Annotated in this window: 48 protein-coding genes and 3 pseudogenes (2 of these 51 cut by a window edge); 31 read left to right on the plus strand and 20 right to left on the minus strand. The window is 58.9% G+C overall.

The features are described from left to right. Positions 1 to 238, plus strand: partial view of an MBL fold metallo-hydrolase gene (locus tag ACNFH5_RS11580; protein ID WP_416746084.1) — the end only. It extends 815 nt beyond the left edge of the window; only the last 238 of its 1,053 coding nucleotides appear in the window; its start codon lies beyond the left edge, outside the window; the stop codon is at positions 236 to 238. Between the two features lie 149 nt (positions 239 to 387). On the opposite strand, the gene ACNFH5_RS11585 is transcribed toward ACNFH5_RS11580, so the two are convergent. The 5 genes from ACNFH5_RS11585 to ACNFH5_RS11605 form a co-directional block, all read right to left on the minus strand. Next, positions 388 to 951, minus strand: coding sequence for a hypothetical protein (locus ACNFH5_RS11585; RefSeq protein ID WP_416746086.1), 564 nt, complete (start codon positions 949 to 951; stop codon positions 388 to 390). Positions 952 to 1,067: 116 nt separating this feature from the next. Next, entirely contained in the window at positions 1,068 to 1,844 is a 777-nt protein-coding gene (gene deoC / locus ACNFH5_RS11590; RefSeq protein WP_416746088.1) for a deoxyribose-phosphate aldolase, read from the minus strand. A 176-nt stretch (positions 1,845 to 2,020) separates the two neighbouring features. Continuing rightward, on the minus strand, positions 2,021 to 3,496 hold the full coding sequence (gene amn / locus ACNFH5_RS11595; RefSeq protein WP_416746090.1) for an AMP nucleosidase: 1,476 nt from the start codon (positions 3,494 to 3,496) through the stop codon (positions 2,021 to 2,023). 132 nt (positions 3,497 to 3,628) lie between these two features. Further along, positions 3,629 to 5,278 (minus strand): acyl-CoA dehydrogenase family protein, encoded by a 1,650-nt coding sequence (locus ACNFH5_RS11600; protein WP_416746092.1) that lies wholly within the window; start codon positions 5,276 to 5,278, stop codon positions 3,629 to 3,631. Then, positions 5,275 to 5,958: a TetR/AcrR family transcriptional regulator gene (locus ACNFH5_RS11605; protein WP_416746094.1), complete on the minus strand. Its 684-nt coding sequence runs from the start codon at positions 5,956 to 5,958 to the stop codon at positions 5,275 to 5,277. The genes ACNFH5_RS11600 and ACNFH5_RS11605 overlap by 4 nt, the downstream gene beginning before the upstream one ends. Before the next feature lie 320 nt (positions 5,959 to 6,278). Here ACNFH5_RS11605 and ACNFH5_RS11610 point away from each other — a divergent pair, with 320 nt between their 5' ends. Both ACNFH5_RS11610 and ACNFH5_RS11615 read left to right on the plus strand, forming a co-directional pair. Further along, positions 6,279 to 7,403 (plus strand): hypothetical protein, encoded by a 1,125-nt coding sequence (locus ACNFH5_RS11610; RefSeq protein ID WP_416746096.1) that lies wholly within the window; start codon positions 6,279 to 6,281, stop codon positions 7,401 to 7,403. A gap of 134 nt (positions 7,404 to 7,537) precedes the next feature. Beyond that, positions 7,538 to 7,960: a hypothetical protein gene (locus ACNFH5_RS11615; RefSeq protein ID WP_416746098.1), complete on the plus strand. Its 423-nt coding sequence runs from the start codon at positions 7,538 to 7,540 to the stop codon at positions 7,958 to 7,960. A 77-nt stretch (positions 7,961 to 8,037) separates the two neighbouring features. Here the strand turns inward: ACNFH5_RS11615 and ACNFH5_RS11620 are convergent, their stop codons facing one another. Next, positions 8,038 to 9,024 (minus strand): IS5 family transposase, encoded by a 987-nt coding sequence (locus tag ACNFH5_RS11620; RefSeq protein ID WP_416746100.1) that lies wholly within the window; start codon positions 9,022 to 9,024, stop codon positions 8,038 to 8,040. 40 nt (positions 9,025 to 9,064) lie between these two features. Between ACNFH5_RS11620 and ACNFH5_RS11625 the strand changes: the two genes are divergently transcribed. Next, positions 9,065 to 9,967, plus strand: coding sequence for an abortive infection family protein (locus tag ACNFH5_RS11625; protein WP_416746453.1), 903 nt, complete (start codon positions 9,065 to 9,067; stop codon positions 9,965 to 9,967). Between the two features lie 176 nt (positions 9,968 to 10,143). Continuing rightward, on the plus strand, positions 10,144 to 10,512 hold the full coding sequence (locus ACNFH5_RS11630; RefSeq protein ID WP_416746102.1) for a histone-like nucleoid-structuring protein, MvaT/MvaU family: 369 nt from the start codon (positions 10,144 to 10,146) through the stop codon (positions 10,510 to 10,512). Between the two features lie 380 nt (positions 10,513 to 10,892). Here the strand turns inward: ACNFH5_RS11630 and ACNFH5_RS11635 are convergent. Then, positions 10,893 to 11,255 (minus strand): annotated as a pseudogene (locus tag ACNFH5_RS11635) (transposase); the annotation flags it as partial. A gap of 150 nt (positions 11,256 to 11,405) precedes the next feature. Between ACNFH5_RS11635 and ACNFH5_RS11640 the strand changes: the two are divergent. Next, positions 11,406 to 11,734 (plus strand): annotated as a pseudogene (locus ACNFH5_RS11640) (transposase); the annotation flags it as partial. On the opposite strand, the gene ACNFH5_RS11645 reads toward ACNFH5_RS11640, so the two are convergent. The 5 genes from ACNFH5_RS11645 to ACNFH5_RS11665 form a co-directional block, all read right to left on the minus strand. Then, positions 11,693 to 12,967 (minus strand): outer membrane protein transport protein, encoded by a 1,275-nt coding sequence (locus ACNFH5_RS11645; RefSeq protein WP_416746104.1) that lies wholly within the window; start codon positions 12,965 to 12,967, stop codon positions 11,693 to 11,695. The pseudogene ACNFH5_RS11640 and the gene ACNFH5_RS11645 sit on opposite strands and share 42 nt — an antisense overlap. A gap of 174 nt (positions 12,968 to 13,141) precedes the next feature. Beyond that, positions 13,142 to 13,402 carry a helix-turn-helix domain-containing protein gene (locus ACNFH5_RS11650; RefSeq protein ID WP_416746455.1) on the minus strand — a complete coding sequence of 87 codons (261 nt, stop codon included), beginning with the start codon at positions 13,400 to 13,402 and terminating at the stop codon, positions 13,142 to 13,144. Between the two features lie 84 nt (positions 13,403 to 13,486). Further along, positions 13,487 to 14,272 carry an SDR family NAD(P)-dependent oxidoreductase gene (locus ACNFH5_RS11655; protein WP_416746106.1) on the minus strand — a complete coding sequence of 262 codons (786 nt, stop codon included), beginning with the start codon at positions 14,270 to 14,272 and terminating at the stop codon, positions 13,487 to 13,489. Positions 14,273 to 14,302: 30 nt separating this feature from the next. After that, positions 14,303 to 15,829: an efflux transporter outer membrane subunit gene (locus tag ACNFH5_RS11660; RefSeq protein ID WP_416746108.1), complete on the minus strand. Its 1,527-nt coding sequence runs from the start codon at positions 15,827 to 15,829 to the stop codon at positions 14,303 to 14,305. A gap of 214 nt (positions 15,830 to 16,043) precedes the next feature. Further along, complete coding sequence (locus ACNFH5_RS11665) at positions 16,044 to 16,322, minus strand: hypothetical protein (protein WP_416746110.1); 279 nt, start codon at positions 16,320 to 16,322, stop codon at positions 16,044 to 16,046. Between the two features lie 38 nt (positions 16,323 to 16,360). Between ACNFH5_RS11665 and ACNFH5_RS11670 the strand changes: the two genes are divergently transcribed. The 5 genes from ACNFH5_RS11670 to ACNFH5_RS11690 all read left to right on the plus strand — a co-directional run bounded on the left by ACNFH5_RS11670 (position 16,361) and on the right by ACNFH5_RS11690 (position 22,549). Further along, positions 16,361 to 16,978 carry a TetR/AcrR family transcriptional regulator gene (locus ACNFH5_RS11670; RefSeq protein ID WP_416746112.1) on the plus strand — a complete coding sequence of 206 codons (618 nt, stop codon included), beginning with the start codon at positions 16,361 to 16,363 and terminating at the stop codon, positions 16,976 to 16,978. A 72-nt stretch (positions 16,979 to 17,050) separates the two neighbouring features. Next, positions 17,051 to 18,166: an efflux RND transporter periplasmic adaptor subunit gene (locus ACNFH5_RS11675; RefSeq protein ID WP_416746114.1), complete on the plus strand. Its 1,116-nt coding sequence runs from the start codon at positions 17,051 to 17,053 to the stop codon at positions 18,164 to 18,166. Further along, on the plus strand, positions 18,163 to 21,252 hold the full coding sequence (locus tag ACNFH5_RS11680; protein ID WP_416746116.1) for an efflux RND transporter permease subunit: 3,090 nt from the start codon (positions 18,163 to 18,165) through the stop codon (positions 21,250 to 21,252). The genes ACNFH5_RS11675 and ACNFH5_RS11680 overlap by 4 nt, the downstream gene beginning before the upstream one ends. Before the next feature lie 34 nt (positions 21,253 to 21,286). Further along, positions 21,287 to 22,093, plus strand: coding sequence for an oxidoreductase (locus ACNFH5_RS11685; protein WP_416746118.1), 807 nt, complete (start codon positions 21,287 to 21,289; stop codon positions 22,091 to 22,093). A gap of 279 nt (positions 22,094 to 22,372) precedes the next feature. Further along, complete coding sequence (locus tag ACNFH5_RS11690; protein ID WP_416746120.1) at positions 22,373 to 22,549, plus strand: hypothetical protein; 177 nt, start codon at positions 22,373 to 22,375, stop codon at positions 22,547 to 22,549. Between the two features lie 323 nt (positions 22,550 to 22,872). Here the strand turns inward: ACNFH5_RS11690 and ACNFH5_RS11695 are convergent, their stop codons facing one another. Both ACNFH5_RS11695 and ACNFH5_RS11700 read right to left on the minus strand, forming a co-directional pair. After that, positions 22,873 to 23,361, minus strand: coding sequence for an ester cyclase (locus ACNFH5_RS11695; RefSeq protein WP_416746122.1), 489 nt, complete (start codon positions 23,359 to 23,361; stop codon positions 22,873 to 22,875). Positions 23,362 to 23,507: 146 nt separating this feature from the next. Further along, a complete protein-coding gene (locus ACNFH5_RS11700) occupies positions 23,508 to 24,356 on the minus strand; it encodes an SDR family oxidoreductase (RefSeq protein WP_416746124.1) in 849 nt (282 codons plus the stop codon). A gap of 129 nt (positions 24,357 to 24,485) precedes the next feature. On the opposite strand from ACNFH5_RS11700, the gene ACNFH5_RS11705 reads away from it, so the two are divergent. Then, positions 24,486 to 24,836 (plus strand): winged helix-turn-helix transcriptional regulator, encoded by a 351-nt coding sequence (locus ACNFH5_RS11705; RefSeq protein ID WP_416746457.1) that lies wholly within the window; start codon positions 24,486 to 24,488, stop codon positions 24,834 to 24,836. A gap of 107 nt (positions 24,837 to 24,943) precedes the next feature. Here ACNFH5_RS11705 and ACNFH5_RS11710 read toward each other — a convergent pair whose 3' ends face one another. After that, positions 24,944 to 25,894 carry a LysR family transcriptional regulator gene (locus ACNFH5_RS11710; protein WP_416746459.1) on the minus strand — a complete coding sequence of 317 codons (951 nt, stop codon included), beginning with the start codon at positions 25,892 to 25,894 and terminating at the stop codon, positions 24,944 to 24,946. Between the two features lie 473 nt (positions 25,895 to 26,367). Between ACNFH5_RS11710 and ACNFH5_RS11715 the strand changes: the two genes are divergently transcribed. The 12 genes and pseudogenes from ACNFH5_RS11715 to ACNFH5_RS11770 all read left to right on the plus strand — a co-directional run bounded on the left by ACNFH5_RS11715 (position 26,368) and on the right by ACNFH5_RS11770 (position 39,681). Next, positions 26,368 to 26,691 carry a DUF485 domain-containing protein gene (locus ACNFH5_RS11715; protein ID WP_416746126.1) on the plus strand — a complete coding sequence of 108 codons (324 nt, stop codon included), beginning with the start codon at positions 26,368 to 26,370 and terminating at the stop codon, positions 26,689 to 26,691. Then, a complete protein-coding gene (locus ACNFH5_RS11720; RefSeq protein ID WP_416746128.1) occupies positions 26,688 to 28,337 on the plus strand; it encodes a cation acetate symporter in 1,650 nt (549 codons plus the stop codon). Before ACNFH5_RS11715 ends, ACNFH5_RS11720 begins: the two co-directional genes overlap by 4 nt. 130 nt (positions 28,338 to 28,467) lie before the next feature. Beyond that, complete coding sequence (locus ACNFH5_RS11725; RefSeq protein WP_416746130.1) at positions 28,468 to 29,727, plus strand: OprD family porin; 1,260 nt, start codon at positions 28,468 to 28,470, stop codon at positions 29,725 to 29,727. 250 nt (positions 29,728 to 29,977) lie between these two features. After that, complete coding sequence (locus ACNFH5_RS11730) at positions 29,978 to 31,681, plus strand: AMP-binding protein (protein ID WP_416746132.1); 1,704 nt, start codon at positions 29,978 to 29,980, stop codon at positions 31,679 to 31,681. 97 nt (positions 31,682 to 31,778) lie between these two features. Then, a complete protein-coding gene (locus ACNFH5_RS11735; protein ID WP_416746134.1) occupies positions 31,779 to 33,287 on the plus strand; it encodes a CoA-acylating methylmalonate-semialdehyde dehydrogenase in 1,509 nt (502 codons plus the stop codon). Between the two features lie 44 nt (positions 33,288 to 33,331). Beyond that, positions 33,332 to 34,105 carry an enoyl-CoA hydratase gene (locus tag ACNFH5_RS11740; RefSeq protein ID WP_416746135.1) on the plus strand — a complete coding sequence of 258 codons (774 nt, stop codon included), beginning with the start codon at positions 33,332 to 33,334 and terminating at the stop codon, positions 34,103 to 34,105. Between the two features lie 35 nt (positions 34,106 to 34,140). After that, complete coding sequence (mmsB, locus tag ACNFH5_RS11745; protein ID WP_416746137.1) at positions 34,141 to 35,037, plus strand: 3-hydroxyisobutyrate dehydrogenase; 897 nt, start codon at positions 34,141 to 34,143, stop codon at positions 35,035 to 35,037. Next, positions 35,034 to 36,122 (plus strand): enoyl-CoA hydratase/isomerase family protein, encoded by a 1,089-nt coding sequence (locus tag ACNFH5_RS11750; RefSeq protein WP_416746139.1) that lies wholly within the window; start codon positions 35,034 to 35,036, stop codon positions 36,120 to 36,122. The genes mmsB and ACNFH5_RS11750 overlap by 4 nt, the downstream gene beginning before the upstream one ends. A 23-nt stretch (positions 36,123 to 36,145) precedes the next feature. Then, a complete protein-coding gene (locus ACNFH5_RS11755; protein ID WP_416746141.1) occupies positions 36,146 to 37,297 on the plus strand; it encodes an acyl-CoA dehydrogenase family protein in 1,152 nt (383 codons plus the stop codon). Between the two features lie 157 nt (positions 37,298 to 37,454). After that, positions 37,455 to 38,135 (plus strand): annotated as a pseudogene (locus ACNFH5_RS11760) (cache domain-containing protein); the annotation flags it as partial. Between the two features lie 126 nt (positions 38,136 to 38,261). Next, entirely contained in the window at positions 38,262 to 38,996 is a 735-nt protein-coding gene (locus tag ACNFH5_RS11765) for a methyl-accepting chemotaxis protein (protein WP_416746461.1), read from the plus strand. A 52-nt stretch (positions 38,997 to 39,048) separates the two neighbouring features. Further along, positions 39,049 to 39,681: a TetR/AcrR family transcriptional regulator gene (locus tag ACNFH5_RS11770; RefSeq protein ID WP_416746143.1), complete on the plus strand. Its 633-nt coding sequence runs from the start codon at positions 39,049 to 39,051 to the stop codon at positions 39,679 to 39,681. A 394-nt stretch (positions 39,682 to 40,075) separates the two neighbouring features. Here ACNFH5_RS11770 and ACNFH5_RS11775 read toward each other — a convergent pair whose 3' ends face one another. From ACNFH5_RS11775 to ACNFH5_RS11785, 3 genes are read right to left on the minus strand one after another with little or no spacing between them, the layout of a single operon-like run. Further along, positions 40,076 to 41,449 (minus strand): LLM class flavin-dependent oxidoreductase, encoded by a 1,374-nt coding sequence (locus tag ACNFH5_RS11775; protein WP_416746145.1) that lies wholly within the window; start codon positions 41,447 to 41,449, stop codon positions 40,076 to 40,078. A 43-nt stretch (positions 41,450 to 41,492) separates the two neighbouring features. Next, the gene (locus ACNFH5_RS11780) at positions 41,493 to 42,332 is read right to left on the minus strand and encodes an amino acid ABC transporter permease (RefSeq protein WP_416746147.1); all 840 of its coding nucleotides are present in this window, start codon (positions 42,330 to 42,332) and stop codon (positions 41,493 to 41,495) included. Further along, positions 42,329 to 43,147 (minus strand): transporter substrate-binding domain-containing protein, encoded by an 819-nt coding sequence (locus ACNFH5_RS11785; RefSeq protein WP_416746149.1) that lies wholly within the window; start codon positions 43,145 to 43,147, stop codon positions 42,329 to 42,331. The genes ACNFH5_RS11780 and ACNFH5_RS11785 overlap by 4 nt, the downstream gene beginning before the upstream one ends. A gap of 544 nt (positions 43,148 to 43,691) precedes the next feature. Here ACNFH5_RS11785 and ACNFH5_RS11790 point away from each other — a divergent pair. The 4 genes from ACNFH5_RS11790 (at position 43,692) to ACNFH5_RS11805 (ending at position 46,354) form a co-directional block, all read left to right on the plus strand. Further along, the gene (locus ACNFH5_RS11790; RefSeq protein ID WP_416746150.1) at positions 43,692 to 44,816 is read left to right on the plus strand and encodes an alkene reductase; all 1,125 of its coding nucleotides are present in this window, start codon (positions 43,692 to 43,694) and stop codon (positions 44,814 to 44,816) included. Between the two features lie 112 nt (positions 44,817 to 44,928). Beyond that, positions 44,929 to 45,234 (plus strand): ArsR/SmtB family transcription factor, encoded by a 306-nt coding sequence (locus ACNFH5_RS11795; RefSeq protein WP_416746152.1) that lies wholly within the window; start codon positions 44,929 to 44,931, stop codon positions 45,232 to 45,234. 149 nt (positions 45,235 to 45,383) lie between these two features. Further along, the gene (locus ACNFH5_RS11800) at positions 45,384 to 45,887 is read left to right on the plus strand and encodes an antitoxin Xre/MbcA/ParS toxin-binding domain-containing protein (protein WP_416746153.1); all 504 of its coding nucleotides are present in this window, start codon (positions 45,384 to 45,386) and stop codon (positions 45,885 to 45,887) included. Beyond that, complete coding sequence (locus tag ACNFH5_RS11805) at positions 45,887 to 46,354, plus strand: RES family NAD+ phosphorylase (protein ID WP_416746155.1); 468 nt, start codon at positions 45,887 to 45,889, stop codon at positions 46,352 to 46,354. The genes ACNFH5_RS11800 and ACNFH5_RS11805 overlap by 1 nt, the downstream gene beginning before the upstream one ends. 929 nt (positions 46,355 to 47,283) lie before the next feature. Here the strand turns inward: ACNFH5_RS11805 and ACNFH5_RS11810 are convergent. After that, positions 47,284 to 48,906: a TnsD family Tn7-like transposition protein gene (locus ACNFH5_RS11810; RefSeq protein WP_416746157.1), complete on the minus strand. Its 1,623-nt coding sequence runs from the start codon at positions 48,904 to 48,906 to the stop codon at positions 47,284 to 47,286. Positions 48,907 to 49,588: 682 nt separating this feature from the next. Between ACNFH5_RS11810 and ACNFH5_RS11815 the strand changes: the two genes are divergently transcribed. From ACNFH5_RS11815 to ACNFH5_RS11825, 3 genes are read left to right on the plus strand one after another with little or no spacing between them, the layout of a single operon-like run. Further along, positions 49,589 to 50,551: a hypothetical protein gene (locus ACNFH5_RS11815; protein ID WP_416746159.1), complete on the plus strand. Its 963-nt coding sequence runs from the start codon at positions 49,589 to 49,591 to the stop codon at positions 50,549 to 50,551. Beyond that, complete coding sequence (locus ACNFH5_RS11820; protein ID WP_416746161.1) at positions 50,548 to 52,554, plus strand: transposase; 2,007 nt, start codon at positions 50,548 to 50,550, stop codon at positions 52,552 to 52,554. The genes ACNFH5_RS11815 and ACNFH5_RS11820 overlap by 4 nt, the downstream gene beginning before the upstream one ends. Beyond that, positions 52,551 to 53,900: an AAA family ATPase gene (locus ACNFH5_RS11825; protein ID WP_416746163.1), complete on the plus strand. Its 1,350-nt coding sequence runs from the start codon at positions 52,551 to 52,553 to the stop codon at positions 53,898 to 53,900. The genes ACNFH5_RS11820 and ACNFH5_RS11825 overlap by 4 nt, the downstream gene beginning before the upstream one ends. A 241-nt stretch (positions 53,901 to 54,141) precedes the next feature. Here ACNFH5_RS11825 and ACNFH5_RS11830 read toward each other — a convergent pair whose 3' ends face one another. Next, positions 54,142 to 56,798, minus strand: partial view of a UvrD-helicase domain-containing protein gene (locus tag ACNFH5_RS11830; RefSeq protein WP_416746164.1) — the 3' portion only. It continues 640 nt past the right edge of the window; 2,657 of the gene's 3,297 nt are visible here — the last part of the coding sequence; its start codon lies off the right edge, out of view; the stop codon is at positions 54,142 to 54,144.

The following is a 56,798-nucleotide window of genomic DNA, read 5'->3' on the forward strand; positions in this document are numbered from 1 at the left end:
CATGCGCCACCACCACATGAACCCGGACGACGCCGTGCAGGCGCACCAGCATCTCGATTCGCAGTGCAGCATGGCGATCCACTTCGGCACATTCCGCCTGAGCGACGAAGGGCAATTCACGCCGGTCAGCGACCTGGCGGCGGCGCTACAGCAACGTGGTGTGGCGGCGGAGCGTTTCCGCGCGCCGAAGCCGGGCGAACAATGGCTCGTCCCACCGATGCCGGACTCATCCCTGTAGGAGCGAGCTTGCTCGCGAACGTGCATTCCGGCGACTTGGATGCTGGGCGGTTCGCGAGCAAGCTCGCTCCTACAAAAAACGTCAGAACGGTAGAACTGTAGGGCGGATAACGCTGGTGCGTAATTCGCCCTACGAAAAATCCCCTTGGGTCAGTTCTCGCGCACGCGCTTGCTGCAGCAGTTGCGGTAACGCTTGCCGCTGCTGCACGGGCACGGCTTGTCGCCGCGGCCGCCCAGCTCCAGCCAGCTCTCCAGGCGCTGGCGCATAGATTCGCGGACTTCCCGGCGCTCGTCGTCCATCTGTGGTCTGCTCAGTTCGCGACTGAGCCAGAGGTAATCCTCCAGCAACTCGTCGCGCTCCAGCGCATGCAGCTGCTCGGCCAGCGGCACGCCTTCGTAGCGGCGCGACGGATCAGGCAGGAAAGCGATGGCTTCGCCGCCCGGCAGCACATTCCACAGGCGGCCCTGAACATCCCGCCAGCAAGCGCTGAAGCGGGCACGCAGGGCCAGACCCGGCCACTCCTCCAGGCACCAGCCATCCACTCGTTCACCACCCAGGCCTTCCACCGCCTTACCCACGGAAAACCAGGGCTCGCCGGCAATGCTGTCAGGCAACGGCAGCGGTGCGGCGACTTCGGGCGTACCGTTTTCCACCAGTCGGCGGGCGAAACGGCGCAGCGGGTTGGTGAGGTGCGAAGGGGCGCGGAACGGCATGGGATCACCAGCGAAAAAGGTCGGCGAAGTTCCGACCGGAGGGACGCGCCACGGTTCCCCGTGGCGCGGGAGGCGAGCATTCTAGGCCCGCCTCGGCCTGCGTCAACGCGGGCGGTTCAGTAGCTGCGCGTGGAGATGGGCTTGGCCTCGGTACCCAGCTCGCGCAGCAGCTCGTCGAGCAGCGACGAAGCCCCGAAACGCAGATGCTCCGGAGTGATCCAGCCGGCACCGAAACGCTCCTCCACCAGCGCACGATATTGCAGCGCATCGGTCAAGGTGTGCAGGCCACCGGAGACTTTAAGCCCCACCTTGCCGCCCGCCTCCTCGATGCATTCGAGCATCACCCGCACGGCTTCGGGCGTGGCATGCACAGTCGTCTTGCCGGTACTGGTCTTAAGAAAATCGGCACCGCCGGCGATGGCTTCGCGACAAGCCGTGCGGATCAGTTCCGCATCGTCCAGTTCGCCGGTTTCCAGGATCACCTTGAGCCGGTGGTAGGGCCCGCAGAGTGTCTTGCAGGTGCGGATCAGTTCCTCCGCTCCCGTAGCCTCGCCAGCCTTGAGCTTGCGCCAGGGGTAGACCAGATCGATCTCGTCGGCCCCCTCGGCGAGGGTCTTGCGCACCTCCTCCACCACGTCAGCCAGCGGCGCGTTGCCGGCGGGGAAGTTGCACACGCTGGCGACTCGGACGCCGCGTCCGCCCAGGGTATTGAGCGTGCGCCGGGCAACGTGCACCAGCTTCGGCCACACGCACACCGCGGCCACTTCGCCGTAGGGCGTCAGCGCGCGGCGGCAGAGGTCCACGGTGCTTTGCAGGTCATCGCCGGCATTCAGCGAAGTCAGGTCCAGCAGGGCGAGCGCGCGGCCCGCAGGGGTCTTGCGAGGATCGGTCATCGGCAACTCTCTCCATCGACACTCTTCAGCACCGTAGGGCGCATAACCTGGAACAGGTTATGCGCCGCAAACGCCACGGCGGATAACGCTGGCGCGTTATGCGCCCTACGCTGCCTCCTTGATTCAGTTGAGGCAACCACCTTCGCCCTGGCAGGCGCTTCGCGCCCTGTCGCAGATCAGCGGAACGGCGGCTCGTCGAAGCTGCGCAGCTTGCGCGAGTGCAGCGAGTTGAGCTGGGTGCGCAGCAGGTCGACGGCGGCGACACCGATGGACAGGTGCTGGCTCACCGCGCGCTGGTAGAACGCCGTGGCCGCGCCGGGCAGCTTGATCTCGCTGTGCAACGGCTTGTCAGAGACGCACAGCAGCGTGCCGTAGGGCACCCGCAGGCGATAACCCTGGGCGGCGATGGTGCCGCTTTCCATGTCCACCGCAATCGCTCGCGCGAGGTTGATCAGCGGGCGCTCCTGGGCCCAGTGCAGCTCCCAGTTGCGGTCGTCGTAGGTCAGTACGGTACCGGTGCGCAGGCGGCGCTTGAGCTGGTCGCCGCGCTCACCGGTCACCAGCGCCGCGGCTTCCTGCAGCGCCAGCTGCACTTCGGCCAGTGCCGGAATCGGGATGTGCGGCGGCAGCACGCGGTCGAGAATGCCGTCGCGGCGCATGTAGGCGTGGGCCAGCACGTAGTCGCCAATGGTCTGCGATTGGCGCAGGCCACCGCAGTGGCCAACCATCAGCCAGCAATGCGGGCGCAGCACGGCGAGGTGGTCGGTGATGTTCTTCGCGTTGGACGGGCCGACGCCGATGTTCACCAGCGTCACGCCGTCGCCGTCTTCGGCAATCAGGTGGTAGGCCGGCATCTGGAAGCGGTGCCACTCGACGCTGGCGACGATGGCATTGGCCTCGCCCTCGTCCGTGCCGCGCTCGATGATCACGTTGCCCGGCAGGACCATGCGCACGAAGCGCGGGTCGTCGCGCAGGCGCTCCAGGCCCAGGTGGATGAACTGGTCGACGTAGCGGTGGTAGTTGGTCAGCAGAATCCACGGCTGCACATGGCGCCAGTCGCTGCCGGTGTAGTGCACCATGCGGCGCAGGGAGAAATCGGTACGCGCGGCATCGAACAGCGCCAGCGGCATCGGGTCGGCGTTCTCCCATTCGTAGAGGCCATCCGCGACACCGTCAGATGTGGCCGACAGGTCGGTACTGGGAAACACCCGCGCCAGTTCGGCGGCCGTCACGCCCGACCCGCCCAGTTCGTCGCCACCTTCCACCACGTAAGGGTAAGGAATGTTCTGCTGACTGACGCCGACCTCCACCCGCACGGTGAAGTCTTCCATCAGCGGGCGCAGCTGCTCCAGCAGGTATTTGCGGAAGGCCTTGGGCTGGGTGATGGTCACCGCGTAGGTGCCCGGAACCTGAACCTTGGCGTAGGCACGGGTGGTCGAGGGCACTTCGCCCTGGCACAGATAGGTCACCCGCAGCAGCGGGTAGCGGAATTGTTCGCGCTGTTGCGCGTCGGGGACTTCGCGGTCCTTCAGGTACCGCTTGAGCGCCTGGTTCAGGGCGCCGGTGGCGCGCTCGTGGAGCACGGCCAGTTGATCGACGGCCTCTTCGGCAGTCTGCGCGACGAAGAACTCGTCGCCAGTCGTAAGACTCATGGTGGGCATCCTGTCTGAACGATCAGCTCCATCTTGCCTGCTTCTGTCGCGGAAGGGGATGACAGATTCAACACAGACGATCAGTGACAGGACCGGGCCAGCTGCCCATGGCGGGCAGCTGGCAAAGTTGCATTACGCCAGGTGCGGCGTCGAGCGCGCTACCAACGCTTCCACATCCACCCCGCGCGGCAGGGTGCCGTAGACACGGCCACCATCATCCAGGCGGCTGGCGATGAAGGCATCGGAGACCACGGAGTTGCCCGCCTCCAGCAGCAGCTTGGCCTGCAGGGCGACGGCGACGTTTTCGGTGAGCTGGCGGGCGCGGTACTGGATGTCCTGGGTATCGGCGAAGGATGCCTTGAGGTTGCCGATGAACGACGCCAGGCGTGCATCGCCGTGGCCGTCGCCCAGTTCGGCGAACAGTGCGTCAAGCACGCCGGGCTCCTTGGACAGGGCGCGCAGCACGTCCAGGCACTGCACGTTGCCCGAGCCTTCCCAGGTGGAGTTGACCGGCGCTTCGCGGTACAGGCGCGGGAGGATGGTGTCCTCGACATAACCGGCGCCGCCCAGGCATTCGGCGGCTTCGTTGATCATCGCTGGGGCGCGTTTGCAGATCCAGTATTTGCCCACGGCGGTGACCAGGCGGGCGAACTTGTCTTCCTGTTCGTCGTGCAGGTGGTCCAGGGCGCGACCCATGCGCATCGTCAGCGCCAGCGCGGCTTCGCTTTCCAGGGCGAGGTCGGCCAGCACGTTCTGCATCAGGGGTTGTTCGGCCAGCACGCGACCGCCGACCTGGCGGTAGGCGCAGTGATGCGCGGCCTGGGTCAGCGCCTGGCGCATCAGGGAGCTGGAGCCGATCATGCAGTCGAAGCGGGTCATGGCGACCATCTCGATGATGGTCGGCACGCCGCGGCCTTCCTCGCCGACCATCCAGGCCAGCGCGCCGCGGTACTCGACCTCGCTGGAGGCGTTGGACCAGTTACCCAGCTTGTTCTTCAGGCGCTGGATGTAGAACTCGTTACGGCTGCCGTCCGGGCGGTGGCGCGGCAGCAGGAAGCAGGTCAGGCCCTTGTCGGTATAGGCCAGGGTAAGGAAGGCATCGCACATCGGCGCCGAGCAGAACCACTTGTGGCCGACCAGCTCGTAGGCCTGGCCCGGACCGGGAATGCCCACCGGGTAGGCACGGGTGGTGTTGGCGCGCACGTCGGTGCCGCCCTGCTTCTCGGTCATGGCCATGCCGATGGTGGCGCCAGCCTTCTGCTCGATAGGCAGGTTGCGCGGGTCGTATTCGGTGGAGAGGATTTTCGGCAGCCACTTCTCGGCGATATCCGGCTGCAAGCGGATGGCCGGCACGCTGGCGAAGGTCATGGTCAACGGGCAGCCGGTGCCGGCTTCGGCCTGGCTGTGCAGGTAGCTGAGGCCCGCACGCGCGACCTGGGCGCCAACGCGCGGATCGGTCCAGGGCATGGAGGGAATGCCGGCCTCGATGGAGGCGCGCATCAGCTCGTGGTACGCCGGGTGGAATTCGATCAGGTCGACGCGGTGGCCGTAACGGTCATGGGACTTGAACACCGGCTTGTTCTCGTTGGCGAGGAAGCCCGCCGCCATCAGCGGCCCGCCAGCCAGCGCACCATAAGCATCGAGTTTCTGCTCGGCGAAGCCGCCGCCATAGCGGCGCACCCACTCCTGCAACGGCACGTCGATTCGATAAAGGTTGGCACCGTCCAGCGGCGGCACCTGGTTGGTCACTTCGTGGGTTTCGGCGTACTGGTGCAGGCTCATGGCTGGTCCTCCGTGGCGGTTGTGGGCGAGGCAGGCGTTGGCAGAACAGATGGGCGCGCACCGACGGCGCGCAGGCAGAAATTCACGAGGGCGTCACTGACGTCCTCCAGGGAAACACTGGATTGGCCGGCATCCCGTGCAGCTCGGGCCGGCGGCGAAAGCGGGCCGATCAATGCCTCGGCGATGGCGCCGACCAGGCAGGCAGCAGTCAGCTGCACCGGTTGCGGTTGGAACTCCCCGGCGGCGATGCCCTGCTCCAACAGGGTGACGAACAGGGCGGCGTAGGCTTCGCGGTAGATCAGGCGCTGCTCGTCCACTTCCGGGTCGACCGGCTCGGCGATCAGCGCAAAGGCCAGTCGGCGGCTGCCCCAGGCGCGGGCGGCGAACTGGTGCAGGCCACGGTCCAGGCGCTCGGACGCGCTGTCGGAAGTTTTCAGCAAGGCACCCAGCGTATCGACCTCTCGCTGGCTGGCACGGGCGAATACCTCGGCGGCCAGTTCACCCTTGCCGCTGAAATGTCGGTAGAGACTGCCGGTGGCAATGCCGGCGTCGTCCGCCAGGCTCTGCATGGTCAGGGCGGCAAACCCGCCATCAGCAACCCGCGCCAGCGCCAGCTTGAGGATGCGTTCGCGCAGCTCGCCATCCTTTTGCAGCCGCGCTGGGGAGTGTCGGTAGGCCATGATCTGAATCCGGATTCACTGCATGAAAATCAGTGAATCACGGTTCAGACTTTCGCTGAAAGGGACATTCCCGCCACGGGCAGGGTGGTTTCTGACAATAGATTTTGACAATCGATAAAAAATATTGACAAGAAACAATTAATTTAGACAAATGTAAGTCATTGATTTTTATGGACTTATGGTTTCAAACAATAAAAACTGTCGCTGAACAATAAAGACTGTCGCAGGGTGGAGCCAGCCTGGCTCCTGCCCTGCGACAAGCCTCAGCCTCCCTGCAGCCATCGTCGCTCAGTCCGACGATCCCCTCTCTGGGCAAGCCCATGCTATTGCGTATCCAGCGCGATGAGTCTCTGCGCTCATTTATTGCGCGAAACCTCTTTTTGAATTGGAATGGGCCCGAAGCAAGGGCTTTTGATCGCCTATTAAAATTTTCTATCCGCACTAACGAAGTGAGGGAAATTGCTGCTGCTATGGGGTGGCTAGGTTGTTTTGGGTTCAATCGTCTGCTACACAAACACACCGACTATCCGAGATATTCAATATTTAAAATTAAGCGAGACTTTTCGTATTCGCACTTTGAGTATCTCAGGGGCAACAAACAATTCGAATCGAATCGTGTTTCCGCAACTTTTTGCTCAGAATGTGTGAGGGATGACCTAGCTAGCCTCGGCTTTTCATATTGGCGGAGAGCTCCACGTTCAGATGTCAAGGTCTGTCCGAAGCATAATGTCCACCTGCAGAGCAAATGTCCGTTCTGTAACAAGCCGTTTTCCGATAAAGGCCATGGCTTGGACGTGATGTGGAGGGGATGTGCAGGTCGGCACTTGGGTGAGAGTCCTTCTATAGTAAATGAAGATTCTTTCGAGCTGAAAAAAGCTAAATTCATTTGGGATGCTTTTAGTTTAGACGTTGTTGTTTCTGTCGAGTCTGCCTTGTTGGCAATAAATGAGCGATTGCGGCTCTTTGGTGCGCAGGGCGGTCAAGAAGCTGGGGTGCTTGATGAATTAAGATGCAGAGTTAATCGTGAGCTTGAGGTGGCGACTAAATATGACGCTGACAACTGGTTCAGAGCCGGTGACGAGTTAAGAGTAATTTGGGAGTCCATGCTGTTGCTCTATGATGAGTTCGAACAGTTTCTGGCGGATGTGAAACTCCGCGAGGATGAGACTCGCCTTGCGTCTTCCCTTTGGTCCACTTATCGTGCTGGCCGTTACCCGACTGCTCAATATGTCGAAGAGGATTACGCTTATGGGGTCGGTCACTGGTTTTGCTCCAATCCATCACAGTTTTCACCGATGGAATACGCCGATGCCGGCCATTTTTGCCCGGTGTTGTACCCGTGTTGTAATTATTTCACTATCCCTCCGCCCCGCCTAAGGGCGCCTCCGAGGCATCCAAGGAAGATTGGCTGTGCACCACCAGGGGTCCCGGTGTATCCGATCTAAAGACGTCCGTGTGCCCTGATTTGGGCGCAGTTGGAGAATGATGAGGCAGCGTGGCAGTTTCGATGGTTGTTTGAATTCGGACACACCTCTGGCATAGGCTGAGACAGTCTCATTGCCATGGACAGGGGCGCGCAATGGAAAGCAACGATCAGTTGGAGCCGATCCTCGCGACGGTGCATAAGCTTCTGCACGCTGAAGGCGCCGATGACGCCGCGGCTATCGTCCGGGACTTTCCGGCTCAGGCCGAATTGACCGGTCATGATAATTGGAATGGCGGCACAGACATCTGGGAGATCCAGTTCAGTGTGCCAGCATCAGAGTTCGCCCGCTTTGGCGCAAGGCGCAATCAACTGGAAGAGCAGATCACTGCCAGGCTCAGGACGATCCTTGAACATGAAACCCAGGATTGGTACTCGGCCAGGCTTGTGCCTGCGAAGGAGTTCCGCGCAGATTGGCGATCGGACAAGGCAGGGCTCCCCAGGAGTGTGCGACAAAATATTCTGGATGGTCTCCGCCTAGGGAAACTCCGAACAAGTCATCCGCGGGCAGCCGATTGACGACCTAATCGCTTTTTGACCCGGTCTTCGGGGGCGAGTGTCACCCGAAACCAGGGTTTCGCCCTGGTTTTTGCGTTCTACAGGCGTACCTGTCCTGCATCAGCCAGCAAGTGCCGACGTGCCATCCAGAGGTTCGACAGGGCGAACAGCGTCACCAGTTGCGCGGTGTTCTTGGCCAGTCCCCGGAAGCGCACCTTCACGTAGCCGAACTGCCGCTTGATCACCCGGAACGGGTGCTCGACCTTGGCCCGTACCTGGGCCTTGGCCTTCTCGATCTTGCGCCTGGCCTGGTACAGGGTGCTGCGTTTGCTCAAGTGCTTGTAGGTGCTGCGCCGGGCCGCGATCTGCCAGATAACCGCACGCCCTTCATGCTCGGGACGCTTCTCCACCCCGGTGTAGCCCGCATCGGCACAGACCACATTTTCCTCGCCATGCAGGAGCTGGTCGACCTGGGTGACATCGGCCACGTTGGCCGCGGTCCCCACGACGCTGTGCACCAGGCCGGACTCGGCATCGGCACCGATGTGCGCCTTCATCCCAAAGAAGTACTGGTTACCTTTCTTGGTTTGGTGCATCTCAGGATCGCGTTTGCCTTCCTTGTTCTTGGTCGAGCTCGGCGCATGGATGATGGTGGCATCGACAATGGTGCCTTGGCGCAGCGACAACCCGCGCTCGCCCAGATGGCCATTGATCACGGCCAGGATGCCCGTCGCCAACCCGTGCTGCTCCAGCAGGTGTCGGAAGTTCATGATCGTCGTGTCTTCCGGGATGCTGCCTTGGGTCAGCGACAGCTTGGCGAACTGACGCAACGAGGTGATCTCGTACAGCGCTTCCTCCATCGCCGGATCGCTGAGGGCGAACCAATTTTGCAGCAAGTGGATGTGCAGCATGGTTTCCAGTGGATACGGCGGACGGCCATTGCCCGCCTTGGGGTAGAACGGCTCGATCAATTCCAGCAACCCTGCCCATGGCACCACCTGCTCCATCTCTGCCAGAAAACGCTCGCGCCGGGTTTGTTTGCGCTTGCCAGCGTACTCGGCATCAGAAAAGCTCATCTGGGTCATGCGGTTGGGCTCGGGGTCAGCGGAGGCATCATTTCAATAGATCGGCCGGGACTTTTCCGGAGTTTCCCTAGAGAATGCGAATTGGTATGGTCAGTTGGACGATCTGGAGTTTCTAGGTCGTCTGTACGATCTCCAAAAGCTCCCGTCGACCGATAGTCGCTATAAGGACGCGGCGGGTGATATCTACCAGCATCGCTTCAACAATGATGATTGGGCGAACGACTGGGTCTACAGCGATGGCCGCTTCCAACTCCTTGATGGCAACGCTGAAGTGTTCCTTCGCTTCCTGTGCGAGATCGTGCATCCGGTAGTCCGGCCTGTAAGGGATGAGGCGCTCAAATTGGTGCTCCACTTCAATCAACAGCTCCGATCGGCTGGTTGGGAGCTGTTCGAGGAAGAGCATATTGCCGGACGGCCCCGCTTTGCATTCCGACCAGTTCAAAGCAACTCAGCGCGGGCTGTCCTTCGAGCCAAAACCGTCGCAGATGCACTCAATGCCGGCTGGATGGCCAAGGAGATTGAGCGGTTGGAGAATGCTGTCGATCGCGATCCAGCGTTGGCCATCGGTACGGCCAAAGAGCTGGTTGAGACGTGCTGTAAGTCGATCCTGACGAAACGTGATATTCCGTTCACGAAGTCCGATGATCTGGGGGATCTCACCAAAAAGGTCGCCAAGGCGCTACAGCTTGTCCCGGAGGGAATCAGTGAGGCCGCGAAGGGGGCCGAGAACATCAAGATGATTCTTCGCAACCTGGCTCAGCTCACCAGCAATCTTGCGCAATTGCGCGGGCTGTACGGCACCGGGCATGGAAGAGATGGCCAACATCGAGGCTTGCAACCCAGGCATGCCCGGCTGGCGGTCGCATCGGCAGTGGCATTCATTGATTTCGTGTCCGAGACGTATCGCTACAGAGAGGGCCTGAAAGACGGTGATAAGTCCTGACGGCTATATCGTTGATAGATCCGCCTTGGTTTTTCTAATGATATTACCTAGCCTCTGCAGGCTCCTAATAACTGGAATCAGTACCCATTTGTCTGTGAGTCATGCTTTCGATTTAACTTCCAGCTCGTTTCTTATATTCTCGGTAGGCTAATAGTCCATAAAGAATGAGGAATATCATGTCTAAATTGTCTGAATTTCGTGCAGCGGAGAGAGCGCTCGCTGAGCAACTTGCTCATTTGGAGTCACTCAAAAATGACTCCGTTCTGAAGAAAGAGATCGAGTTTGAAGAGCGCCTCGCGGGACTGATGAAAGAGTATGGAAAGAGCCTCTCGGATGTCATCGCTATCCTAGACCCTAGTGCAGGCCTTCCCTCTCGCCGTGGTGCAAAGGGCGCCCCACAGGCTCGTCGTGCACGGACGGTCAAGGTCTACAAGAATCCCAATACCGGGGAAGTAGTAGAGACTAAAGGTGGCAACCATCGTGTGTTGAAAGCCTGGAAAGCCCAATACAGTAATGCAACCGTCGAGTCATGGCTCCAAGTCTGAGTAGGCACACCGTAGGAAGGCTGCGATGCGGCCTTTTCTGTTTTTGCGCGGAAGGTACGGTGAGGAAAAAATGGACGAATCGGCCAGAAATGAGAGTTTTCTTTTCGCAGTGAGGAGAATCTACAGTCAGGGCCAGGTTCTGAGGATTTCCTGACCGATCAGCGGGAAGAGCTCAGGCTGCTCAGGAATGTATCTTCACTGGGCTCGCATCAAGCCGCACCTTGTCTTACAGAGGTCGGTATGCCGCGCAAGCGCCGGAAAGACCTGCAGCAGGTGATCGCTGAATATGAGGCTGAAGCCAGGCGTTTGGCTGGCGATATGACCGAGAGCGAACGCCGGTTCCTATCCGTGGGGCTGGCTAAGGGTAAAGAGCTCGAGCCAATCGGTCGCTTGGCCTTGCAATTGTCACGGCGGAAATCAGCGATAGTTTTGAAGTCCGGCGCCAGCCGTCCAGTCAGCCACATCAGTTCAAGGTTGCGCTGGCATTCGCGCTCCAGGCGGCGGCTGGATTGGATGCGATTGAGGTAACCGTAGATGTAGATCTTCAGCATCGCGGCGGGTTGATAAGACGGTCGCCCGGTTACAGCCGGTGCCACTCCATCGAACTCCAAGGCCGCCAGGTCGAGTTCCTCGACGAAGGTTTCCACTACACGGATCGGATTGTCTTCGGCAACGAAGTCATCCAAGCATTCCGGCAGCAGGCTGACCTGTGTCCGGCTGGCTTCCTCGATGAATCGCTTCATACGCCGCCCCCGCTGACGATGCTCCAGCAACTCTAGGCGAGGACGACGTTTTCACACGGCCTGGACCCATTGCTGCCGATTGGATCTGTTGCCCGAAGGTGTCTACGGCACGAGGGCGATTCATTCTGATGAACGACTGCTCCTCGCTCATGCCCGAGCTGCCCGATACGCAGCAGTTGCATCACCAGCAGCTATCGCCGACTCAAAAGCTGGCGGCACGAGGCGGTACTGGATGCCATGAAGCAGCTGCTGGATCGCGAACTAGAGATGATGAGCGTGCGCCGCCAGACCCTGGAGCACCAGTTTGGCACGCTCAAATATTGCATGGGCGAGACGCACTTTCTGACCAAGGCGCTGCTCGAGTCAGCACGGAAATGAGCGTGCATGTGCTGGCCAGCAACCTCAAACGGTTGATGAGCATCTTGGGCGTCAGCAGACTAGAAACGGTAAGTCAGCTGTGCGGCCAGCCCGTGAGATGAATTGTCATATTTTGCGGTATAGGCAGGCTGCAGTCCTGAGTCGTTCTTTGCATTGACGCCAGCTGTATCCTCCCAAAGATAGGCGTAAGCCAAATCGATGGTCATGTCAGGATAAGGAGAATAGCCAGCCCCGAAGGTGACTGTCTGACGATTTCCGACAGGGATTCGCACGTTCCGATCCTCATTTCGAGTCGGAGACTGATCGTAGACGTATCCAGCACGCAGCACCCATTGCGGTGTTAGCGCATAAGAGGCACCAATTGCCGTAGCCCACGTGTCTCGGAAGTTTAGCTCCTCGCTGATTCTACCAAAGCCAAGTCGCTCGCCCAGGAGAGGTAACCCGCTGTTCTCACCGACAATTTCAGGGAGTCTGCTCCAGCGAGTCCATGTCGTACCCACATACCCTGTCCATTTGTCGTCAAAGTGATGCGTGAAAGAAGTATCTACCGACTCCGGCAGCGTTACGTCCATTTCCAGGTCATACTTTCCATTCAAGCCAAGTGCTGCTGGCGAGTCAGACACTTTAGTATGACCTTCAAGTTTGTAGTCGACTTTGGAGTGGTAAGTAACGCCCCATGTTGTTGCTTCTGTAATGTCAACCATGATGCCGAGATTGTACCCAACGGCTGTGTCATCTCCTTTCAGCGTGATCTTGGCCTCCTTACCACTATTTAGCGCGCCCGTCGCCAGCTGGCTTTCTAACTTTCCGCCTATGCGATTTATGGTTGGCCCTCCGCCAATTGAAACCTTATCGTTTATGCGATACGATATAGTCGGCTGAACTGTGAATACGGATACCTTGCTGTAAGACCCATGGTATCGCCCTTGGAAGTTGCTCTCGTAGTCATTTATAAGGCCAAACGGAACATAAACCCCGACACCGAAAGAAATGACTTCATTAATAGGAGTGGAGAAATATCCGAAGGGTACTCCGGTAACTGGAACAGAGTCACCTTTATTAGTTCCGCTGGCGCTGCTCTGAGCCGCGCTAATATCATCCTTTGCAAAAAGTACAGCCAGCCCTCCGCTAACTTCTGTACGTTTTAGCTTGCTTAGGCCTGCAGGGTTGCCAAAAATAGTACTGGAATCCAGAGCCGAAGAAGACCGTCCTGCGAAGGCCGTACCTGCGCCGCTTGCGCTCTGTTCATTCAGCGCGAAGCCGTTAGCCATGGTTTTTGTCGACACGACCAAGGCGCTTACCATAAACAGATGTCTAGCTTTGTGCTTGTACATTATTGCTCTCCGTGATTTTTCTACTCTTGTTTTTCTTTAAATTGCTCGACCGAAAGTTCCTGGAGTAGTTAATAGCTGGGCGCCAGGCAGTTACGCTCTGCTCTAAATATCCGAATAAAATACGGCTTGCGGTCATCGGTTGAACGTGCGTGGTGGATGCCTTAGTAACTGGTATCAGTAAAAGTAGATTGATGGATCTATAGTTTCGCTTAGGAGGACAGCCTCTATTCTTTTGAGGGCAGGGAGCAGGATGTATGCGATTCTCTCCGCCTTAGCGGTGGGTATCACGTCTCTTCCTGATCGATAGAAGAGAACGTCCTTAAAATGGACTCTCAATTTTGCAATTGATCCGCTAACCGCAGGCTGGCCAACTTTTAGAATCCTTGCTGCGCCGCTAAAGCTCCGCTCTTGGAAGACGGTCATAAAAACGAACATCAGATTGACGTCAAGCTTTGCGCTCCCCAAATGGATCGTTCCCAATGGCTTGCCCTCCAAGGTGTTTGGCTTTTGGAATCCGTGCTATAGATAGCGAGATGCTGGCTGATTGCAATAGATATACTTGGATAGACTGGTTCTTGTCTTTTCAAAAATCTCCCAGTGTTCGGCGCACTCGAGAAATGGGATGGTTACCGTCTCTCTTCTATCGAAGCCTTTTAAAGCCGAATCAACCACGTCATCAACCGTCATTACTATTTCTGGAGGGAAGTGATTGAGATCTTGTCCAGCTGTTTTCCAAAGTTCCGACTTTATTACGCCAGGAAGCACAGCTTGTGTGTATATCCCCATTTCAGAAAAGTGAGCTGACATGGCCTGACTCAGGTTTAGCACGAATGCTTTTGTGCCGCTGTAGATGCCGTCGTAAATTTCTGGAGCCAATGCCATGGCAGAGGAGACATTAATGATCGATCCTCCGCCTCTTACTGAAAATGCTTTTGCTGCTGCCGCAGCTAGACGGGCTACTGCACATACGTTTAAATTGATAATCTGACTAATCTCGAATGTTCCGTTTTGGAGAAGGCTTCCATTGAGGGACATTCCAGCACTATTAACAAGAACTGTAATATCACTCGCAGCCAAGCGAATCTCTACATGCAGAACATCCGTATCGTCAGTTAGGTCGGCTGGAAAGATACTGACACTTACTCCGGTCTCAGAGCGTAAGCGGTTCGCGAGAGCCTTTAGCCGCTTTTCGTTTCGAGCAACAAGAACCAGATCTAGTCCGCGTTTTGCAAGTCGATCCGCATAGGTGGCACCAATTCCACTCGAAGCCCCGGTTATTAATGCAGTTCCTTTATTGCCAGCCATGTTTTGCTCCAGAGTTCAGTATTGGCGCCTTCAAATAAGAGGTGCCATGGGTCGGGCTGAGTTGTCTGCTTGAGCAGACTGCGGCTTCTCAGTGTTGCCTTGTCCATTCGCGTCCGAAACATGATTGGATTGCCAGCCTCCACCCAGAGCCTTGAATGCCGCCACGGCCGCTCGGGCAGACTCAGTCTGTGCTTGAGCTCGATTGTCTCTGGCTGCCAATAGGCTTTGATCCGCGTTGAGCACTTCGATAAGGCTCACAACGCCGTTCTCATATGCGGAGAAAGTTGAGGCGCGTGCGTGCCCCAGCGATTGCTCGCCTTGCTCTAGCACCTTTGCTTGCTGCTCCCGCTTCACCAGTTCTGACAGAGCGTTCTCGACATCCTCAGTTGCCGCCAGGGCGGCCAATCGGTATGTAGCGAGTGCTTCTGCCTCTTGGCCTTTGGCTAAGGCGATCTGCGAATTGATCCGGCTGAAATCGAAAATTCTCCACCTAAGGCCAAACACCGCAGCAGCCTGGCTTGCATCATTGGAGAAGAGATGACCGCTTGAGACCGACGTGGCACTACCAAGCAGGCCGGTCAACGAAAATTTGGGGTAGTACTCTGCGATTGCTGACCCAATTCGTGCATTCGAAGCACTCAAGTGTCGTTCGGCGACAATCAGGTCCGGACGCCGGCGAAGAAGATCTTGCGGCGAACCCATGCCAGCAAACCCAGGAGCGAGTGGAATGTTACTTCTGCATTCCAGCTCTGCTCGGTGTGTTCCTGGAGGGGTCCCGAGAACTACGTCCAAAGCATTCATTGCGGCATCAAGGCTGGACTCGAGAACAGGGACTGTTGCCTCGACTTGAGCCAGTGCCCCCTCTGCTTGCTGCACTTCACGGTCGGCCGCCAAACCTACGCCATTGAGTTGCCTTACCTTAGAGACGAGGTCCCTTTGCGTTTGCACCTGCAGGTGTGCAATTTCGAGCCTGGTCTGTAGGCCGCGAATCACGATGTAGAGGTCGGCTGTTTGCGCTGAAACCGCGAGCCTTACCGCGATCTCTCCTGCCTCCGATGCCCGGTACTCGGCGAGAGCTGCTTCGCGGTCACGACGCAATCCACCGAACAGATCGACCTCCCAGCTGGCATTTAAGTTTGCTTCGTAGCTACTGCCATAACGGTTAAACCCTGGCGTTGAGCTCAGCACCTGTCCAAGCGGCGTCTCAATGGTCTGCCTAGCGCGCCCCGCCTGTCCGTCGATGTTGCCTGACGGGAGCAGTGCGGCATTTGCTGCGCCCAAGCCAGCTTGCGCTTGATCTACACGAGCTGCGGCCTGGGCGAGGCTCAAGTTCTGCCGAAGTGACTCTGAAACAAGTTTGGTCAGCTGAGTGTCACCAAAGCCCTCCCACCAAGCCTCTAGGTTGGAGGCTAATTTGGCGTCGCGCTGCTCGACCGCTTTCTGACCAATATATTGTTCAGGAAGGGCCGGAATTGGGCGGACGTAATCAGGCCCGACCGAGCACCCCAGAAGGGAACTGAATGTAGCGGCAGTGGCGAAAAGATGCTTGGGCAGCATTGGGTCTCCGAAAGCAAGCCTACGACAACCAGTGACCAATGTATCATTTGGTCACTGGTTGTCCAGAGTCTTCTTAACTGAGGCGGAGGTCAGGGCGACACGACGAAGCCAAAATGCCTCAGCGCAAATTTTGCGCTTGCTGGAAATCATCACCGGGACAAGCCTCAAGATCTTCTTGACGATCGAAAGCTGCTCGAAATCGCTGCGTCAACTGCTACTGAGCTCTGGCAGGCTGCGACACGCCATGGGGGGCAAATACGCCTGCTAGCCAGGTAATGAAACTGGCATTGGGGCGAGCCTGCCGCTGGTCTTCCGCGATCGGGCCCAGGAAGGGCTCCAGCATGAAGAGCCCGGGGCAGGCATAAGCTAAGCCGCCCGCCCTGCCTGCCAGAACGCTGGTGCTGATCAGTGTCAGATGGCCGCGTTTGAAGCTTGGTTTTTTAACCTGGTCAGGTGACGTTCCAGGATTGTGACCACAATACAATTCGGTCACTTATTGTCCATCACTCGACCGCTCTGTAGGCTATACCCATGAACAAAACTCCTTCTCCGAAAGTTACAGCTCGTGGCCCGGTGGACCACGAAGTGCGTGATCAGATCGTGATCGCGGCCACCGACCACTTCAGCCGCTATGGTTACGAAAAGACCACCGTCTCCGATCTGGGCAAAGCCATCGGCTTTTCCAAGGCCTATATCTACAAGTTCTTCGTATCCAAGCAGGCTATAGGCGAGGCGATCTGCGCCAATTGCCTGTGTCAGATCGAAGCCGAGGTCAGAGCTGCCGTTTCTGAGGCCGAACGCCCGCCGGAAAAACTGCGACGCATGTTCAAGGCGCTGGTTGAGTCGAGCCTGCGCCTGTTCTTTCAGGACCGTAAGCTCTACGAAATTGCAGCTTCGGCAGCGACCGAGCGCTGGGAGGCGGCGCGCGCCTACGAGGGGCGCATCTATGAACTGATCCAAGATATTCTCCTGCAGGGCCGACAGAATGGGGACTTCGAGCGCAAGACTCCCCTCGATGAGGCCGCGATGGCGATCCACCTGGTCATGCGTCCCTACCTCAACCCACTGCTCCTGCAGCACTGTCTCGATCATACCGACGAGGCTCCAACCCTGCTGTCCAGCTTGATACTGCGCAGTATGTCGCCATGACTCCGTGACTATTGACTAAATTGGTCACCAGAATCAAAGTGAGGTTTCCTATTACTTCGAGATGGGTTCCTCATGCCTCGGCGCACCCTCCTTCTGTCCACCCTTATCGGCGTGATGCCGTTTGCGCTGGTCGCCTGCGGCGACCAAGCGCAATCCGATCCACGTACTGACGCGCCCCTGGTGCGTGCTGTGGCCATTCAGGGCGCGCCGGTTGGGGCGCGCGCCTTCACTGGTACCGTGGCTGCCCGGGTGCAGAGCAACCTGGGTTTCCGGGTATCCGGCAAAGTTCTGGAGCGCTTGGTGGATACCGGGCAGTCGGTCAAGCGTGGCCAGGTGCTGCTGCGCCTTGACCCTGTCGACCTGCAGCTCGCCGCCCATGCGCAGCGCGAAGCGGTTGCCGCTGCGCGTGCGCGAGCGCAGCAGGCCTTCGATGACGAGGTCCGCTATCGCGCCTTGCGCGGCACCGGCGCGGTATCGGTGTCAGCCTACGCCCAGTACAAGGCGGCTGCGGATACGGCTCGGGCTCAGCTCAGTGCGGCCGAGGCCCAAGCCGAGGTCGCGCGCAATGCGACGCGCTATGCCGAGCTACTGGCCGATGCCGACGGTATCGTTATGGAAACACTGGCCGAACCCGGCCAGGTCGTCAGTGCCGGCCAGCCAGTGGTGCGGCTGGCGCATGCCGGCCCCCGGGAAGCCGTTGTGCAGCTTCCTGAAACCCTGCGCCCCGCGGTCGGCTCCATCGCCCAAGCCACGCTCTTCGGCAGGGAAAACATCAGCGTTGCAACTCACCTGCGCCAGTTTTCGGACGTCGCCGACCACCTAACCCGAACTTTCGAGGCCCGTTACGTACTAGATGGCGAACTTGCCAATGCGCCGTTGGGCACCACCATCACCTTGCAAATCGCTAATGACCAGGCAAATGGGGCGCGCGACCTACAGGTTCCGATCGGCGGCCTATACGACGCAGGAAAGGGGCCAGGGGTATGGGTTATTCAAGGTGAGCCGGCAAAGGTGTCTTGGCGGCCGGTTGTCGTCCAACATCTGGACGATGAACACGCGCGCATTACCGGCCCACTCAAGCCCGGCGAGCAGATCGTTGCGCTCGGCGCCCATCTTTTACGTGACGGCCAGCTGGTGCGGGTGGCTGAGCAACCTGCTGTTGCGGCGGTTGAGGGAGACCGTCCATGAGCGAGAGCCGTTTCAACCTTTCGGCGCTCGCCGTACGTGAGCGCTCGATCACTCTTTTCATGGTCTGCTTGATCTCGCTGGCCGGACTTATCGCCTTCTTCAAGCTGGGGCGGGCGGAAGACCCAGCCTTCACCGTCAAGGTGATGACCATAGTGACCGCCTGGCCCGGAGCCACAGCCCAGGAGATGCAGGATCAGGTAGCCGAGAAGCTCGACAAGCGCCTGCAGGAGTTGCGCTGGTACGACCGCAGCGAGACCTACACCAGGCCCGGGCTGGCCTTCACCACCTTGTCGCTGCTCGACACCACGCCGCCGTCGGAAGTGCCGGAGCAGTTCTACCAAGCTCGCAAGAAGATCAGCGACGAGGCGAAGACGCTGCCGGCCGGGGTGATCGGACCGCTGGTCAACGACGAGTACTCGGACGTCACCTTCGCCCTGTTCGCACTCAAGGCCAAGGGCGAACCGCAACGCCTGCTGGTGCGTGACGCGGAGACGCTACGCCAGCGACTGCTGCATGTGCCGGGGGTGAAGAAGGTCAACATCATCGGCGAGCAGGCCGAGCGCATCTTCGTCGAGTTCTCCCACGAGCGCCTGGCCACTCTGGGCATCGGCCCGCAGGAAGTGTTCGCCGCGCTCAACGGGCAGAATGCCCTGACTCCGGCCGGCTCCGTGGAAACCCACGGACCGCAGGTCTTCCTGCGACTAGACGGCGCCTTCGATGAGTTACAGAAGATCCGCGACACGCCGGTGATTGCTCAAGGTCGCACGCTGAAGCTTTCTGATGTCGCAACAGTCAGGCGCGGCTACGAAGACCCGGCGACCTTCCTGATTCGCAATGGCGGCGAGCCGGCCCTGCTACTGGGCATTGTCATGCGCGAGGGCTGGAATGGTCTCGACCTCGGAAAGACCCTGAACGATGAGGTGAATTCCATTAATGGCGAACTGCCGCTGGGCATGAGCCTTACTAAAGTCACCGACCAGGCCGTTAACATCAGCGCCTCGGTCGACGAGTTCATGGTCAAGTTCTTCGTCGCGCTGTTGGTCGTCATGCTGGTGAGCTTCATCAGCATGGGCTGGCGGGTGGGCGTGGTGGTCGCGGTCGCCGTGCCGTTGACCCTGGCGATGGTTTTCGTGGTAATGGCCGCTACCGGCAAGAACTTCGACCGCATCACTCTGGGTTCGCTGATCCTGGCGCTGGGGCTGCTGGTGGACGACGCCATCATCGCAGTCGAGATGATGGTGGTGAAGATGGAGGAGGGCTACAGCCGCGTCCAGGCTTCCGCATATGCCTGGAGCCACACGGCAGCTCCAATGTTATCGGGCACCTTGGTCACTGCCGTAGGCTTCATGCCCAATGGCTTTGCCCGATCCACGGCAGGCGAATACACCAGCAACATGTTCTGGATCGTCGGTATTGCCCTGATCGCTTCGTGGCTGGTTGCGGTGGTGTTCACTCCCTATTTCGGAGTCAAGCTGCTGCCCGACTTCAAGAAGGTCGAGGGCGGGCATGACGCCATCTATGACACCCCGCGCTACAACCGTTTTCGACGGCTGCTGAGCCACGTCATTGCCAGCAAATGGCTGGTCGCCGGCTCGGTGGTCGGGCTGTTCGTTGTAGCCGTGCTCGGCATGGGCTTGGTGAAGAAGCAATTCTTTCCAATCTCCGATCGCCCAGAAGTGCTGGTGGAGGTACAGATGCCCTATGGCACTTCCATTGCCCAGACCAGCGCGACCACACAGAAGGTGGAAGCGTGGTTGGCTCAGCAGAAGGAGGCCAGGATCGTCACAGCCTACATTGGCCAGGGTGCGCCACGCTTCTTCATGGCCATGGGGCCCGAACTGCCCGATCCTTCGTTCGCCAAGATTGTAGTGCGCACCGACAACCAGGATGAGCGCGAGGCGTTGAAGCATCGCCTGCGCCAGGCAATTGCAGAGGGACTGGCCAGTGAGGCGCGGGTGCGTGTCACTCAGTTGGTGTTCGGCCCTTATTCGCCATACCCGGTCGCCTACCGGATCAGCGGGCCAAATCCAAATAAGCTGCGCGATATCGCCGCCGAGGTTCAGCAGGTGATGGACGCCAGCCCGATGATGCGTACAGTCAACAGTGACTGGGGTACGCGTGTTCCCACGCTGCACTTCAGCTTGCAACAGGATCGCTTGCAGGCCGTGGGGCTGACCTCCAGCGCCGTCGCTCAGCAACTGCAGTTTATGCTGAGCGGAGTGCCCATTACCGCCGTGCGCGAAGACATCCGCACGGTGCAGGTTATGGCTCGTGCGGCTGGGGATATTCGCTTCGATCCGACCCGGGTCATGGACATCACTCTGGCCGGTGCCGATGGACAGCGCATTCCACTGTCGCAGATCGGCGAGGTGGACGTGCGCATGGAAGAGCCGATCATGCGCTGGCGCGACCGTGTGCCGACCATTACCGTGCGCGGCGATATCGCCGAGGGCCTGCAGCCACCGGACGTGTCGACGGCCATCAGCCAGCAGCTGCAACCCATTATGGCGAAGTTGCCGAGCGGTTATCGCATCGAGCAGGCGGGCTCCATCGAAGAGTCGGGCAAGGCGAGCAAGGCCATGCTGCCGCTGTTCCCGATCATGCTGGCAGCTACCCTGATTATCATCATTCTGCAGGTGCGCTCGATCTCCGCCATGGTCATGGTCTTCCTGACGAGTCCGTTGGGGCTGATCGGAGTGGTGCCTACGCTGATCCTGTTCCAGCAGCCGTTTGGCATCAATGCATTGGTCGGGCTGATCGCCCTGTCGGGCATCCTGATGCGCAACACGCTGATCCTAATCGGGCAGATCCACTACAACGAACAGACCGGCTTGGCCCCGTTCAACGCCTTAGTCGAAGCCACCGTCCAGCGTGCTAGGCCAGTAATTCTCACTGCGCTGGCGGCGATTCTGGCGTTTATCCCGCTGACCCACTCAGTGTTCTGGGGAACGCTCGCCTACACCCTGATTGGCGGCACCTTCGCCGGCACCATCCTGACTTTGGTGTTCCTGCCGGCCATGTATTCCATCTGGTTCGGTATCCGGCCCATTAGCCAAGTCTCACTCATGGAGGCGCAGCCGGCATGACCCCCCCCCGTCCCATTTATCTAGAGGAACCTTCATGTCGAACTCCCCCGTTGTCGTCATTACCGGCGTGTCTTCAGGCATCGGCCGCCAAGCGGGCGAACGCTTCGCCAAACTCGGATGCCGCGTGTTCGGTACCGTGCGCAACCTGGCAACCGCCCAGCCCATCGCCGGCGTCGAGATGATCCAGATGGATATCCGTGACAATGCGTCGATCTGCCAGGGCGTCGATCACGTGATCGCCCAAGCCGGGCGCATCGACGTGCTAATCAACAATGCAGGGATGATGCTGCTAGGAGCGACGGAAGAAACCTCCATCGCAGAGGCCCAGTCGCTGTTCGATACCAATGTATTCGGCATCCTGCGAGTCACCCAGGCGGTGCTACCCCACATGCGCAGCCAGGGCTCCGGGCGCATCGTCAACGTCAGCTCGGTGCTGGGTTTCCTTCCGGCGCCGTACATGGGTTTGTATTCGGCATCCAAACATGCGGTGGAAGGGTTGTCCGAAACATTGGATCACGAGGTGCGAGGGTTCGGCGTCCGCGTGGTTTTGGTCGAGCCCTCCTTCACCCACACCAACCTGGATATCAATGCACCCGAGGCGGTCTCCAGGATTCAGGCCTACGACAGCGAGCGCAACGTCGTTTCCCAGGCTATTCAAAACAACGTGCAGAAGGCGCCTCAGCCCGATGGGGTCGTCTCGACCATTATCGATGCCGCCTTGGGACCTTGGAAAATGCGACATACACCCAAGGGCGAGGCCTCCCTGCTGAGCAAACTACGCCGCTTCATGCCAGCTGGCCCGGTCGATAAAGGCCTGCGGAAAACTTTTGGACTCGGCTGAGACTATAGGTGCCGCATTACTAACAGCCTCATCGCTCTCACTCGTGTTGGCGGGGTTCCCCAAAAGCCAACTTGCCGTGGCGGTCAGTCTACGGGGGGCCGTTGGGGCTGGCCGCAGCGGTCGGGCCCAGCCTAGGGGCGTACGTGGTCGCATCGGTCGGATGGCAGTGGGCTTTCTACCTGAATCTGCCTTTGGGCATGCTTGCACTGTGGCGTGGTGCAACGCTCTAGACCGAAGCAACGCAACAAAGTCAGCCCCCGCCCACTGGATTCAGTGGGCTTGGGGCTGCTGATTGTCGGTATCGGTGCCCTTGCACTTTCCATCGTGCATGCGGATTTGCTTGCCTGGTCGCGCCATGAACTGCTGAGCATTGCCGGCATCGGGTTAGTGGGCATCGTCGGATTTATCTTCTGGGCACGGGTGGCCACCTCACCGCTGGTGGATTGGCGCTGTTGACTGCAGCCTTGTGTCTACCCATCAACACACTGCCCGCAACCCTCCTCAAGCCCCGTGATTCCACTCAAGCTTAGAAACCACAGCGAAAAAATTACATGCCGTTACGGAGAACCTATGGAAATCGATCAGTAATCACTTGTCTGGATAAGCCAGAAGTCGGACTCCATGCATCACATGCGCGAGGATGGCGGCAAGCCGGATCTCGCCCGAGGAACAGCTCGACGGTAAGAGTGGCCGCAAAAACATGGAGGGGATGATGTCCGGCGAACTACTGTATGCGGGCTTATTTGTGAGTCCGTGGCAGCGGGGAAACCCGGAGCACGTTATATCTTTTGCATGCCGTCCCAGTGTTCCGCGAGCTTGCCGTCCTCGATGCGGAGCATATCGAACCATGTCGTCGTGTATTTCTTCGTAGGGTCGGCTGGGTCGTTGTACTCTTTCACAAAGCTCATAACCACCAGATTGCCTTCCGCAATGATGGAAACGACAGGAGATTTCATCTTCGCTTCGATGGTTTTGGGCTTGGCGAATTTGGAGAAGACTTCTACGAACCCGGCCCGCCCTGTAGGCACGGTCGGGTTGTGCTGGATGTAAGACTCGGCCAAGTATTTCTCGGCGAGTTCCAGGTGACCGCCCTCGATCACCTCGCGAAAAAAGTCGTAGACCAGGCGCTTGTTGGCGGCGAGACGAGAGTCATCACTTGCAAGTAACTCCTCATGATTGGGGTTGGCTTGGACAGGTATTTGAGCCCTCGCTGCACCACTGGCAAATGAATAAGAGGCGAGCAGGACGACGAGGAAGGTGCCGCGCATTTCTGTGATCCTCGCTGGATAGTTGGTTACAGTCGCCACGCCAAACACTTGACTTCACTGGACTGCGCGGCTTTTCGCGCAGGTCCGGTGAAATGATGGCTTTTGCACCTTGGGACGGCTACGTCAACCAGTTAGCAAGGAGCCAATTACAATGCCCCGCTGACTGCAGTTTCCAGCGCTAAGGTTGACCTTCCGATAAGCTCGCTCAGTTGCTTGCCATCATCGAACAGCGCCCCCCTGGACACACCTGTATCGGAGTTTGCCAATAGTTCAGCAAGAGGCTCTGGCAGTCCTGCACCGAGCAGGGCTTTCTTGTATTCCGCTTCTGTTAGGTTGACGTAGTTGATGGCTTTACCGCTCTGACGCGAGATCTCGGCGGCAAATTCGCTCAGAGTGTATGAGTTGTCACCTGCGAGTTCGTAAACCTTGTCTGCCTGATCGTCGCTGGTCAGTATGACGGCGGCGGCTTCGGCGTAATCGGCACGGGCAGCAGAAGAAATCCGCCCGTCGCCGGCGCAGCCATAAACCGCGCCCAGCGACAGCGCAGTGGGAATTCCCATTGCGTAATTCTCGGTGTACCAGCCATTGCGTAGGAGGACGAACGGCAGGCCGGAAGCTCGGATGGCTGCCTCGGTTTCCCTGTGCTCGCCGGCGAGTCCGAGCACAGAGGTGTCCGCATGCAGGACACTGGTGTAGGCCAGCAGCTTTACTCCCGCACGCTTGGCTGCGTCGATGACGACACGATGCTGCTGAGTGCGCTGGCCTATTTCGCTGGACGAGATCAGTAAGACCTTGTCTGCGCCTTGCAAGGCGGCGTTCCAGCTGGCAGGTTGGTTGTAGTCAGCTTGACGAACCTGAATGCCCAGCGCGGCAATATCCCTGGCTTTCTCCACATCGCGTACGGCGGCGACGAGATTGGCTGCCGGAACCTTTTTCAATAGCGAGTCGATAACGAGGCGGCCGAGTTGTCCGGTAGCTCCAGTGATGACGATCATGGGGTTTCCTTTCTATTCGTGGTTGTCTGTGGCAGAGCGTAGAATATGCCTTAACAATTACATTTCGTAAGTACACACCTAAAGGTAAGTGCAGTGTCTGAGAGAAAAACCGGCAAACTCGCGGAGATAATGCGTCGCGGAGAAGTTCTGGCCACGGGATGCCCCTCACGCGAAATCCTCAAGCATGTAACCAGCCAGTGGGCCGTATTGGTGCTGGTGGCATTGATGCAAGGAACGCATCGTTTCAGCGAGCTGCGCCGCAAAATCGGCGGGGTAAGCGAGAAAATGCTGGCCCAGACGCTACAGCAACTGGAAAAAGATGGCTTCGTCGCGCGCGTGTCGTATCCGGTGGTCCCGCCGCATGTTGAGTATTCGCTGACACCACTAGGCAGTGGCATAGGTCGTCAAGTCGAGGCGATGACTGACTGGATCGAAATTAACTTGCCGAAAATCATCAAGGCGCAGCAGACGCAGGTATAGGCTGGTTCCTCTATGACTGCCGTCAGCAGGATAGCAATAGCACTGGGCCATGTATTTAAGCAGCCTGGGCCGAACGGACGACTGGGAAGAAGTAGTCGCCATGTCGGCTAATTGAGCGAGGGGGTGAGTAACTCACTCGTTTCACCCATCAACCATGCGGTATTCAAGTCCGCGCATTCGTGTAGATAGTCCGCAATCAGCGTGATGCGTTTGAGGCGTCGCAGGTCTTCGCTGTAGTAGATCCAAAACTGCCGGGTCACTTCGATCTCCCTGGGCAGTACGGCCCGCAACCTCGGATCCGCACCCACCAGGAAACACGGAAGAATTGCCAGGGCGTGCCCCTGCAAAGCTGCCTGATACTGCGCAATTACGCTGGTGCTGCGCAGCTGGCTGACGGCACCCGGCAGCAAGTCGTTCAGATAGAGCAGCTTGGGGCTGAAAGCCAGGTCTTCGACATAGGTGATGAAGGTATGCCCTGCTAGGTCGTCACGCGTTTCGATCGGCGGATGCTGCTCCAGATACTCGGGCGTTGCGTAGAGACGCAGGCGGTAATCGGCGAGCTTGGAGCAGACGTAAGGCCCTCGCTCGGGGCGTTCGAGCGTGATGGCGATATCCGCTTCGCGGCGCGAAAGGCTGACGAAATGCGGGACCGGGAGGATGTCCGCGGAGATGTGCGGATAGCGCTCCAGAAAACGCGTCATCTGCGCCGTCACGAAGTACGAGCCGAAACTCTCGGTGCACCCTATGCGCACATGGCCGGATAGCGCCAGGCGTGTCCCCGACACCTGCTCACATGCCGCCTGCAAGGTACTTTCCAAGGTCTCAGCGTGGCTGAGCAGACGCTGCCCTTCCACCGTCAAGACAAATCCCGCCGAACGCGACTTCTCGAACAGCAGCGCCCCCAGGGCCTGCTCCAGCGCACGCACGCGCCGCGATACGGTCGTGTAATCGACCCCGAGACGTCTTGCCGCTCCCGTCGCTGTCCGGGTACGGGCAACCTCCAGGAAGAAGCGGAAATCATCCCATTTCAACTGATCTTGATAAGGACTTTTTTGCATGTCCATCAGGATTATTTGCCCGTTCATTAGTGGATGGATACCTACATATACTCACATCCATCGTCCGAGAGCCAAGTGCTTTTCCTTGGCCGGACCAGCCCCCTCCAACTAACAAAAACCAAGGGCTAAGAGAATGAGCGCACGCCAGTTTTTCGGCCTTCCCGCTCGGCAGCCAGCCTGCCGGCGCGCCCTTCGTTTCGCGCCCCGGGCTCCCCTCCGAGTACCCCTTCTTTCGCTGATTCCTCCCCGGCTTGACCCATGCACAGAAGGGCGAGCTTTGTCGACCGTTCGCCCGCTGTACGAATACCTGTTTTTAACCCCGGGCAAGCGCGGCGACCCTTAAGCGCAGCGCCTTCTTCACTCCAGTCATGAATAACTTGGCGGCGCTCGCACCCGGCGCTGCCGGGAATGCTGCGCGCTTGGAAAAGGCCGCGGCAGCAGGCACGACAAAAATAACTAAAGCGGAGCCCGATATGACCCCTCATCACGCCTCGACTTCCACCGCCAGCATCCTGGCCAATCCGAAATTCCAGCGACTGGCGCAACAGCGCGCCCTATTCGCTTGGTCTCTCAGCGCCGTGGTATTGGCCTTCTACTACTTCTTCATCCTGCTGGTAGCCTTCGTTCCCGACTGGCTACGGACGCCTCTCTACGCCGGTAGCCATCTCAGCCGCGGCATCCCGGTGGGCGCGAGCGTCATCCTTGTCTCCTGGCTGCTGACCGCCTGGTATGTGCGCCACGCCAATACCCGCTTCGATGCACTGAGCTCGGAAATCCTCAAGGAGGCCCAGGCATGAAGAACCTTCTCGCACTCCTTGCCCTTTCACCGCTGCCCTGCTTCGCCGCTCCCCTCGTGGCAGAGAAGCAACCCCTCAACCTCAGCGCCATTGGAATGTTCTTCGTCTTCGTGCTCGCGACCCTGGCGATCACCGGGTGGGCCGCTCGACGCACTCGCTCCGCTGCTGACTTCTACACCGCAGGCGGCGGCATTTCCGGCTTCCAGAATGGACTGGCGATCGCCGGCGACTACATGTCCGCCGCGACCCTGCTCGGGCTGTCCAGCCTCGTCTATGCCAAGGGCTACGATGGATTCGTCTACATCATCGGGTTCTTCGTCGGCTGGCCCATCGTCACCTTCCTGATGGCCGAGCGCTTGCGTAACCTGGGCCGCTACACCTTCGCCGACATCGTCTCCTACCGCCTGGACCAGACCCGCGTGCGCAGTTTTGCCGCCTTAGGTTCGCTGACCGTGGTGTGCTGTTACCTCATCGTGCAGATGGTCGGCGCCGGTCAATTGATCAAGCTGCTGTTCGGACTGGACTACCGGACGGCCGTCGTGGTGGTCGGCGTTTTGATGTTGGTTTATGTGATCTTCGGCGGAATGATCGCCACGACCTGGGTACAGATCACCAAGGCCGTTCTGCTACTCGCTGGCGGCACCACGCTGGTGGTCATGGCCATGAGCGAATTCGGCTTCAGCTTTGAAGAACTGGCTGGCCGGGCCACGGCGGTGCACAGCAGCGGTGCCAGGATCATGGGCCCCGGCACTTTGCTCGCGGACCCGATCAACGCCGTCTCGCTGTCGCTGGGCCTGGTTTTCGGCATTGCCGGACTGCCTCATATCCTGATGCGGTTCTTCACGGTGCCCAACGCGCGGGAAGCTCGCCGCTCGGTGCTCTTCGCCACGGGCTTTATCGGCTTCTTCTTCCTGGTCGTCTGCGTGCTGGGCTACACCGCCATCGTGATCGTCGGAACCGATCCCCAGTACTTCGTCGATGGCAAGCTCGGAGGCAGCCTGGTGGGCGGCGGCAACATGGTCGCCATGCACCTGGCGAAAGCCGTAGGCGGCAGCCTCTTCTTCGGCTTCCTCTCCGCCGTGGCCTTCTCGACCATTCTCGCCGTGGTGGCAGGGCTCGCCCTGGCCGGTGCATCGGCAATCTCTCACGACCTCTATGCGTCCGTGCTCAAGAAAGGCAAAGCCACGGAGCGTGACGAAATGCGGGTGTCGCGGGTCGCCACGCTGGCCATCGGGCTGCTCGCCATAGGCCTGGGCATTCTATTCGAGCAGATGAACATTGCCTTCCTGGTGGGGCTGACCTTCGGCGTGGCGGCCTCGGCCAATTTCCCGGTATTGATCATGGCCATGTACTGGAAAGACCTGACCACTCGTGGTGCCCTCTGGGGCGGACTGACCGGATTGGTCAGTGCGATGGCGCTGGTGATCTGCGGTCCGGCGGTCTGGGTCGGGGTTCTGGGGCATGCCCAAGCGCTCTTCCCGTACGACCAGCCGGCACTGTTCTCCATGCCGTTGGCCTTCCTGGTCATCGTAGTCGTGTCACGGCTCGACAACAGTGAGCGCGCCCGTCGCGAACGCTCCGCCTATGCCGACCAGTTTGTGCGTGCCCAGACGGGTCTGGGTGCTGCCGCAGCGAGCAATCACTAGCTCGCTGCGTGAAGTTAGCAGGCACGTTATCGCTCCTTTGGAACGTGCCTTTTTTTCCCTACCGGCTTTCCTGCCGCTTGCCTTCAAGTCGGCACGGATTCTCTCGCCATCAAAACAACAAGAGGCCTCCATGAAACGCATTTCCAGCTCCGCCAGCCTACTGTTCATCGGTTACACGCTCAGCTCTTCAACCCCCGCTCTGGCCGATTTTCTCGGCGACAGCAAGGCCAGCATCGAACTGCGCAACTTCTACTTCAACCGCGACTTCCGCCAGGACAACGCAGCGCAATCCAAGCAGGAAGAGTGGGCGCAAGGCTTCCTGCTGCGCTACGAATCCGGCTACACCGAAGGCACCATCGGCGTGGGCGTGGACGCCCTGGGCCTGCTCGGCGTAAAGCTGGATTCGAGCCCCAGCCGCGCCGGCTCCGGTCTGTTGCCGCGGGACAAGGAGAAGGTCAACGGCGCGGCCGACGACTACAGCGAACTGGGCCTAACCGCCAAGCTGCGCGCCTCGAAAAGCGTGCTGAAGATCGGCACACTGCTTCCCAAGTTGCCTACCGTACTAGCCAATGATTCGCGCCTGCTGCCTCAGACCTTCGAAGGCGCCCACCTGAACTCCACCGAGTTCGCCGGCCTGACCTTCGACGGCGGCCGCCTGCGCCAGGTGAGCCAGCGCGACTCGTCCAACCGCGAGGACATGACCGTCACCAGCGGCAGTGCGCGCGGCATTGTCGCCACCGACAGCAGCGACCAGTTCGACTTCGCTGGCCTGAGCTACAAGTGGACACCGCAACTCACCACCGGCTACAGCTACGCCAAGCTCGACGGGCTCTACGACCAGCACATCGTCAACCTGGTGCACGTGCAGCCCATCGCCGCCGGCCAGTCGCTGAAGACCGACCTGCGCTACGCGCGCTCCGATGACGATGGCCACAGCAATGTCGACAACCGCGCCTTCGGCGCGATGCTCACCTACACCCTGGGCGGCCACGGCTTTGGCGCCGGCTACCAGTCCATGAGCGGCGACACCGGCTTCGCCTACATCGGCGGCACCGACGCCTTCCTGGTCAACTTCGTGCAGATTGGCGACTTCGCCAACCGCGATGAGAAGTCCTGGCAGGCGCGCTACGACTACGACTTCGCGGCCCTCGGCGTACCCGGCCTGACCTTCATGACGCGCTACCTGTCCGGCGACAACATCGACCTGGGCGCGAACAGACCCGAAGGCGAGGAATGGGAGCGCGACACCGACATCGGCTACGTGGTGCAAAGCGGCCCGCTGAAGAACCTCGGCGTGAAATGGCGCAACGCGACCGTGCGTTCCAGCCATTTCGGAAACGACCTGGACGAGAACCGCCTGATCGTCAGCTACGTGTTGCCGCTCTGGTGAGTCGGGCCGCAGCTGTCAGCCAGCCCGAAACCCCGCCGTAGACGCTGACTCCTAACCGCGCAAGCCGCCGCCACCTAGCTGGCGGCTGCTCGGTTTTTTCCGTCTTTTATCAAGGCGCCAGGTAGTGAGATTTTTGCACATCTAACATGATTTTATGCGTGTTCATGTTTGATTAACGCCTACATATACTCGACTCCACCAACCCGGCCCTAAGCCGAAAGACCCAAAATAACAATTAAGGGCAAGCATCATGACCCACAGCTCCCACTCGTTCCTTGCCGCCCGCGATTTCCTGTTGACCCATCGCACTGACTACGACACGGCTGTCCGCGACTTCCGTTGGCCTGAGCTCACCGAATTCAACTGGGCCCTGGATTACTTCGATGCCATGGCGAAGGGCAACCAGGCCACCGCCCTCTGGATCGTGGAAGAAGATGGCAGCGAGCGCCGTTACAGCTTCCAGGAGCTGGCAGAGCGCTCCAACCGCGTCGCCAATCATCTGCGCGAGCTCGGGGTCCAGCGTGGCGAGCGGATCCTCATGATGCTCGGCAATGACATCGCCCTGTGGGAGACCATGCTGGCCGCCTTCAAGCTGGGCGCCGTGGTAATCCCCGCGACCGCCCTGCTCACCGCCGAGGACCTGCGCGACCGCATCGATCGCGGCCGGGTTCGGCACCTGGTGGCCGGAGGCGCGCATCTGGAGAAATTCGAAGGCCTGGGCGAAGGCTGTACCCGCATCAGCGTCGGCCAGCAGGTGCGGGGATGGACGCCACACGAAGCGGCTTGGGAGTACGCCACGGAGTTCCAGGCCGAGGGTCAGACCCTGGCCACCGACCCGATGCTGCTCTACTTCACCTCAGGCACCACCTCCAAGCCCAAGATGGTGTTGCACAGCCATCAGAGTTACCCGGTCGGCCATCTTTCCACCATGTACTGGATCGGCCTCAAACCCGGCGACCTGCACCTGAACATCTCCTCTCCGGGCTGGGCCAAGCATGCCTGGAGCTGCCTCTTCGCGCCCTGGAACGCCGGCGCCGGCGTGTTTATCCACAACACTTCGCGGTTCAGCGCTCCCGCCCTGCTGTCGGTACTGGAGCGCTACGGCATCACCAGCCTGTGCGCACCGCCCACCGTGTGGCGCATGCTGATCCAGGAAGACCTGGCCAGCTATCGCGATCGCCTGCGCTTGCGTGAACTGGTGGGTGCCGGCGAACCGTTGAATCCGGAAATCATCGAGCAGATCCATCAAGCCTGGGGCTTGTGGCTGCGCGATGGCTTCGGCCAATCGGAAACGACCGCCCTGGTCGGCAATACCCCTGGCCAGAAGCTCAAACCGGGCTCCATGGGGCGTCCCCTGCCCGGTTATCGCGTGACAATGCTCGACCCCGACGGGGAACCCGCCAGGGAAGGTGAAGTGGCGCTGCCGCTGGATGTTCGCCCGCTGGGCCTGATGCTCTGCTACGAGGACAGCCCCGAGAAAACCGCCGAAGTCATGCGCGACGGCTACTACCGCACCGGCGACACCGCGCAGATCTGCGAGGACGGCTACATCACCTTTGTCGGCCGCGCCGATGACGTTTTCAAGGCTTCGGACTACCGCATCAGTCCCTTCGAACTGGAAAGCGCTTTGATCGAGCACCCCGATGTGATGGAGGTGGCCATCGTGCCAAGCCCTGACCCCGTGCGCCTGGCGGTGCCCAAGGCCTTCCTGATCCTGGCTCACGACCTGGCCGGCAGCGCCGAATTGGCCTGCAACATCCTCGCCTTCGCCCGCGAACATCTGGCCCCCTACAAGCGGGTCCGCCGTATCGAGTTCGTCCGCGAACTGCCCAAGACCATCTCCGGAAAAATCCGCCGCGTGGAACTGCGGCAGATGGAAGTGCAGCGCCGCAAGAGCCCTGCACGGGGCGAGCAGGAGTACTTCGAAGAAGACTTCCCCCAGCTCAAGGGCTGACCGGCCGGCGCCGCCGGCCCCCAACCGAAAACTCGACCACTCGGTTTTTTTACCGAGGGGCCACACTCGACCTCACGAAAGCAGGCAGGACCCGTAAATGACTACTTCGAGCGTTCCCAGCGTCAAGCTGCTGATCAATGGCGAATTCGTCGAATCCAAAACCCAGCAGTGGCGTGACGTCGTCAACCCGGCCACCCAGGAAGTCCTGGCCCGAGTGCCATTCGCCACCCAGGAGGAAATGGCCGCCGCCGTCGCTGCCGCCCAGGAGGCATTCAAAACCTGGCGCAAGACCCCGATCGGCGCTCGCGCCCGGATCTTCCTCAAGTACCAGCAGCTGATCCGCGAGAACATCAAGGAGCTCGCCGCCCTGCTCACCGCCGAACAGGGCAAGACCCTGCCGGACGCCGAAGGGGACATCTTCCGTGGCCTCGAAGTGGTCGAGCACGCCGCTAACATCGGCACCCTGCAGATGGGTGAGTTGGCCAACAACGTCGCCAACGGCGTGGACACCTACACGCTGCTGCAACCGATAGGCGTTTGCGCCGGCATCACCCCGTTCAACTTCCCCGCGATGATCCCGCTGTGGATGTTCCCCATGGCCATCGCCTGCGGCAACACCTTCGTCCTCAAGCCGTCCGAGCAGGACCCGCTGGTCACCATGCGCTTGGTCGAACTGGCTCTGGAAGCCGGGATTCCGAAAGGCGTCCTGAACGTGATTCACGGCGGCGTCGATGCGGTCAATCTGCTTTGTGACCATCCCGACATCAAGGCTGTGTCCTTCGTCGGCTCCACCAAGGTCGGCACCCACGTTTACAACCGCGCCACCCAGAACGGCAAGCGCGCGCAGTGCATGATGGGCGCGAAGAACCACGCCATCGTCCTGCCGGACGCGCACAAGCAGCAGACGCTGAATAACCTGCTGGGCGCCTCCTTCGGCGCCGCCGGCCAACGCTGCATGGCCCTGCCCGTGGTGATCCTGGTCGGCGAGGCGCAGGCCTGGCTGCCGGAACTGGTGGAGAAAGCCCGGACGCTCAAGGTCAATGCGGGCGCCGAGCCGGGTACCGACGTCGGCCCGGTGGTCTCCTGCGCCGCCTTGGATCGCATCAGCGGCCTGATCGCCAGCGGTATCGAGGAAGGCGCCAGGCTCGAACTGGACGGGCGCAACCCGAGCGTGCCGGGCTATCAGGACGGCAACTTCGTCGGCCCGACCATCTTCTCCGGCGTGACCGCGCAGATGAGCATCTACCGCGAGGAGATTTTCGGACCGGTGCTGTGCGTGGTGAACGCGGCCTCCCTGGACGAGGCCATCGCTTTCATCAACGCCAACCCGAACGGCAACGGCACCGCACTCTTCACCCGCTCCGGCGCCGCCGCCCGGCACTTCCAGGAAGAGATCGACGTCGGCCAGGTCGGTATCAACGTGCCGATCCCGGTGCCCGTGCCGCTGTTCTCCTTCAGCGGCTCGCGTGCCTCCAAGCTGGGCGACCTCGGCCCCTATGGCAAGCAGGTGGTGCTGTTCTACACCCAGACCAAGACCATCACCCAGCGCTGGTTCGACGAAAACGATGTCGGCGGCGCCGTGAACACCACCATCACGCTGAAATGATCTACGGGAGCCAGCGCCCCCGCGCCGGCTCCCTTGGAGTCCCCATGGAATACGAAACCCTCCTGGTCTCCGTCCAGGAACGCGTCGGGCTGATCACGCTGAACAGACCCAAGGCGCTCAACGCCCTCAATTCGCAACTGATCACCGAGCTGAACCAGGCGCTCGATCGCCTGGAAGCCGATCCGGACATCGGGTGCTTGGTGATCACCGGCTCGGCCAAGGCCTTCGCCGCGGGTGCAGATATCAAGGAGATGGCCGACCTCGGCTTCCCGCAGATCTATCTCGATGATTTCTTCGCCGCCGCCGACCGCATCGCCGCCAGGCGCAAACCCCTGATCGCCGCGGTCGCTGGTTATGCCCTGGGAGGCGGCTGCGAACTGGCGCTGATGTGCGACTTCATCTACGCCGCCGAGAACGCCCGCTTTGGCCTTCCCGAGCTCACCCTGGGCGTGATCCCCGGCATTGGCGGCACGCAGCGTCTCACCCGCGCCCTCGGTAAATCGAAGGCGATGGAGCTCTGCCTGACCGGCCGCCAGCTCTCCGCCGAGGAAGCCGCCGGTGCCGGCCTGGTGGCACGCGTACTGCCTGCGGAGACGCTTCTGGAAGAGACCCTGGCCGTCGCCAGGAGCATCGCCGGCAAGTCCCTGCCGGCCGCAATGATGATCAAGGAATGCGTCAACCGCACCTTCGAAATGAGCCTGAACGAAGGGGTGCGTTTCGAGCGACGCTTGTTCCATTCCCTGTTTGCCAGCGCCGACCAGAAAGAAGGCATGAACGCCTTCACCCAAAAGCGTGCCCCCCAGTTCAAGCACCGCTGACTGACCTTTTCGGCCCACCTCAAGAGGACGCCACCATGCATATCGGATTCCTTGGCCTCGGCAACATGGGCGGCCCCATGGCCCGTAACCTGCTCAAGGCCGGTCATAGCCTCACAGTCTTCGACCCGTCGCTCCAGGCCACCACCGCACTCGTGGAACTCGGCGCCCGAACGGCCGCCAGCCCCGCCGAACTCGCCCGTGACGATGTCGACGCCATCGTCACCATGTTGCCGACCGCCGCACACGTGAAAGAGGTCTACCTGGGGACCCAAGGTCTCCTGGCCAACGTCAAGCCGGGCGCCCTGCTGATCGACAGCTCGACCATCGACCCGTTGAGCTCGCGCGAAGTGGCCAGACTGGCGACCGCCCAGGACAATCCCATGCTCGATGCGCCCGTCTCCGGCGGCACCGGCGGGGCGGCGGCCGGTACCCTGACGTTCATGGTGGGTGGCACGGCCAGCGCCTTCGACCAGGCCCAGCCTCTGCTCGCCGCCATGGGCAAGAACATCGTCCACTGTGGAGACAACGGCAACGGCCTTGTGGCGAAGATCGCCAACAACATGCTGCTGGGCATCTCCATGGTCGGCGTTGCCGAAGCCATGGCGCTGGGCCATGTCCTGGGCATGGACGCAAAAGTGCTGGCCGGCATCATCAATACGTCCAGCGGACGCTGCTGGAGCTCCGAGATCAACAACCCGTTCCCTGGCGTCGTGGAAAGCGCCCCGGCCTCGCGCGGCTACAGCGGTGGGTTCGGCACCGAACTGATGCTGAAGGATCTGGGCCTGGCCACCGAAGCCGCTCGGCATGCCAAGCAACCTGTGGTGCTGGGCGCGGCGGCACAGCAGCTCTACCAGACCTTCAGCCTGCAAGGCCACGGGAACCTGGACTTCTCCGCGATCATCAACCTGTTCAGCCGAGACGACCTGCAATGAGCGACCTCGATCCCTCCATCCTGGCCAGCGTGCGCAACCGGGTCGGTCACCTGACGTTGAACCGTCCGGACGGTCTCAATGCCCTGACCTTGCCGATGGTGCATCGCCTCCACCGCCACCTCTGGGCTTGGGAGTCGGACCCGGAAATCGTTGCCGTCGTGATTCGCGGGGCGGGCGAGAAGGCGTTCTGCGCCGGCGGCGACATTCGCATGCTCTACGACAGCCATCTGGCCGGCGACAACCAGCATGAAGTGTTCTTCGAAGACGAATACGCGCTGGACGAGTACATCCATCTCTATCCCAAACCGGTCATTGCCCTGATGGACGGTTTCGTCCTAGGTGGCGGCATGGGGCTGGCACAGGCCGCGTCGATGCGCGTGATCACGGGTAGCACGCGCATGGGAATGCCCGAGGTCGGTATCGGCTTCTTCCCGGATGTCGGTGGCAGCTATTTCCTTTCCCGCATGCCGGGACAACTGGGCACTTACCTGGGTGTCACAGGATGCCAGGTGCGCGCCACCGACGCTCTCTACTCGCGCCTGGCCGACTATTGCCTGCCCCGCGAATCCATCCAGCAGTTCGACCAGGCGCTGGACAACCTGAACTGGAGCTACGCCCCCCGCGAGACGCTCCACCAGATGCTCGCCGGCCTGGCCACCCCGAGGATGCCCGGATCGGAGCTGAAAGCCTTCCGCCCGGCCATCGACCGGCATTTCGCCCTGTCCGACATCCAGGCCATCCGTCGGTCGCTGCTGGAAGAAGATTGCCCAGAATTCCGCGACTGGGCAGAGGAAACCGTACAGGTCATGGACAGCCGCTCCCCCCTGGCCATGGCGGTGACGCTGGAACTTGTGCGCCAAGGCCGGCATCTGTCGCTGTCCGACTGTTTTAGCCTGGAACTGCACCTGGCTTGTCAGTGGTTCGACAAGGGCGACCTCATTGAAGGTATCCGCGCGCTGATCATCGACAAGGACAAGGCCCCCCGATGGAACCCGCCGAGCTTAGAGAACCTGACGCCCCAAAGGGTGGAGTCCTTCTTCGCCGGCTTCCGGTTCGAGTCTGACAAATCCATTCGTACAGCCTGACGGCATTCCGGGGAGCGCGCACGATGCACGACATTGAACTCACTGACGAACAACGCATGATCCGTGACATGGCGCGGGAATTCGCCCGGTCCGAGGTCGCCCCTCACGCCCAGGCCTGGGAAAAGGCCGGCTGGATCGACGATGAACTGGTCCGCCAGATGGGCGAATTGGGCCTGTTCGGCATGGTAGTGCCCGAACAATGGGGGGGCACCTATATCGACTACGTCGCCTATGCCCTGGCTGTGGAAGAGATTTCCGCCGGCGACGGCGCCCTTGGCGCTCTGATGAGCATTCACAACTCGGTCGGTTGCGGCCCGATTCTCAACTATGGGAGCGAGGCGCAAAAAGACCGCTGGCTTGCCGAGCTGGCGAGTGGCGAAGCCATCGGCTGCTTCTGCCTCACCGAGCCTCAGGCCGGGTCGGAAGCGCACAACCTGCGCACCCGCGCGGAACTCCAGGACGATCACTGGGTACTTAACGGCGCCAAGCAGTTTGTCAGCAACGGCAAGCGCGCCAGGCTCGCCATCGTGTTTGCCGTGACCGATCCAGCATTGGGCAAGAAAGGGCTTTCCGCGTTCCTGGTGCCGACGGATACGCCCGGTTTCGAGGTGGACCGTAGCGAACACAAGATGGGCATCAAGGCGTCTGATACCTGCGCCGTCACGCTGAACAATTGCGTGGTTCCGGCGGAGAACCTGCTGGGTCAGCGCGGCAAAGGGCTGGCCATCGCCCTTTCCAACCTGGAGGGCGGACGCATCGGCATCGCCGCGCAGGCCCTGGGTATTGCGCGCGCGGCCTTCGAAGCGGCGTTGGGTTACGCCCGCGAACGGGTGCAGTTCGGCAAGCCCATCATCGAGCACCAGAGCATCGGCAACCTGTTGGCTGATATGCATACCCGCCTCAACGCCGCGCGCCTGATGATTCTCCATGCCGCTCGCTTGAAGAGCGCAGGCCTCCCCTGCCTGTCGGAAGCTTCCCAGGCAAAGCTGTTCGCCTCGGAGATGGCTGAGCAGGTGTGCTCGAGCGCCATCCAGATCCACGGTGGCTACGGCTACCTGGAAGATTATCCGGTGGAGAAATATTACCGCGATGCGCGCATCACCCAGATCTACGAAGGTTCCAGCGAGGTGCAACGCCTGCTCATCGCGCGCGAGCTGAGCCGCTACACACTTTGAGTCCCCCCTTTTCCGGGCGCTTCCGCGGTCAGGGGCGCCCGGTTTTTTACTGCCACGGAGCAGCAACATGCCAGGCTTGCGAGTCATCCCCATCGGCTACCGCCTCTGGCTGATCCTGACCATCGCGTCGGTGACCCTGGTAGCTATCACCGGCCTGATGCTTCGCCAGAACCTCACCGACCTGCAGAACGCAAAGGCGCTGCAGACCCAACAAGTGGTCGAGACGGCCAGCAGCATCCTGCGCTACTACCACGATCAGGAGAGCGCGGGAAAATTGGGCAGGGAGCAGGCCCAGCGGCAGGCCATCGAGCTGATGCGCAGTCTGCGCTACAACGGCGGCTACTACTTCTGGCTGGAGGGGCTGGACACGCGCATGGTCATGCACCCCGACCCCAAGGTCGAAGGTCAGCTCATGGCCGGCACGCGCGACCCAGATGGCCGGAGGCCGTTCGACGAGATGGTTGAAGTCGCCAAGCACGAAGGCGGCGGCCTGCTCCGTTACCGCTGGCCACGGCCGGGATCGGACAGCCCCGTGCAGAAAGTGTCCTACGTCGAACTGTTCAAACCCTGGGGGTGGATCGTTGGCTCGGGAATCTATGTGGACGATGTCCACGCAGAGTTCCGCTCTCACGCCCTCGATTCGCTGGGCTTGCTGCTTATTGCAGGGCTGCTGCTGTGGGGTCTGGTTGTTCTGATTGGCCGCAGCATCGCCACTCCGCTGCAGCAGGCAGTTCAGGCCATGGCAAACATTGCCAGTGGTGACGCGGACCTCACCCGCCGCCTCGACGACCGGTGGCGCGACGAACTGAGCGCGCTGGGCAAGCACTTCAACGGCTTTACCGGGAAGCTCGGTGGCATCGTCAGTCTTTCCCGGGACACGGCCGACTCCGTCGACCAGGCCTCGCGATCCCTCGGCGAAATCGCAGGCGGGGCCCAGTTGCATAGTCAGCGGCAGTCGCAACAGATGGAACTGGTCGCGACGGCGGTCCAGCAGCTTTCCTATGCTGTACAGGAAGTGGCGAAGAACGCCGAGCATGCCGCTGACGAAGTGCGCGAAGCCGCCGAGCAGGCGCGACGAAGCCAGGACAACATCGACAACAGCGTGCGCCAGGTCAGCCAGCTCTCGGGCACCATAGACGTGGCGGTGGGTGCCATCCAATCCCTGGCCCACGAGAGCGTGCAGATAAGCACCGTGCTCGAGGTGATCCGCAACATAGCCCAGCAAACCAACCTGCTGGCCTTGAATGCCGCCATCGAGGCCGCGCGAGCGGGTGAGCAGGGACGCGGGTTTGCCGTCGTCGCCGATGAAGTCCGACTTCTGGCGCAGAGAACACAAAGCTCGACGGCCGAAGTTCAGAGCATGATCGAGCGTCTCCAGACCCAGTCGAGTGCGGCGGTACAAGTCATCCATGAAAGTAGCAAGGTGTCCGCGATGACCGTCGAGCAGGCTACCCTGGCGGGCAGGAGCCTGGAGCAGATAACGCAGTCCCTGAACACGCTGACCGACCTTAACGCATCAATCGCCAGCGCCACGTTGCAGCAGTCGCAGGTGGTGGATGACATCAACCAGAACGTAGCGCTGGCGGCCTCGCTGGCCGAAGACAGCGCCCTCGCCGCCCGAGACTCCCACGAGTCCAGTTGCCAGCTGGGGAAACTGGCCAACCAGCTGAACCAGACCCTAAAACAGTTCCGGGTTTAGGCCCTGCGGGCGCACCGCCAGACTTCCATCCGACGACGCCAGGTACGCCACCATGGGAAATCATCTCGCCAATGCCGCCCTCAGGCCCGAGCCTTCGCGCGTCGGTGTTGACCGACACGCCGAGGTTTTGCGCAAGGCCCTGGAGCTCTTTTCACAGCGGGGCTTCGCCCAGGTCAGCATGCGCGAGCTGGGAGCCAGCCTGGGCATTCGGGCAGGCTCTTTGTACCATCACATCGATAGCAAAGACGCGTTGCTGCACGAGTTGCTCGAGGACCTCTATTGCGAGCTACTGGCGCTGGCTGCCAACGTACAACGCCGCATAGCGGAGCCCTCCCTGCGATTGCACGCGCTCGTGGAGGCGCACCTGGAGCTCCATAGCTGCATGGCTGGGCAATTCCAGCTGGCCGAACACGATGTCGCTTACCTGTCGGACAACCATCGCAGCGCCATACTCGCGCTGCGACAGCGATATGAAGCTCACTATTTGATGTGGCTGGACCACATCGGCCATCCCTTGGATAACCGCGAACTGCGCAGCGTGGTCCGGGGCTTGGTCTCGATCCTCAATCAGCTTCCCTTGAAGCTCCTGACGCCTCAATCCACCACTAAGGCCCGCACGGTACTCCTGCGCAACATGGCCCTGGGCGCACTGTATGGCGCGGTGGGCACGCGCAAAAACAGCTAGCCCTCGTCGCACAGACACCACGGGGCCTAGACCAATGCCACGGAGCAAACATCACCGTGGAGCAGAACGAATAATGATTCCATGGCCATTCACCTGCATGGAGGACACGGGAATGCCGCACCATGTTTAAAACGTCGTAGTGACATCACAGTGAAATGGATCATTGGCCCGGTCACCACCAGGTACTGGGCCAATTTGCACAACTTGCCATCTAGGGTGATAACGGCACGGCCCCTTCTCTGGATTGTAATGATGTCGTCGCCACACTTCTCGTGGACTAGGGTCTTCGGGACCCTAGACCTGCATCTCGGAGAAGCGGTAGATGGTGGGGCCGGTTGTCACAGCGTTGCCGATGCTGCCGCACATCGGCAACCTGGAGCGTCGTCGCGCGACTTCATTCAAAGCGGAAGGAAGCACCGTAGGCACTCTGCGGCAGGCGATCGCTGCGATCGGCACGCAGGCGAGAACGGAAAGTCCCGCTTTGCGCAGTAGTGCGATAGAGGCCGCGCTTCTGCAGTTCGGGGATCACCAGCTCGGCGAAGTCATCGAAGGTGCCGGGACTGATCAGCGGATTGAGCATGTAGCCGCTCGTGCCGGAGAGGCGGGCGTGTTCTTCGATGCGGTCGGCCACCTGCTCAGGCGTGCCCACCAGAATCAGGTCGGTGCCACGGGTCACCTGGGCGAAGCGCTTGCGCACATCGCCGGCGGTGAGTGGCTGGCCGCTGCCGTCCGGGCGCATGACATAGGACGTCAGCCCCTGGGTCTCGGTGGTCAGCGGCTCGTTGTCGGCGTAGCGGTCGAGATCGATGCCGGTGTCCCCGGCATAGCTCACCAACTGCGCCTGCAGGTGATAGTTGCTTTGCAGTTGGTCGTACTTCTTCTGCGCCTCGATGGCCGTGCGGGCGGTGACGATGCGCAGCACCGTGAGCGATTTGATGTCGTCCTGGGTACGGCCACGTGCCTCGGCCTGGGACCAGATGTCTTCCAGGCCGGCGCGGATTTCTTCCGGACGCGACTTGGCGATGAAGATCAGTTCGGCATGCTTGGCCGCGAAGGCGCGGCCGCGCTCGGACCAGCCTGCCTGGATCAGCACCGGCGTGCGCTGGGGGGAGGGAGCGCAGAGATGCGCGCCCTGCACCCGGTAGTGCTCGCCGTGGTGCTCGATGGGGCGAACGCGGTCGCCACGGGCATAGGTCTGCCCGTGCTTGTCGGCCACCAGGGCGTCATCCGCCCAGCTGCCTTCCCAGAGCTTGTACACCACGTCGAGGAACTCCTCGGCGCGGGCGTAGCGGTCGCCATGGCGGATCATCTCATCGAGTCCGAAGTTGCGCGCCGCGCTGCTCAGGTAGGAGGTGACGACGTTCCAGCCGACGCGGCCGTTGCTCAGGTGGTCGAGGGTGCTCAGGCGCCGGGCGTGGCTGAACGGGTGTTCGTAGGTGGTGCTGATGGTCACGCCGAAGGCCAGGCGCTCGGTTACCGCCGCGAGCGCTGGCAGATGCAGCAGCGGGTCGTTGGCCGGTGCCTCGACCGCCCACTTCAGCGCGGCCTCATGGGAGCCGCCATAAACGTCATACAGACCGAGCACGTCGGCGAAGAACAGCATGTCGAGGTTGGCCTGCTCGGCACTGCGGGCCAGATCGGTCCAGTAGCCGAGGGTGTTGATACGCAGGCGCTCGTCGGCCGGGTGGGTCCAGAGGCTGGGCGCGCCGCCGCAGCCGACGCTGGCTTGTTCATAGAGGGCGAAGAGCAGGGGTTTGGGGTCGGACATCCGGATTTCCTGAAGAATGATGGTCGGAGGCGCGCGCGTATATTCAGCGGCGAGTGTCGTAGGCCCGGCTGTAATGGCGCTCCAGCCGGGCCTGGATCAGCTCCAGTCCGATGGACATCAGCCAGTAGAGCAGGGCGGCGGCACTGAGCAATTCGATGTAGCGGTAGGAGGCGCGGCCGTAGGACTGGGCGAGGAACATCACCTCCCAGACCCCCATCACCGAGACCAGCGACGAATCCTTGAGCATCGAGATGAACTGGTTGGTGGTCGGCGGAATGATGGTACGCATGGCCTGCGGCAGGACGATGCGCCAGAAGGTCAGGGTGCGGTTCATGCCCAGCGCCGCCGCGGCTTCGCGTTGCCCCTGCGGCACGCCGATGATGCCGGCGCGGAAGATTTCGCTCAGGTAGGCGCCGTAGTTGAGCGACAGCGCCAGGATGCCTGCGCTGATGGCACCTGGAACCACACCCAGCTGGGGCAGGCCCAGGTAGATCAGCAGGATCTGGATCAGCAGCGGCGTCCCGCGGAAGAAGGACGCATAGAAGCTGGCCACGCCGAAGGCGACGGCGCTGCTCGACATCCGGCCCAACGCCGTTACGAAACCTAGCAGCAATGAGACCCAGATCGAGCAGAAGCTGAGGAACAGCGTCAGCGCCGCCCCCTGCAGGAAGCCGTTGGGCGCGAGGTTGATGCCCACCAGGTTGCGCCACTTGTCGAGGATGATTGCCAGCTTCAGGTCGAAGCTGAGGAAAAACGCCACGCACAGGAGCAGCATGACCGCCCAGGTCAGGTACAGTCGGGTACGGAAGCCGAACAGGCGCGCCAGCAGGGGCTCTGCCGGCGCGTCGCGCAGTCTGGAGGGGGGATTCTGGAACGCGCTCATCGGGTGATGTCTGAACCGATCCATTTATTCGAGATGCGGGCGAGCGTGCCGTCCTGGCGCAGCTGGCCGATGATCTCGGTGATCTTGGCGTTCCACTGCGGGTCGCCTTTCTCGATGGCCACCACGTTGGGCTCGCCATAGAGCGGCTGGCCGACGATCTTGAAGCGCGGGTCCTGGGCGATTCGCTCGCGTGCCGTCACCAGGTTGGTGACCATGGCGTCCAGGCGCACGCCGCTACCCAGGGCGAGGTCCTGGAAGGCGACGGTCTCGTTGTCGTAAGGCGCGATCTCGACCTGCTCGAAGGGGTAGCTCAGCGGCTTGTCTTCCGCGCCCTCGATGACCAGGTCCTTGCGCAGGTAACTCTCGTAGGTCGAAGCGCTGATCACGCCGACTTTCTTGCCGTCTAGGTCCTTGGCCGAGGCAATGCGCGAGTCCTTGGCAATGACCACGATCACTGCCGGGGACTCGTAGTACTTCACCGGGAAATCGAAGACCTGGGCGCGCGCCTGGCTGGGGGTCATGGAGCAGACGCACACGTCGTATCGGCCGCTCCAGTGGCCGGCGGCGATCACGTCCCAGGACGGCGTTTCCAGGCGTAGCTTGACGCCCAGGCGCTCCGCCACGGCCTTGGCGATGTCGACGTCGAAGCCATCGAGCTGGTTCTGGGCATTGAGGAAGGAAAATGGCGGGTAGTTTTCCATCAGCACGCCTACCAGTTCACCCTGGTGCTGGACGCGATCGAGAGTAGTGCCTGCGAAGGCGGATGCGCAGCTGGCGGCCAGCGCCAGGCCGATAACGGGGAGGGAGAGTTTCAAAACGGGCTCCGGAATGGACGGGAATCGATAAAGATTAAAACGACATAAGAAATATTTTTCTAATATCGTTATGGAATTTATCGCTCCATTCGAGCTATATCGTTTTCGTGATGGCCGCGGCGGAGTAGCCGGCAAATTTAATGGCTACCGATAGCTAGCACCTAATAGATTTGCCGTAAAATCTAGATATTGACATATCTAGATATCGGAAATAGTATTCCTGACGCGCCGCCATGTATCCGGCAGGTGCCCCATGTAACGGCTCGGATTACATCCTGGCTGTTGTGGTTTGGCCTCATCAGTTTAATTGAGGGCTGGGCGTATTGCTTGCAGTGAGAAGCGGTAGCTTTTGGTCGATACTTGTCACCTTGCAGCTGCATGAGGGCCGATGCTGGACGGGACCTTAAGTGTCATTCTTGGTGCTTACAGCTAGAAGCAGATTTCTACCTCAGCCGCAACGAGATACCGTCACGTGTAGTTTTGATCCGAATATTCCAAATTTCGCTCCATTAATCTAATATTCTAGATATCCAGGTATACGAATATGAAGGATTCTGAACTCTTCAAGTCCGCCCAGCTGGGCCCGTACACGCTCAAGAACCGCATTGTCTTGCCACCGTTGACTCGCTCGCGCAGCTCTCAGCCAGGAAACATTCCAAACGAACTGATGGCGACCTATTACTGCCAGCGCACCGGGGCAGGTTTCATGGTCACTGAAGGCACTCAGATCGAGCCCAGAGGTCAAGGCTACGCTTGGACGCCTGGCATCCACAGTGCTGAGCAGATCGAGGGATGGCGCAAAGTTACTGACGCAGTTCATGCCGAAGGCGGCGTTATTTTTGCCCAACTCTGGCACGTTGGGCGGGTATCGCACACCACACTGCAACCCAGAGGCGATGCTCCTGTCGCGCCTTCAGCAATCAGAGCAGAAAACGTCAAGGTCTTTATCGAAACCGGTCCTGGCATCGGCGCGCTGGCCGAACCTTCTGTGCCGCGTGCACTTACGATTGAAGAAGTTAGGGAGCTCGTTCAGCATTATGCGCAAGCTGCGCGCAACGCTTTGGAGGCTGGCTTCGACGGGGTCGAACTGCACTGCGCGAACGGCTATCTCGTAAACCAGTTCATTTCTGCACATACCAATCGTCGAGACGACGAATACGGTGGCTCACTGCAAAATCGCCTGCGCTTCTTGCGCGAGATTACCATGGCCGTTGCTGAAGTTATTGGCAAGGATCGTATGGGCGTGCGTTTCGCTCCGCTGTTCGCCACCACCGATGAAGACCGCGTCTATCTTGGCTTGGTCGAGGAGGATCCTCATCAGACTTACATTGAGGCTGTGAAGGTTTTGGAGGAAGTCGGCATCGCTTATCTATCGCTCGCTGAGGCCGATTGGGATAACGCTCCCGAGTTGCCGGAGACATTCAGGGAAGCTGTTCGTGAAGCGTTTAGCGGTAAGATTCTCTACGCGGGTAAATACACGGCAGAGCGCGGTAATCGGGTAATCCAAGCGGGCTGGGGGGATCTCATTGCGTTTGGCCGCCCGTTCATCGCCAATCCGGATCTGCCAATGCGCATCGCTAACAACTGGCCTCTAAATCCGGTCGATCCGACGAGCATGTACGGCGGAACGGACAAAGGCTATACAGACTACCCGAGATATCGTCCGTGAATGAGCGCGGCAGCGCCCCTCTGGGGGCGCTGCCGCGCCCCAAGGCCTTTCAATTTCACTAAGGAACGAACAAGCTATAGCCATATCGCGAAAATTAGGTATCGCAAAATCTATGAGCATCGACGTGAACGAGGCCTTGAAGGCTCTGGCGAATCCAATGCGACTTGCCATTCTGAACTGGCTCAAAGATCCCCGGACAAGCTTTCCTGAGCAGGAAGTAGACCCAGAATCGGTAGGTGTGTGTGTGAGCATCATCCAAGAGCGTACCGGGCTTTCTCAATCCACTACTTCCCTCTACTTGGCTTCCTTGCAGCGCGCGCAGCTTGTGACTTCGCAGCGAATTGGACCTTGGACCTATTACAAACGCAATGATGAAAATATCGCGGCTTTCTTTAAGGGGCTGCAGGAAAAAATTTGAGGGGCCCGACGTCGAGGGCACCTTAGTTCAGGTTGGTGGCATGGCCCCTATCCCGGAGGGGTTAGAGCGGCGCTGGAGGAACGCGCCCATATCCCGTTCACATACTCCTGAGATGCTTATCTCTTTGAAAGGTGGTGTGGCATCATCAAATGACGTTCCAAAATTTGTCATTTGAGGTGATGGATATGAACCCTTCGATTGAGTTGACGGCTGCGCCGGGGAAGCGCGAGCGGGAGGGCTATGAAGCTTTCTACCGTTTGGCGCATAGCCTGAGCGAGAAGTCCGAAGCGGATCGCATAGAGGCCATGTCGGCGGGCTTCAAGACGCAATGGCTGTTTGCGGTGCAGCGTGCCTTTGACGTCAACAAGATTGGCTTAGCCAGGCTGTTTGAGGTTTCGCCCTCAACGATCGACCGTACCGTTAAGGGGGGACGCACGCTTGGTGTTGTGGCGTCAGAGCGTCTGGACAGGTTAGCGGAGGTCTCGGTGCTGGCCGAGTCGGTGTTCGAGGACAAGGGCGTGGCTACGCGCTGGATGGTGACACCTAACAGTGCGCTGGGGGGCTCAACACCGTTTCAGCGTTGCCTGACCGAGCTCGGCGCCCGCCAGGTTCGGCGAATTCTGCATGCCATCGAATGGGGCGGTGTGGCCTGATGCGGGCTTGGCGGATCTGCAAGGCATCGCGGGCAAATGACCTATCTGGCATAGGAGCGGGAATCGAAGGCGGGCGTTGGAACGAGCAACAGGTGGATGCGGTTTACATGGGGTTGTCCCCGGCTATCTGCGTCCTGGAGACCTTTGTTCATCAGAACGGGCCGCCCTTGATTCCGATGACGATTACGGAATGGGCTCTGCCGGATGATGAGGATCTGTATTGGAAGCCTAATCAGGCAGAGCTACCTGTAGGGTGGAATGCGCTTCCAGCTGATACGCCCAGTATGTCCTCTAGTACCCAGTGGTTGCGCCAAGGGGACCATCTGGGTCTGATCGTGCCTTCGGCGGTGATGCCGCTTGAGCGAAACATTGTGCTTAACCCGAGGCATCCGGCGATCAAACAGGTGGCTGCCACCAGGCAGGAAACATTCGTATATGACGCCAAGATGTTTACGCTGAAGAAGTGATGGGTTGCAAATTCGTCGCGTCTCAAAGTGTGGTTCAGCGAGAAAAACCTTGGACTCGGCGTTCCGATGATGCGGGCAATCGACGAGGGCTTGGCGAATTCTCGAATCGGGCTTGTGTTGGTCACCCCTGCGCTTCTGGCCCGCATTTCCAAAGTAAGCGTCGCTGACAAGGAGCTTTCCACACTTCTGGCAGGAAACCGGCTCATTCCCATTGTGCATACCACGACGTATGAAGCTCTCCGCAATGTCAGCCCCATGCTCGCCTCCCGAAGCGGTCTAGATACCGCGGAGGACTCAATGGCAGTCAGGGCCTCAGCTACTTCGATGGAGAGATCCGGGGAGTACCGGTTGAAGTTCTCGGCTGTATATAGGTCGAGCCGGTCAATTTCGAACGCTGGTGGTGTCCCGGCAAACAGGCTCCCCCCATTCTGGAGCATCCGCTAGGGCAGCGCTTGCTGCCTCTCTTGAGCGCCCTCAACTGCCGGGGCCGACCTGCCACGACCGGAGGAAGCCGGCTGAAGACTTGCCTAATTCTGTCTTTCCTTAGCTCAAATCCCTTGTTTAGCTGTACAGCTAAACAAGGGATTTGAGCTAAGGAAAAGGCTGTGCTGGCTCGGAGCGAACACTCCTCATTGGACATAGGCTCTATCGCCTCGCGGGGGGAAGTTTTACATTGCTCCTCGCGCCCACCATTGCCCAAGTTCTGTTCGAATGGTTCAGGACGGGAGAAGATGCTCGCCGAAGCATTCGCGCTTTTTCCAACACCTCGGCATCATGATTTACGATCGCTTAAATCCCAAGCTTCTCCATGGACTTTCGTACTCAGCATCGGTGAAGGTGACTGATCCATTAGGGCGGATAACGGGATTTTTATATCCGCAAGGCTCGGACGCCGTCTTCAGACTTCCCCAAACTAATGAAGGGGAGAGCTATCGGCGCTGCTTTATTTTGTGTAGGAGTGCGCGTGTGCGTGGGTATTGGTCACGCTTTTGTAAGCAGCTCGATAGTGTCGGGCTTAGTGTGAAAATGTCTTTGATGCCCCGCTCACTATTTTTATCACAGAAAAGTGTTTGTTGAAGTGCGGCGAAAATGGTTGCTTCGAGTGCTTGGTCTCTCAGCTCCCAATCGATATTTGAGTTATTTCCGATTCGTCCAGTGGGGAGTCTGGTTGTTTCCTGGAGCAACCAAGCTTTGTCATTACGGTAAAGCCAAGCATAGAGTTTGGGGTTTTCAGTGCGAATTACTTTAGTGCTTGAGTCGGGGTGTCTATCAATTAGAGACATCCAGTCATTCCGATGCTCCAACAACCTCTTCCTGAGTGTGGCTTCTACCCAAGCCTGCTTTATCGCAGGCTCAGCTCTAAGTAGTTTATTGACCGTCGATATGGTGATCTTAAATTGAGCACAGACATCATCTTTCGGCACGCCTTGACCAAGCAGCTTCAGTATTTCGGCACGGACGGGATATTTGAGAACTTTCGGCCTGAGCATGCGGGGGGAGGCGCTGTCGGACTCAGTAAGTCTCGCCAAGGGTCTGTTCCGATCGAGCGCTTCCGTAGGGGGAGATGTCGCCCGCTCCCAGCACGCCTCTTCACGATCATAGGCCTCAATGAAGGAGCTGACCTGCCCGAACAGCCAAGTGATCATTACCAGATGCTTGAGTGGATGGCTGTGGCCATGAGGGCTTCTGATGAGCTGCCCAATGTACGAACAGGCCTTCTGTGCGGTGTTAGGTAGTGATGTGAGCGGATGGTAAGGCTGAAGCAGCGCGGCATACTCCGCGAGCGCGGGGGCTGCTTTTTGCGAGACGGAGTTGCGAAATCCCATTTCTCGAAGGGCGTTGCGGTAAACCGATGTCACAACCAGTGGATCAAAGGACTTACAGGTCCCGACAGCAGCAAGGTCCAAGATTGACGTGGCGAATTGAAGAAGCGCCTGCTGAGCAATGGATTCAACTGCGTCTGGCCAGGACGTCAGCATTGTTTTCTCTGGTAAGGCCCACTGGAAACGCCCCGACCATTCCCGATTGCGAGTACTTTCCTGAAGCCTCAACTTGTGAGTTGGGCAAACAATTACGCCCGGGTACTGGTGGGCAAGATGCCAGTAAGCAACCCCATGAGCGCCTGCATCAGCCTCCATACAGGCACTGCAGGCTTTTAATGGGTGCTCCGCGCCAAAGCGCCCAGTTAATAATCCGAGTCGGTACTTGATTGATCCAAGTTGAGGACCTTTCACCGCTGCCATGACTGCCTGTACATGCTCCTTTGATTGGAACGGGAAGAATAGCGGGAGGATGGTATGCCGACAGATGATCGAGTCGGAGTCACCTAGTGCCGAAGATATATTGCACGGCAGTGTATCCAGGCTGTGTGGAAAATCGTGCGCGATCGTGATGCCCGCGGAGCCGAATAGCATTCGAGAGGTAGCGGCCGTCTTAATGTTTCCCCAGATAACGTGCAGACGACTGCAGAGACTGAAGAATGTCTCATCCTCCAGCCATCTTAAGGTTACTGCTGAGAGATTAGCTGTCTCTTTGTTTGGGGGTGGGTGCATAAATCAAGCTCCGGATGCAGGAGGTGATTTATAGCGGTAAAAGCTAAATACGTGAAGGGATATAAAGATCCAAAAGGCGGGCTCTTAATTATTTATTGGTCTCAGAATGTATTGATATAAGAGGGGTGGTGATTGGGAAGAGCGGTCTATTTGTAGGATATTGAGACGCTAGTTATCAATTTGGCACCATGGTGCCGCCTCTCAAGGCGCACTTTTGCAAGGCTTTTTTAGTTGTCAGTAGGCATTTTCTGGCGGTAACATGGCTAGCTTGGTCATGCAGTAAGAGTATTGCCAAGTAGATGCTGCGAGGGTGGAAATATCCCTCCAGAGGGTCGAGAGGGTTGCATTGACTAACTCGGGCGGGCTTAGCGAGTGAATATAAGAGGTGGTTATATGGCGTCTAGCTAGATGCATGGAGCTAGGAGTCAGATAGACAAAGGCCCAAGTGCTACCTTGGGCCTCTGTTGGATTAGTCAGATTTGACTGCCTGACGAATCCATTGTCTATCCGCATCATGCGGGACGTCAAGTCCCGCACGGCTCCGTTCATCCTCAGAAAAAGCTTAATCGCGAACGGCGAGCCTTAAGTGTGCTCGCTTGTGGAGGAAGGGCTTCGTTCATGCGTTGGCCATTCGTAGTAATGGCTGTGCGCTGGACGACCGAATGACAATGGAGCTCCTGTGATGACACCACAGCAGAAATATGACCTGATAATTAGTCGCCAAGCCCACTTTCAGTGGGGTGATGTTTATATACCATCCACCTTGGTCGTACCGGGTGAGGCGCCTAAAGGCTCCCGTGTAAGTAAGTTGAACAGCCGAAAGCTCGGTCGAACATTACACGCTTTGTCTACGCCAGAGCGCATATTTACGCAGCTTGCGCTTCATCATCCTGCACTTCTTGATATTCATGAGCAGAAGATGCTGTCGCCTGTTGCAACGGTTCACCCGTTACGTGGGCACCCTTTGATGATTGGTAAATTTCCGACGCCCTTGCCAGGTACACTAAAAATAGCGACGGAGATTGGATTTAAGCATTATAAAATAGTGAAAAAATACCCTGATGGGAGGCGTCAGTACGTGGCGTTTCCTTATCAGGGTGATCTCTTGCTGTATATGATTGGTTGTGATGGAAACCCCTATGCAGTGAATTGGTCGGTAAAAGATACCAAGGAGGCCTTTTCCGAAAGAAGAAGGTTAAGTGTAAAAACACCTGCTCAGCAAAAGAAAGATCGAGACCACGCTGAGCTTAGAGCAAAACTTGAGGCGGAGTACTACGCTCGCGCCGGAATAAGAACGGTCCAAGTAGCGATGGACATGATTGACCCGATGGTAATTGCCAATCTCGATCTTCTGTTCGGTATGCACAGCCTGCCAGTCACTCATGAGTCGCAGTTAATGGCGGATTTTAGTTGTGCAATACAGGAAGCATTTACTGAGGGGGTGCCTTTGGCGCATGTTGCCATTAAATATGGCGCTCACTGGGGTTCTCGCGATCAATTTTTGGCAAAAATCTATCAAGATATTTGGGAGCGAAAACTACCAGTAAATTTCTTTAAGCCGATATTGATTGATCATCCATTATGCTGCGAACGGAAAGATTTGTTTTCAGTCTATGGTGAGCTTTTTGAGGAGTTTGAGGCATGATGCTCGGAGCGCGAATTGTTGCGCCTGAGGGGTTTCTTTGCCTTGAGCAAGGGAGGGTCTATCACTTCCTTTGCAGTGACTCGGATAGAAGTCGGGTCAGACTTGTCTTGTTTACCGATGAGAAATCTGATCTGCATGCGGAGCTTGTTACGCTAACTAGGATTGAGTTCGAGGAAGGGCTGGAACACGCCCTGCTGATTGAAAACGGACATGAGGATTACCCGCCTTGGCTAGGCCCCATCCAAGGCTATTCTGCCTTGTACTTGGAAGGCCGTCGAAAATCCACGAAGGAAAGCTATAACCAGAAAGTCGATCGTAGGTATATGGTCATATCGGAGCTGGTGGCTCGATATCACGAAATACTGAGTAGCGAAAATCCTAGTGCGATCATAAATGCACACGCCAAGGCTTATGATCGGCCGCAGAATGCTGGCAGGGTTAGGCTGTGGTTCTATAGCTATATCGTCTTTGGATTTAATAAGTGGGCTTTAATGCCACCATTTCACCGTATTGGTGGATGGAACCGTGAAAGCCAATCGCAGCTTAGGAAGCTTGGGAGGCCATCTCCGAAGGGGCGGAGATCCGGGTATCCATGCACTCATGAAATGAAGGCGCAGATCGTTTCAGGGTTTGTGAAATTCAAGTCGGCGCATAGCTCACAGGAAAAGATTTATGCGGATGTATTAACCAAGGAGTTTGGCTGCGTTGTAAGAGCCAAAGGAGATTCTAGGACTTTCAGCCATCCTGAAGGGAAGCCCTTCCCATCATTCCCTCAGTTTAGATATTGGATTCGGAAATTACTCAACCCTAAAGCGCTCTCCATTGAGTTAAAAGGCATTCACAAAACCAGGGCTCAAACCGGATCTGAAGGCAGCTTTGCTGAGAGACTCACAAACCTGAACCAACGTATTGAGTTCGATGGATATTCTATTTCTGAAAAGCTATCGGGTCTCACCGAAGGTAGTGCGGTGGATAGTTTCTGCGTGGTGCGGGCTGTCTGTGGCTTATCCGGAGCTGTGGTTGGTATTGGGTTTTCAGAAGGCCATGAAAATATGGAGGCCTACAAAATGGCCTTGTTCTCGATGGCAGTTGATAAGGTGAAGTTTGGTGAGCTATTTGGTATGGAGGTCAGGCCAGGTGAGTGGCCGAGCGTCGGGCTTTCAGGGGGGCTCATTTTCGATAGAGGGCCTGGGGCTACTTTCGATTGCGAGGCTGAAATCAACTGGCTTGGGAGCTTTGAGCTAACGCCTACCTTTTCCGGGCAGTCCAAGGCTACCGTTGAGTCGTCCCATCCCAGAGATAAACAGAGCCTTGATCAGCCGACCTACGTTCACAGTAATCTAAATTTTGTACTGATGGCTCGTCGCGAAATCTTACAAGTGTTATTGGACAACCATTCCTCCGACGCTAGTGGGAGAGTGGACGAAGAACTGGCACGGTTAGGATTAAAGCCGACGCCTCATAATATTTGGTGTTACTTGGATGGTCGGGGCCGAAATAGCTCTATTGGTATGCCGTTCGATATGGCTGTTAGGTCATTTCTCGCTGAGAAGAAAGCTACGATAAAAGATGATGCTGTGCATTTTTTTGGAAGAAGATACCGATCTCAAGCGCTAACTAATACCCGTATTTTTGACCGGGTCGCTAGAAATGGCGCAGTTCAGGTTACTGCATTTGTCCTTACTATGTGCGTGCGGCATATCTGGGTTGAGGTAGAGGGATTGCTCTACGAGCTGGACTTTGTCCGCACCGCAAGCACGCCGGAAGGAAGCATAGATATCTCGCTGCGCGAACTGATAGAGATCGATGAAAAGCGCCGCGCTGGGGCGGCTGCTCTGCGGTATGAAAGACCGGCTATCCAGCAGGACTATAGGGACAGATTCAAGAAAAATACTGGAGAGGAGTGGGACGGCGGTCAGCGAAAGCTAGGTCGACCTGCTAAAGGAGGAGCAGCACTGCGGGACACGGCGGACTACAACCGCTTCAGAGGAAGCGCTAAGTGAACGAGATCATCAATACTCGTTTCGACGGGTGCTTGGATACCGAGCAGATCCGCGAGCGGGTAACGGTTAAGCCTGACGCCGTTGTTGAGTTGGGTGGATTAGATGTCTCGCTTGCCGCAGAAACCCTCGCCGATGCCCTGAGGCAGATCTATCTACCCAACGATTTTTCTCTAGCTTTTATTAAGGAGATTGCTACCAGGGCCTCGCTATACAGCCGAAAGCTATTTTCGAGTGAGGTGGAATACATTTCCAGGATTTATAACCCTCCCGACGTAGAGGTTGCTCCTATTTGCCTGACCGGCTTGGCAGGGATAGGTAAGAGCCAGACGATCGCCGCGCTACGGAAGGTTTTACCTCCACCCTTGGATTATTCCTGCGACCATTTTGAGGGAAGCCTGCAGCTAATTTCATATTGGTACGCCAGCGCTAGAGGCAAAGCTGGCGGCAGGCAGATGCTGGCGGATTTTGTACTGGATGGTAAAAGAACCACGAGCTACAACTCCGCAAAGCTTCTTGTTGAGTGTCGCCGCCGTGCAAACAGGGATGGTGTGTCGCTGCTCCTGCTTGAGGAGACTCAGCACATCAACACTGGGCAAGGGGCCTCCAAGGTCACAGACATACTGCTGACCATGGCCGCGATTGGTCCTCCGATGGTGTACGTATCCAATTACAGCCTCGTGCACAAGCTGTTGGGCCGCAACAGCGAAGATAAACAGCGTCTGCTTTCTGAGCCAAGGATCATGCTGCCCGATGATCCGGATAGTGTGGGATGGAGGAGTTACATCGCTGAGTGCATCAGGGTCTCGGGGGGGAATATGCGAGCATCAGCTGACGATTTTGCTCAGGAAATCTATCGATCCACATTTGGCATCAAGCGGCTTGTTGTACAGCTTATAACGCTGGCCTACATCGAAGCGCGCATTGCTGGGCGTGAGTGTCTGACCCTGTCCGATATCAGCCGGGCATATCGCTCTTCTGCCTATTCAGCTAACAAGGAGGACGTGGAGGAGCTGCAGCTGCAAGCGCTTCAGAATCGTCGGACGGGGCCGCGCTCAGACCTTCGCTGTCCGTTTGAGCTTCCCATTGCTCTGAAGTCTAACGTTGTGGCATTTGCCCGTGCGGATAGAGACAGTCGCGTCATCAAGACGGTTTTCGATTCTTCACTCAACGAAAGCGAGCGAGTTGCCCTGAGGCACATCGAAGAGCCGACATCGGAGTCCACCCGACCAAACAAGGCGCCTCGTCCTTCTCGCCTGCCCGAGCCGTCGGATGAGGATCTGGCCAACGCCTTTTATGACGATCTCGAGTCAATGGATCCTCCGCCCAAGCCGAAGAAGCCTCGCTAGAGTCGGAGCCACAACTGATGCTCAGCCCACTGAATGAAACCGCGGTCAGTTGGCTGGGCTCTGTGGGATAGATCGAATACTCTCGGCCCCACCATACGAGTGGAAGTGTGGTCTGCCACGCGCGCGGCTGACCTCAAGAGAGCCAAAAGATAAGCGTTGGGCCCTGCTAGTTCGAGCTCCGCGCTTTTCAAAGGCCTTGAGGGTGTACCGTCGGGCTGCGCCGTTCTTCCACCCCACAAAGTTAATTATTGCTAGTGCAGATGGCCCTGTAAGCGCAGCGGTTGCACGCGTCTCCTGGGCGCGGAGGTCGATCGCCCTTACGCATATTAGAAACAGCCTTCACCAACCGAGTCATAGCTGGTTTGATTGAGGGCGTGCAATCCAGTTGCAAGCCGTTCGTGAGCGAGTGCAGTGCGAGAGTCTGGTGTCTCTTGCCCCCGAGATTGAGAATCAAGGGCCGGACATTACTCGCCAAATAGTCGAGGCTCATTCCGGTGCGAAGCCAGTGAAGAGTGCCATCCCGGCCCTCGAGCATCCATGGCATCTCAATCGCGAGCCCGTCCACTACTGCTATCTGGGGCGCCAGATATCGGGCACCGTGCACATGTTGAATCTCAAGCCCTCTGCTGAATGCTTGCTGAGCTTCACTGACAAGGTTGCTGTCCGACTCCGTATTGGGCAGGCCCTTATCTGACCAAACCTCCCCCAATATGCTCCCTGGCGCGGTTCCATCTCGGAACACTTGCTCAAGGGCTTCCATCAACGCGCTTCTCGCTCTAATGGAAACATCCACTTCTTGCTCGGCCGGCAGCCGAAGCTCGTGGGCGAAATGGAACTGCTGCGGGCAAGTCATAAAGGTATCTATGCCCGTAAATGAGACTCCTAGGGTCGGCTCACTTACCTGCGAGCGATTCTGCGATGTGTTGCTACGCGCGTATTGTGCGCCCTTCCGAATCTCGATCAGGTGTTTATTACGGATGGAAGCTGGCACCTCGACGTCATCAACAGTGGTGTAGATGTTGAGCTTGTCTTTGGCCCGTGAAACGGCAACGTAGAGCAGATTGTTTCGCTCAACAGCTTCCTCGAAAAGGCGACTCTCCTGGGTGCTGTTGAGTACCTCAGGGGGCAATAGCAGCTCTTTTCGCTCCTTACCTGAGTTGGTAGGGGCCTGGCGTCCAAACCGCCAGTTGTCGACGTTGGCCAGATGTACAACAGGGAACTCGAGCCCCTTACTGCCGTGAATCGTCATCAAGCGCACAGCGTTGATAGCACTCGCCTCTGGCGGCAGGGTGCGTTCTGGGCGTTGCTTAATCCAGCGGCGTAGATCCTCTCTGTGCAAGAACTGGGGGATCGTAGCGCGACTAGCAGCACCGTCCCCATTTCGGACGCCATAGAGGAATAGCCACACAGCGAGGCGATCAATCTGTCGCGCAGTCGAGTCATTATCTAGCTCGGGCAGTCCGAATCCTCGCTCGAAGATCAGATCGCACACGAAGTCCCAAGGGCGGGTGCTCCACTTCAGCCCTTGTAGAAGGCTCGCCAAGTTGCTGTTCGTCTGCTGACCCTCTGGAGAGAGTCCATCAGCCTGTCTTCCAATCCACCGGCCGCGCTGCCAGCCCGGGCCCTGTTTCGATTGCGCCATTAGCCAGTCGATGTCGGAATCTGACATTCGTAGCAGCGGAGTGCTCTGCAATCCCTTGAGAGCTGCTGGGCTGCGCCGGCTGACCAGGAGCATAAAGCACAGGAAAGGCCTGATTTCGGGTCGCTGAAACAGATCTCCCATATGCAGCGTGGGTACCCCAAGGTCAGCCAGGTCTTCTGACAGCTGGTCGATCTGGGCATTGCTGGAGCTGATAACGCAGTGCTGGCGATAGAGGCCTCCGCTGATTATTGATCGATGGATCTCTTGCGCGATGGACAACGTTTGCGAGCCGCTTGAATCGCAGGCATGCCGAACCGGTAACTGGTTGCTTGCTGCTCTCGATGGACGGACCGTGTCCAGAGGAAGCTTTTCTTCCAGCTGGTGATCACGCCCCACAAGCTCTACGACTCGCAGAATTTCTGGCGTACTGCGTCGATTGATGTCCAGGGTGTAGCGCTGGATGGTGTCTGTAGACTCCTTTCGCGCAAACGCCTCTTGGAATTTGAGCAAGCTTTGGATTGAGGCTCCACGCCAGTGGTGTACAGCCTGGCGAATGTCACCAACCACCCAGAGCTTCTTGGTGGCAGAGCCAAGACGTCTCACCAGCTCGACCATAACGTGAGTAACGTCCTGGTACTCGTCGACCAAGATGTGCTCGAACTGATCTACGAACTCGGCAATGGATTCCCGATCCGTTTCAGCTCTGCGAGTCAGTAAGACTAATAGGTCGGTGTAGTCGACCCAACCATCATGTCGGAGAGCGTCCTCGTAAACTCGGTACAGCTTCTCGATGTCCTGCCGTTGGCACGCCACATCTTCATCGACTGGCACCAGGCCTGCGAGGATCTCCGTGTACCTTTCAGGAGTGACGAGTTCTTCCTTCAGCCGACTGATGATTTTGAGGACGTCTGGTACCCAGTCATACGGATTCTGCAGCCTTCGGTAGTAGTGAAGGTCAACATTTGGCAGCTCCTTAATCAGGAGCCTGACCTGCTGAAGTAAGTCGGCCACCTTGATCTGAGGGGCGAGACCAAAGTCCGCGTGATACTTGCGTAGAAACTCGAGACCAAGAGCATGAAAGGTGCCCGCCCACACCTGTGTGGCCCCGGGCACATTCGCCAACCTTAAGCGCTCCACCAATTCCTGGGCTGCTTTTGTAGTAAAAGTCAGCACCAAGATCTTGCTCGCAGGAACTCCATCGTTAATCAGGTGTGTGATGCGATGAACTAGCGTGGTGGTTTTCCCGGTTCCAGGCC

This window comes from Pseudomonas sp. NY15435 (genome assembly GCF_048068295.1).
GTDB lineage: Bacteria > Pseudomonadota > Gammaproteobacteria > Pseudomonadales > Pseudomonadaceae > Pseudomonas.

What these genes read in the sequence shown, in the direction of transcription:
- ACNFH5_RS11585 (WP_416746086.1), bottom strand. Translation starts at nt 951, where the DNA reads ATGCCGTTCCGCGCCCCTTCGCACCTCACCAACCCGCTGCGCCGTTTC.
- deoC (WP_416746088.1), bottom strand. Translation starts at nt 1,844, where the DNA reads ATGACCGATCCTCGCAAGACCCCTGCGGGCCGCGCGCTCGCCCTGCTG.
- amn (WP_416746090.1), bottom strand. Translation starts at nt 3,496, where the DNA reads ATGAGTCTTACGACTGGCGACGAGTTCTTCGTCGCGCAGACTGCCGAA.
- ACNFH5_RS11600 (WP_416746092.1), bottom strand. Translation starts at nt 5,278, where the DNA reads ATGAGCCTGCACCAGTACGCCGAAACCCACGAAGTGACCAACCAGGTG.
- ACNFH5_RS11605 (WP_416746094.1), bottom strand. Translation starts at nt 5,958, where the DNA reads ATGGCCTACCGACACTCCCCAGCGCGGCTGCAAAAGGATGGCGAGCTG.
- ACNFH5_RS11610 (WP_416746096.1), top strand. Translation starts at nt 6,279, where the DNA reads ATGCTATTGCGTATCCAGCGCGATGAGTCTCTGCGCTCATTTATTGCG.
- ACNFH5_RS11615 (WP_416746098.1), top strand. Translation starts at nt 7,538, where the DNA reads ATGGAAAGCAACGATCAGTTGGAGCCGATCCTCGCGACGGTGCATAAG.
- ACNFH5_RS11620 (WP_416746100.1), bottom strand. Translation starts at nt 9,024, where the DNA reads ATGACCCAGATGAGCTTTTCTGATGCCGAGTACGCTGGCAAGCGCAAA.
- ACNFH5_RS11630 (WP_416746102.1), top strand. Translation starts at nt 10,144, where the DNA reads ATGTCTAAATTGTCTGAATTTCGTGCAGCGGAGAGAGCGCTCGCTGAG.
- ACNFH5_RS11645 (WP_416746104.1), bottom strand. Translation starts at nt 12,967, where the DNA reads ATGTACAAGCACAAAGCTAGACATCTGTTTATGGTAAGCGCCTTGGTC.
- ACNFH5_RS11650 (WP_416746455.1), bottom strand. Translation starts at nt 13,402, where the DNA reads ATGTTCGTTTTTATGACCGTCTTCCAAGAGCGGAGCTTTAGCGGCGCA.
- ACNFH5_RS11655 (WP_416746106.1), bottom strand. Translation starts at nt 14,272, where the DNA reads ATGGCTGGCAATAAAGGAACTGCATTAATAACCGGGGCTTCGAGTGGA.
- ACNFH5_RS11660 (WP_416746108.1), bottom strand. Translation starts at nt 15,829, where the DNA reads ATGCTGCCCAAGCATCTTTTCGCCACTGCCGCTACATTCAGTTCCCTT.
- ACNFH5_RS11670 (WP_416746112.1), top strand. Translation starts at nt 16,361, where the DNA reads ATGAACAAAACTCCTTCTCCGAAAGTTACAGCTCGTGGCCCGGTGGAC.
- ACNFH5_RS11675 (WP_416746114.1), top strand. Translation starts at nt 17,051, where the DNA reads ATGCCTCGGCGCACCCTCCTTCTGTCCACCCTTATCGGCGTGATGCCG.
- ACNFH5_RS11680 (WP_416746116.1), top strand. Translation starts at nt 18,163, where the DNA reads ATGAGCGAGAGCCGTTTCAACCTTTCGGCGCTCGCCGTACGTGAGCGC.
- ACNFH5_RS11685 (WP_416746118.1), top strand. Translation starts at nt 21,287, where the DNA reads ATGTCGAACTCCCCCGTTGTCGTCATTACCGGCGTGTCTTCAGGCATC.
- ACNFH5_RS11695 (WP_416746122.1), bottom strand. Translation starts at nt 23,361, where the DNA reads ATGCGCGGCACCTTCCTCGTCGTCCTGCTCGCCTCTTATTCATTTGCC.
- ACNFH5_RS11700 (WP_416746124.1), bottom strand. Translation starts at nt 24,356, where the DNA reads ATGATCGTCATCACTGGAGCTACCGGACAACTCGGCCGCCTCGTTATC.
- ACNFH5_RS11705 (WP_416746457.1), top strand. Translation starts at nt 24,486, where the DNA reads ATGCGTCGCGGAGAAGTTCTGGCCACGGGATGCCCCTCACGCGAAATC.
- ACNFH5_RS11710 (WP_416746459.1), bottom strand. Translation starts at nt 25,894, where the DNA reads ATGCAAAAAAGTCCTTATCAAGATCAGTTGAAATGGGATGATTTCCGC.
- ACNFH5_RS11715 (WP_416746126.1), top strand. Translation starts at nt 26,368, where the DNA reads ATGACCCCTCATCACGCCTCGACTTCCACCGCCAGCATCCTGGCCAAT.
- ACNFH5_RS11720 (WP_416746128.1), top strand. Translation starts at nt 26,688, where the DNA reads ATGAAGAACCTTCTCGCACTCCTTGCCCTTTCACCGCTGCCCTGCTTC.
- ACNFH5_RS11725 (WP_416746130.1), top strand. Translation starts at nt 28,468, where the DNA reads ATGAAACGCATTTCCAGCTCCGCCAGCCTACTGTTCATCGGTTACACG.
- ACNFH5_RS11730 (WP_416746132.1), top strand. Translation starts at nt 29,978, where the DNA reads ATGACCCACAGCTCCCACTCGTTCCTTGCCGCCCGCGATTTCCTGTTG.
- ACNFH5_RS11735 (WP_416746134.1), top strand. Translation starts at nt 31,779, where the DNA reads ATGACTACTTCGAGCGTTCCCAGCGTCAAGCTGCTGATCAATGGCGAA.
- ACNFH5_RS11740 (WP_416746135.1), top strand. Translation starts at nt 33,332, where the DNA reads ATGGAATACGAAACCCTCCTGGTCTCCGTCCAGGAACGCGTCGGGCTG.
- mmsB (WP_416746137.1), top strand. Translation starts at nt 34,141, where the DNA reads ATGCATATCGGATTCCTTGGCCTCGGCAACATGGGCGGCCCCATGGCC.
- ACNFH5_RS11750 (WP_416746139.1), top strand. Translation starts at nt 35,034, where the DNA reads ATGAGCGACCTCGATCCCTCCATCCTGGCCAGCGTGCGCAACCGGGTC.
- ACNFH5_RS11755 (WP_416746141.1), top strand. Translation starts at nt 36,146, where the DNA reads ATGCACGACATTGAACTCACTGACGAACAACGCATGATCCGTGACATG.
- ACNFH5_RS11765 (WP_416746461.1), top strand. Translation starts at nt 38,262, where the DNA reads ATGGAACTGGTCGCGACGGCGGTCCAGCAGCTTTCCTATGCTGTACAG.
- ACNFH5_RS11770 (WP_416746143.1), top strand. Translation starts at nt 39,049, where the DNA reads ATGGGAAATCATCTCGCCAATGCCGCCCTCAGGCCCGAGCCTTCGCGC.
- ACNFH5_RS11775 (WP_416746145.1), bottom strand. Translation starts at nt 41,449, where the DNA reads ATGTCCGACCCCAAACCCCTGCTCTTCGCCCTCTATGAACAAGCCAGC.
- ACNFH5_RS11780 (WP_416746147.1), bottom strand. Translation starts at nt 42,332, where the DNA reads ATGAGCGCGTTCCAGAATCCCCCCTCCAGACTGCGCGACGCGCCGGCA.
- ACNFH5_RS11790 (WP_416746150.1), top strand. Translation starts at nt 43,692, where the DNA reads ATGAAGGATTCTGAACTCTTCAAGTCCGCCCAGCTGGGCCCGTACACG.
- ACNFH5_RS11795 (WP_416746152.1), top strand. Translation starts at nt 44,929, where the DNA reads ATGAGCATCGACGTGAACGAGGCCTTGAAGGCTCTGGCGAATCCAATG.
- ACNFH5_RS11800 (WP_416746153.1), top strand. Translation starts at nt 45,384, where the DNA reads ATGACGTTCCAAAATTTGTCATTTGAGGTGATGGATATGAACCCTTCG.
- ACNFH5_RS11805 (WP_416746155.1), top strand. Translation starts at nt 45,887, where the DNA reads ATGCGGGCTTGGCGGATCTGCAAGGCATCGCGGGCAAATGACCTATCT.
- ACNFH5_RS11810 (WP_416746157.1), bottom strand. Translation starts at nt 48,906, where the DNA reads ATGCACCCACCCCCAAACAAAGAGACAGCTAATCTCTCAGCAGTAACC.
- ACNFH5_RS11815 (WP_416746159.1), top strand. Translation starts at nt 49,589, where the DNA reads ATGACACCACAGCAGAAATATGACCTGATAATTAGTCGCCAAGCCCAC.
- ACNFH5_RS11820 (WP_416746161.1), top strand. Translation starts at nt 50,548, where the DNA reads ATGATGCTCGGAGCGCGAATTGTTGCGCCTGAGGGGTTTCTTTGCCTT.